The organism is Streptomyces sp. NPDC046939 (assembly GCF_040644575.1).
Taxonomy (GTDB): Bacteria; Actinomycetota; Actinomycetes; order Streptomycetales; family Streptomycetaceae; genus Streptomyces.
In genome coordinates, this window is sequence record NZ_JBEYWV010000040.1 from 1 (window position 1) to 57,175 (window position 57,175).

The following is a 57,175-nucleotide window of genomic DNA, read 5'->3' on the forward strand; positions in this document are numbered from 1 at the left end:
CAGGGGCGCGGGGAACTGCGCGACCAGCCACCACGCATCCGCACCCGAAATCGGCCCGAAGGGGGCAGACGCTCAGGGGCGCGGGGAACTGCGCGACCAGCCACCACGCATCCGCACCCGAAATCGGCCCGAAGGGGGCAGACGCTCAGGGGCGCGGGGAACTGCGCGGCCGGCCACCACACGACTCGGACCCGGAGGCGCGGTCCCGTTCCGTCGAGTACAGGTGGCTGTCCCGGAACTGCGAAGCACCCAGCGTGCGGCCCACCAGGATCACCGCCGTACGCAGAACCCCGGCCGCCTTGACCTGCTCCGCGATGTCCCCGAGCGTGCCGCGCAGCACCAGCTCGTTCTCCCGGCTGGCGTACGCCACGACCGCGGCCGGGCACTCGGCCCCGTAGTGCGGAAGCAGCTCCCCGACGATCCGGTCGACGTAACGCGCCCCGAGATGCAGCACGAGAAGGGCACCGCTCGCCCCCAGGGTCGCCAGGTCCTCGCCGGCAGGCATCGGCGTGGCCTGCTGGGCGATGCGCGTGAGGATGACGGTCTGCCCGACGGTCGGCACCGTCAGCTCCCGCTTCAGCGCGGCGGCGGCCGCGGCGAACGCGGGTACTCCGGGCACGACCTCGTACGGGACGCCGTGCGCGTCGAGCCGCCGCATCTGCTCGGCGACGGCGCTGAACACGGACGGGTCGCCGGAGTGCAGCCGCGCCACGTCGTGCCCGGCCTCGTGCGCGGCGACCAGCTCCCGTTCGATGGCGTCGAGGTCGAGGTCGGCCGTGTCGACGAGCCGCGCGCCGGGCGGGCACTCGGCGAGGAGTTCCTTGGGCACCAGGGACCCCGCGTAGAGGCAGACCTGGCACGCGGCGAGGGTGCGGGCGCCGCGCACGGTGATCAGGTCGGCGGCGCCAGGGCCCGCCCCGATGAAGTACACGGTCATGGCTGTTCCACCTGTCCCACTCGCTGTCCCACTTGTCCGATTTCCGAAGCGCCGCCGGTCTTCGTCACCGACCACTGCGTCACCGGCATCGCCTGCCGCCACCCCGTGAACCCGCCGACCGGCACGGCGTGCGCCACCGCCAGCTTGACGAGTTCACCGCCGTGGCGTCGGTACCGGTCGGCGAGGAGCGCCTCGGATTCGAGGGTCACGGTGTTGGCGACGAGCCGCCCGCCGAGCGGCAGCGCCTCCCAGCAGCGCTCCAGCAGGCCCGGGGCCGTGAGCCCGCCGCCGATGAACACGGCGTCCGGCGTGGGGAGTCCGGCGAGCGCGTCCGGGGCGGGGCCGGTGACGACGGTGAGGTGCGGTACTCCGAGCCGGGCGGCGTTGCGCCCGATCCGTTCGGCGCGCGCCGGGTCGCGTTCGACGGCGTACGCGCGGCACGAGGGGTGGGTGCGGAGCCATTCCACGCCGATCGAACCGGATCCGCCGCCCACGTCCCAGAGGAGTTCGCCGGGGGCGGGGGCGAGCGCGGCGAGGGTCGCGGCGCGGACGTGGCGCTTGGTGAGCTGCCCGTCGTTCTCGTACGCGGCGTCCGGGAGGCCGGGGACGGCGCCGAGCCGGAGGGCGTCCGGGGCGCGGCGGCACTCGACGGCGACGACGTTCAGCGGGTCGCCGGGCGCCCGGTGCCAGTCGGCGGCGACGCCCTCGTACCGCGCCTCACCGCTCCCCGCGCCCAGCTGTTCGAGCACGGTCATCCGGCTGGGACCGAAGCCGCGCTCGGTGAGCAGGTCCGCCACCTGGGCCGGGGTGTCCGCGCCCGCCGACAGGACGAGGACCCGGCGGCCGTCGTGCAGCGCGGCGGCGAGCCGGTCGGCCGGGCGGCCCACCAGGGTGACGACCTCGGTCTCCTCGACGGGCCAGCCGAGCCGCGCGCACGCGTAGGAGACGGAGGACGGGTGCGGCAGGACCCGTACGGCGGCGGGGCCCGCGATCTCGGTCAGGGTGCGCCCGATCCCGTAGAACATGGGGTCGCCGCTGGCCAGGACGGCCAGGCGGCGTCCCGCGTACCGGGCGAGGAGGGCGGGGACGGCGGGGCGCAGGGGTGTGGGCCAGGGCACGCGTTCCGCACCGCACTCCGCGTCGGGCAGCAGCGCGAGCTGGCGCGGGCCCCCGAGGACGACCTCGGCGGCGCGCAGCACCGAACGCGAACTCTCCGGCAGTCCGGGCCAGCCGTCGGCGCCGATCCCGACGACGGTCACCACGGGCGGGGCGGGCGTCCCGGAAGGCGTCGCGGAGGGCGGAGGAGTCACTAGCTGGTACCTCGTACGGGTTGCGTCGTGATCAGCGGATTTACGTGTGGTCAAGGGAGCCGCACTCTATCGGGCGACATCAGCGCCCCCTCCGACGCCCCTGAGGCACCGCGCCCGACGCGCCGCCCGGCCGTCCGGTCCCCGGAGCGGCCCCCCGCACGGTGTTACCTCGGGAACCGGACCGGTGACAGCGAGCGGGTAGCGGAGGTACGGGGCGCATGACGAAGTACGGGGCGGCGCGGGCCTGGGTCGTGTCCGCCGTGGTGCTCGGGGCGTCGGCCCTGCCGGGAACGGGGACGCAGCCGCCGGGGCCGGACGACGGCGACACGGTACGGGCGGCCACCGGGAACAGCCCCGGCCACGCGGCGACGGCCCCGACGTCCTGCACATCGGGCCCGAGCACGGTGGGCACCGCGTCGACGGAGCACGGCGCCGACACCCCATGCCCGCCGGGCGCGGACGCCCTCCGCCTTTCCCGCGCCGACATCGGGCGCGCGGCCCGGGCCCTCCCCGGCGACGGCGCCCGCACCGCCCGCACCACACCCACCGCGCCTCTCCCGCCCGCCGACGACGCCCCGACGGACACCAAGACCGTGCGGGCCGCCGTCGTCTGGCCGGTCATGACGACCCCGCACATGACGGCCGCCGCCCTCGGATCCGGGCCCGGGGCGCAAGCCGTGTTCGACGACGACGCGCTGGCCGGGTTGTTCGCGTCCGGCGGGCGGTTGCGGGAGGTCGTCGACGCGGGGAAGGGGCGCGAGGTCAGCTGGGTCCTCGACCCGGAGCTGGTGATCGCCGCCGAGGAGATGGCCAACGGGTACCGGATCGCGGACAGCGCCGACTCCAGCAATCCGCAGGACAGCACACGCGGTACGGGACAGAGCGCGGCGCGGTCCTGGCTGGCGGCGTTGCGGGACGCGGTCAAGGGGCGTGACGTGTGGCTGCTGCCGTTCGCCGACCCGGACCTGGCCTCGCTCGCCCACCACCCGGGCACGGACACCACCGATCTGACGGAGGTCGTGGCCGCTCTCGCCGACGACACGAAGGACGAGGTCGACGACATCCTCGGCGCCGGAACCCGGACGGGCCTCGGCTGGCCGGCGGACGGCGCCCTGGACACGGAGATCACCCGGCTCACCGCGGAACTGGGCCTCACCCACCTCCTCACCTCCGGCGACGGCCTGACCCCGACGGCCACACACCCGGTAACCCTGAACGTCCCAAAAACCCCGAACACGACGAACGGCACCCCAGGGGCGCGCCCCGGCCCCACCACAAAAGCCGACACCAGCCCCGACACCGGTGCTGCCACCCGAGCCGACGTCCGCGCCGGCTCCCTCGGCACCGCCGACGCCCCCGTCACTCAACTCACCGCCCTCCCCTACAACGCCACCCTCACCACCGCCCTGGCCCGCATCAAGGACCCCGAACCCACCACTTCCCCGAGCCCGAGCCCGAGTCCGAACCCGTCCGGGTCCACGTCCGGCTCCCCCAGCCCCACCGGCTCCGCGCAGCCCGGTCCGGACCCCGACCCCGCCGCGATCACTCACGTCACCGCGCTCCTCAAGAGCAACACCCGGCCCCTCCTCGTCCCGCCCCGCGATTTCTCCGGTACCGCCGCCGCCGCGTTCGGAGCGGCCCTCGATGACGGGACGGACAAGGGGTGGCTGGACCTGGAAGGCATCCGCGGCGCCGACAACGACCCCGTACGCGGTTCGGCCTCGGCCCCGACGAAGTACCCGGCCAAACTGTCCGGCACCGAGTTGACCGGCGCCCAACTCCAGGCAGTGGCGGCCGACTTGGACGGACTCGCCACCCTCGTCAACGTGCTGGCCGATCCGAAGGCCACCACCGCCTCCGTGCACGCGGCGATGGCCCGCGCCCTGTCCACGGCCTGGCGGCTGCGCGACGACGCGGCGCAGGAGGCGTTCCAGGAGCGCACGTCCGGGTTCCTGGCCGCGTCGGAGGAGTCGTTGCGGCTCGTGCCGAAGACGACGCTGACCCTGACGTCCGGTGACGCGACGGTCCCGGTGACCGTCGACAACGGGCTCCAGCAACCCGTCTCGGGGCTCGAACTACGGGTGACCTCCAGTGACCCGGAGCGGCTCCAGATCAACGATCCGAAGCTCACCGTGGAGGCGGCGGGCTCCGCGAACCACACCGCGCACATCGACGTCACCGCGAAGGCCAACGGCAAGGCGCGGGTCACCGCCCGGCTCTACACCCGTGGTGACGGCAAGCCGTGGGGCAGGCCGATGACGTTCGAGGTGGACGTCACCTCGGTGTCGACGGGGTCGATCACCGTGGTCGCGGCGGGTGTCGTCCTGATCGTGCTGGCGGCGCTGTTCCGGATGCACCGCGTCCGCAGGCGCCGGGCCGCCGCCCAGCCCCCCGTGGAGTGAGTCCGGAGTGAGTCCGCACGGAGCACCGCTCACGTCACCCGGGCCCAGCGCGGCAACCAGTGCGTGTCTCCCGACGGGGCGCGGTACCGCTCCGTCAGATGGTGTCGCAGCGCCGCGAGGCCCGGATGCGGGTTGTCGTCGCGCCAGAGCAGCGAGTGCGGGTAGAGGGGTTCGGGGTCGCGTACGGGGATGGTGCGCAGGTCCAGTCCGGCCGGGTAGGCGAGCGGGGTGCGCGGGCCCATGAACGTGGCCGTGGTCGCCGATTCGGCCACCGCCCGCAGCAGGTGGTCCGTGCCGAAGTTGGGGCCCGCCGCGTCGATCGTGAGCCCGTGCTCGGCCGCCAACTCCGCGTAGTAGGCGGCCCATTCGGTGCCGGGTGTCAGGCTCGGCATCCAGATGTGGTGGTCGGCGAGGGCGCGGAGTGTGGTGCTGTCCGCGTCCGCCAGGGGGTGGGCGGGGCCGGTGACGAGCAGGAGTGGTTCGTCCGCGACGCGCGTGCTGCGCACTCCGGGCGGCAGATGGTCCTCGGGGACGCGGCACGCCCAGAACGCGGAGTCGACGCTGCCGTCGCGGACCGCCGCGAGCACGGCCTTGCCCGCGGCGCCGAGCGCCACGACGTCGAGGGGGACGTCCGGGTGGGCGCGGTGAAAGTCCTGGATGAGGCCCGCCGTCATGGCGCGGGTGCCCATCACGTCGACGCGCAGGGGGCGCCGCCCGGGCCGGACGGAGGCGGTGGCCTTCGTCATGGCGCGGAGCACGGCCTTGGCGTGCGGCAGGAACACCTGCCCGTCCAGGGTGAGCCGGGCGCCGCGCGGCACCCGGGTGAACAGCCGCACGCCCAGTTCGGCCTCGAGCGCCGCGATCCGCTTGGACACGGCCTGCTGGCTGATCCCCAGCTCTTGCGCGGCCACCTGGAACTGGCCTTCCCCGGCGACGGTGACGAAAGTGCGCACGGCTTCCTGATCCACCTCGCCATACAACCACGGGTTGTACGGGTCGGGGCTCCTGGTTGTTTGATCGGCCTGGTCCGCGCCGCTTGGATCGCGGGTCATGAGGGAGACGACGACGCGGCTCGGCCGGGACTTCGGATGGTTGTGGGCCGCGTTCGCGGCGAGCACGGCGGGGACGTGGCTGGCGCTCGACGCGTTCTCGCTGATCGCGGTGCTCGTCCTGGACAGCGGCACGGTGCGGGTGTCGTTCCTGGCGTCGGCCGGGCTCGCCGCGGGGGCGCTGCTCGCGGTGCCGACGGGGCCGTGGGTGGAGTTCCGGCGCAAGCGGCCCACGATGATCGGGGCGGATCTCGTACGGTGCGCGGCGCTGCTCACGCTGCCGCTCGCGTACGTGCTCGGTGTGCTGGGCTACGCGCAGCTCGTGGTCGTGGCGGTGGTGGTGGCCGCCGCCGACATCGTGTTCCGGTCCGCGAGCGGGGCGCATCTGAAGGCGCTCGTCCCACCGGAGGGTCTGCTCGTCGCGAGCGCCCGGTTCGAGACGACGACGTGGACGGCGACGGCGCTCGGGCCGCCGCTCGGGGGCGCCGCGATCAGCGCGTTCGGGCCGCTGGTGACGGTCGTCGGGGACGCGGTGAGCTATCTGCTCTCGGCGGCGGGCGTCCGCGCGATCCGCGCTCCCGAGCCCGTGCCGTCCGGCGGCGGACGAAAGGGGTTCCGCTGGGCCGACGTGGGGGAGGGCTGGCGGTATCTGTGGCGGCGGCCGGACCTGCGCGGGCTCTTCCTGAACACGGCGCTCGTCAACGCGCTGATCATGGTGGGCGCCCCGCTGATGGCCGTACTGATGCTGCGCGAACTCGCCTTCCCGGTGTGGCAGTACAGCCTGGCGTTCAGCGTGCCGTGCCTGGGCGGGCTCGTCGGTTCGCGTCTCGCTCCTCGTCTCGTGCGGCGGTACGGGGCGGACCGGGTACTGCGGGTCAGCGGCACGGCGCGGGCGTGCTGGCCGGTGGGGCTCGCGTTCGTGGGGCCGGGGGCGGCCGGGTTCGCGGTGGTGACGGTCGTCGAACTGGGGCTGATCACCTGTTGCGGCGTCTTCAACCCCGTCATGGCGCGGGAGCGGCTGCGGCGGACGGCGACGGACCGGGTGGCCCGGGTGGTGTCCGCCTGGTCGATCACCGGCAGTGCGGTCACCGCGTCGCTGACCCTGCTGTGGGGCGGGCTCGCGGCCGTCGTCGGGACGCGGTGGGCGCTCGCCGCCGCCGGGGTCCTGCTGCTGGCCACGCCCCCGCTGTTGCGCGTTCGCGCGGCCCCTGTAGCGCCCGAGGGCGACCGCAGCGGCGTGTGAACCGGCCTCCGGGCCCGTCGCACTGTCACAGTGACCACGAGCATTCACCCCAAACCCACCATTCAGGGAATCCCGGGAGATTTCGTGGCACATGTGCATGTGATCCTCAATCAGAAAGGCGGGGTGGGGAAGTCCACGCTCGCCGTGAACCTCGCCGCCGTCACCGCCGACGTGCTCGGCGCGGGTGAGCCGCGCGACGGTGAGCACCCGCCGGTCGTCGCCGTCTCCATCGACCCGCAGGGCTCGGCCGTGTGGTGGTCCGAACGCGTCGGCGACGGCCTCCCGTTCGACTTCGTGCAGGCCCACAACGACCTGCCGGGGCTCGCCGCGCTGGCGCGCATCCCGTCCGCGCAGCACATCTTCGTCGACACCCCCGGCTGGCTCGACCTCGCCGAGAACGACGGCGCCGACCCCCTCGGCAAGGGCGCCGCCGCCGACGCGCTCCGGGCCGTCCTGTCCACCGCCACCGACGTCATCGTCCCCATCGAGCCCGAGCCGCTCGGGTTCCAGCCGACGCAGCGCACGGTCGAACGCGTCGTCAGACCGCGCGGACTCCCCTTCCGCGTCGTCATCAACAACTGGGACCCGCGCGACGGCAAGGCCGACCTGGAGCAGACCCGCGCCTTCGTCGAGGCGCAGGGCTGGCCGTTGGCCCGTACGGTCGTGCGCCACTACAAGCTGCACACGCGGGCCAGCGCGGACGGCCTGGTCGTCACGCAGTACGGCGCCAACCGCGTCGCTCTCCAGGCCCGCGAGGACTTCTTCCGGCTCGCCCTTGAGGTGGGCCTCGCCGCCATCCCGAAGCCCGCGCGCGGTGCGGGGAACGGCACGAGGACCCGCACCCGTACCCGTACGCGTGCGAAGAAGGAGGTGCAGCTCTGATGGGGCGCCGCACCGATCTCTCCTCGCTCCTCGGCCCGACGGCCCCCGGGGACCCCGCGCCGGAGGCGGCCGGGCCGCGCCCGCTCACCGTCCCCGTGACCGTCGCCGTCTCCGACCTCGCCGAGAACCCCGACAACCCGCGCCACGAACTGCGCGACCTCGACGGGCTCGCCGAGACGGTGCGCGAGCGCGGTGTGCTCCAGGCACTCGGCGTCGTCCCCGCCGCCGTGTTCGTCGCCGCGCACCCGCACCACGCGGAGGCGGTCGGCACGGCTCCGTACGTCGTGCTCCACGGCCACCGGCGGCTGGCCGCCGCCAAGATGGCCGGGCTGGACGAGGTGCCCGTCCTCGTCCGCGCCGACGCCAGCCGCTCCGACGAGGACGCGCTGATCGAGAACGTCCAGCGCGACGACCTCACCGAGCTGGAACAGGCCCAGGCCATCCAGGGGCTCATCAGCGCGTACGGCTACTCGCAGCGCCAGGTCGCCGCCCGCATCGGCAAGACCCAGGGCTTCGTCTCCCAGCGGCTCTCCCTGATGAAGCTGCGCGAGGATCTCCAGGAGGCGCTCGCGGACGGGCGGGTCTCCGTCGAGGACGCCCGCCGCATCGCCCGCCTCCCCCACGAGGAACAGCGGCTGCCCGGCCCGTACGGGGAGCTGCCCGCCGCCTCCGTGCCGGCGGCCCGCGCCGAGCGGCGGGGACGCGATTACGGCGTAATCACCATCGACAGCCGGGGGACGCCGCAGGACGTCGTGGACTCCCTGCGCCGCCACCTCGCCCCGGCCACGCTCGACCGGGTGGTGGAACTCCTGCGCGGCTGACCCGGCCGCCCCCGCCCCCGTTCGCTTACGGTTGCCCTCGTGCTTCCCGTGCCGTCCCCGTCCCCGCCCCCGTCGGTGCGCGGGGCGCCGCCCGAAGAGGCCGTCACCCCGCTGGTGCCCCGCACCTCGCGGCCCTGTCGGAGCGGCTCGGGGAGTCCGTCGGCCTCTCCGTGGCGGACGGGGAGGCCGTACGGTGCACGGCCCGGGGCGGAGGCGCTGCGGGCGACCGGTGCCGCCATCGCCGCCGACCTGCACGTCACCTCACGCTTCGTGACCGTACCGGCCCACTGAGGCGCCCCCGCGTTGCGGAACGCACGCGGGCGGCCGTCAATGGAGGAACGGGACAGGACAGGGGGAAGACAGGGGGGCGTCTGAAAGGAGCCCGTCATGGCTCACGCGGCACCCGCACCGGCCCGCTCCACGCACTCCGGCCGCCCCACGGCCCCGTCGGCGTCCATGACCGCGAAGACGCTGCCGCTTCTCGCCGGCGTCCTCTACGGATTCTGGGCGGCGAACATCGAGCGCTACGGCCACAAGGTGACCGGCGGCAACATCGCCCTGGGCCTGATCAGCGGCATCCTCGTCGCGGCACTCTGCTTCGGCATCCACCTGTGGAGCGCCCGCCAGGGCGTCCGCCACATCGCGCTGCGCTCCCTCGTCTGGGGCGTCTTCGCGGGCAGTGCCATCGGCTTCCTGCACAGCCTCGCCAACGGGCCGATCGTCTGGTCCGTACTGATCGGCTTGGCCGTGGGCGTCGGCACGTTCCTCGGCACCCTCTACCGGTACTACTCGTCGAGCGAGTACACCGAGGCGCACCGGGTCACCCACGCCCGGGGCCGGACCCGGGTCACCGCGTAGCCGCAGACGCGTAGGAAGGGCCCGCTGTAGGGCCCGCTGTAGCCCGTATGCGGGTCTTCCGCTCGCGGGGTGCGCGGGCGGGGCCTTGCCTTGAAGGGTGAACCGCACCGTCCGCGCCGCGCTCGCCCCCGTCCTCCTCGTCCTCGCCTGCCTCCTCCTCCCCCTGTCCACTCTGTCCACCTGGGCGAAGTACGAGATCGGCGACAGCGACCGTTACGTGGCCAGAGTGGCGCCGCTCGCCACCGACGACGCCGTGCGGAACACGGTCGGCGCCGCGGTGACCACCGGGATCATGCGGAACATCAGCGTCGGCCCGCTGCAGTCCACCGTCGAGCAGTATCTGCACGACGCCGTGATCTCGTTCACGGGCACCGACGCCTTCCGCGGCGCGTGGGACACCGCCAACCGGGCCGCCCACGACGCGGTGCAGCGCGCCCTGGACGAGGGCCGCACCGGCGCCGTCACCCTCGACCTCGCGCCCGTCACGAAGCAGGTCAAGCGGCAGCTCCAGGACGACGGCGTGCCGTTCGCCGAGCAGATCCCGGTCACGCACACCCGGATCACCGTCCTGTCCGCCGGTGAACTGGCCGAACTCCGCGAAGGGTTCCACCTGCTCCAGCTCGCGGGTCTCTGGCCGGCCCTCGCCGCCCTGGTCCTCACCGTCGCGGGCCTGCTGCTCGCACCGCGTCGCCGCCGCGCCGTCGCCGCCACGGCGCTCGGCATGGCCCTCGGCGCGGCCGCGCTGCTGCTCGCGCTGACGATCGCCCGCTCCCTCACCCTCGGCGACCTCGACAGCGACGCGGACAAGGCGACGGCGGGCGCGGTGTACGACGCGCTGACGTCGTCGATGCGGACCGTGTCGTGGGTGATCGTCGGGGTGGGGGCGGCGGTCGCGGTGACGGCGTGGCTGACGGGGTTCCTCAGGGCCGGGCGGTCCAGAAGGGCGCTCGCGCACCACACCACACGGAGCCGCCGCCCGCGGGGAGGCGGGCGGCGGCTGGATGGTGGATCAGGTCCTTACTTGAGCTTCGCCTCGGCCTTCTGCAGGGCCTTGGCGAAGCCGTTGGCCCACAGGCTGTTGACGCGGGAGCGCTCGGTGGCGTTCGGGTAGGCGTTGGTGCAGGACGGGCCGGGGCCGCCACCCGACATCAGCTCGCTGCACGGACCCGAGTAGTGGTCCGGCAGGCCGAGCACGTGCCCGGTCTCGTGGGCGGTGACGCGGGTGGAGTTGTACTGCTGGTTCTGCGCGTAGTCGAGGAAGACGTAGCCCCGGCCGTGCCCGTCCGTGGACGCGTACGAACCGCGCGAGTCGTTGCCCTCGTAGTACGCGAAGTTGCCGGTGCCGGTCGTCGCCGCGAGCTTGACGTTCGAGACCGACGAGTTCCAGATGGACGTGCTGTTCGCTATCTGCTGGCGGAAGGACGGGGCGCGCGACGCGTTGTACGTGACGGTCACCGCCGCGGCGCCCGGGTGCGCGGCGCGCTGCTCGGCGACGGACTTCACGACCGCCTCGAAGAACGCCTGGTTCGCGGCGGCGTCCTCGGCGGAGCCGGTGTAGCCCGCTCTGACGGTCTCGGTCCGGTCCAGGGGGGCCGGTTGCGCGGTGGCGGGGCCGGCCGCGAGCGCCGTGACGGTGAGGCCCGCGCCGAAGGCGCATGCGAGGAGACGGATGACGGTGGGGGGTGCTGTCATGGTCATGCAAGTGAGTGTGAGGGTGGGAGGGGCGGCTGGGGATGATGGCACTTGGAGATAGCACGGTGTTATCGGTGGGGCAGGGGTGGTGAACGTGATCGGCGTGAAAAATGGCCGTTACGGTGCCATGTAGTACGTGACGGAGTACTGGTGCGGCCCCCGCGCTCGCCTTACGCTCTGCGCCCATGGAGCTGGACATACGGCACCTGCGCGCCGTGTGCGCGATCGAGGACGCCGGCAGCCTGCACAAGGCCGCACGTCAACTGGGTCTGACACAACCCGCGTTGAGCACCCAGTTGCGCCGTATCGAGGTGTTCCTCGGCGGCCCGCTGTTCACCCGGGAACGCACCGGGTGCCGGGCGACCCCGCTCGGCCGCGTCCTGCTGACCCGGGCCCGCCCCCTGGTCGACGGCCTGATCACGCTGGTCGATGAGGCCCGCGCGGTCGCCGCCGCGACGGCCGAGGGGCCCGGACGGCTCCGCATCGGCTCCACGGCGAGCCGCGCGCTGCCGGGCTGGCTGCGGCGGCTTCGGGACAACCCCGAGTTCCAGGGCACGGAACCGACCCTGCGGGTGGACGTCTCCGCGCACGCCCTGCTGCGGCGCGTCGCGGAGGGCGGGCTCGACGTGGCGTTCGTGCACGAGGTGGAGGGCAGCCCCCTGCGGATGCCGCCCGGGCTCGTGTGGCGGGTGCTCGTGGAACGGGAGCCGCAGTTCGTGTCCCTGGCGACGGACCACCCGGCGGCCAGCCGCAGCGTGGTGCGTCTGTCCGATCTCGCCGGTGACAGGTGGATGGTCGACCCCACGGTCGACGGCGAATGGGACGGCCTGCTGCGGGCGTTGCGCTCCGCCGGTCTCAAGCCGCGCGTCCTGCACGGCGATTACCTCACGGCGGCGTCCCTCGTCGCGACCGGCGAGGTCGTGGCCCTGTGCCAGCCCACGTCCCGGGCCCGCGCCGACATGGCCATCCGGCCGCTGCACGGGGACCCCGTCGGCGTACGGCTGTTGCTGGCGGCGCGGAGCGAGGCCCTGCTCGACGCGGTGCTGCCCGATCTGCGGGCCGCGTACGGGGAGGCGGCGCGGCAGGCACCGGCGTACCACTTCCAGGAGGACTTTCAGGAGGACTTCCAGGAGGACGCGGTCTGAGACCGGCCCCGCGGGTCCTCCGGGCGGGGTGAAACGGGCGGCCCGTCCAGGGGATCGTCGGCGGACCCTTCCCAAGATCGCCCCGTGCGGCGGCTAACCTTACGTGTCCGCCCTGGCCAGGGGTTCCAGGGACGTTCGGGGACCAACTCATGCGGAAGGTTGCGCACATGGGCATTCTGGATCTGCTGCGGAACGCGTTCGGGCGGTCCCGGAAGAGGGACGCGGAGCCGGCTCCCGCGGACTCACCGGAACCGACGCGCTCCGCGCCCATCGAGCCCCCCGCCGAACGGCCGACGGTCCCCGCCCCGTCCCGCGGCGAGGCCGACGACCTGGTGGCCGCGGCCTTCGACAACGTCACGGTCCCCAAACCGTCCCGCCCGGTGGACCCCACACCCCCGGACACGTCCGAGGCGACGGTACCCACGCAGAAGCCGTCCCCGGACGGCACGGCCCCACCGGAGGCGAACGCGGACGAACGCCCGGCGACACGGGACAACTCGGCGGAGCACAACGCACCGCCTACGGCCGAGCGTCCGGCGACGAAGGACAGCCCCGCGGAAGCGACGGCCCCGGACGAGGAAAGCGTCCCCGCTGCGACCGAGACCCCGGACGATGTGGTGAAGGCGGGGGGCGCGGCGAAGGGTGCCGCCCCGGACGAGGAAGACCGCCCGGCGACGGCTGAGGCCCCGGACGAGGCAGTCAAGGCGGACGACGCGGAGAGCACGGCTACCGAGAGCACCCCGGCGAAGAGTGCCGCGGACAAGGGCGACAGCCCGGCGACGACCCAGACCCCGGACAAGGCAGTGAAGGCGGGCGACGCGGAAAGCGCGGCTGCCGAGAGCACCGCCCCGGACGAGGAAGACCGCGCGGCGACGACCGAGGCCCCGGCCGAGGTGGTGAAGGCGGGGAGCGCGGCCGCTGAGAGCGCCCCGGCGAAGAGTGCCGCCCCGGACAAGGGCGACAGCCCGGCGACGACCCAGACCCCGGACGAGACTGTGAAGGCGGGCGACGCGGAAAGCGCGGTTGCCGAGGACACCCCGGCGAAGACGGACAAGGCGGCCCAGGGCGACAGCCCGGCTGCAGCCCAGGGCGACAGCCCGGCTGCATCCGAGAACCCGGCGAAGGCCGCGCGGCCCGCGTCCGCGGATGACTCCGCGCAGGCCACCGACCCGGCTGACGAGAGCACCCCGGCGCGGAGCACGTCCCAGGACGACCCCGCAAAGTCGGCGGAGACCAAGGACTCGGCGACACCCGAAGCCCCCGCGAAGCCGGACGCCCAGGCCAAGGCAGACGAACCGGCCACGACCAAGTCCGCGAGCGCGGCCAAGACGAAGAGCGCGGCGAAGAACGAGACCACCCCCGCACCCGAGACCCCGGCGAGTACCGAGCCGGCCCCCACCAAAACAAAGACCACCGCTCGCGCCGCCAAGAAGACGAGCCCGGCCAAGACCACCGGTGCCGCCGCCAAGGCATCCGCCAAGTCCGACACCCCGGCGAAGAAGACCTCCGCCGCCAAGAAGACCAGCCCCACCAAAGCTAAAGCCACCGCCACTGCCACCGGCACCGGCAGCCCCAAGACCCCCGCCGCGTCGGAGACCCCCGGCGCCACACCGAACACCCCGGCCCAAACCAACCCCGCCAAGTCGAAGACCCCGCCCAAGAAGAAGCCCGCCGCAAAGGGACTCGTCACCGCTCACGAAGCCGCCGGTGCCGCCCTGGAGGCCCGCGGTCTCGTCGGGACCCGTGCCCGCGTGTACCTCGTGCTGGACCGTTCCGGGTCGATGCGCCCGTACTACAAGGACGGTTCCGCGAGCGCCCTGGCCGAGCAGACGCTCGCCCTGGCCGCGCATCTGGACGACCGCGAGCCCCCGACCGTCCACACCGTGTTCTTCTCGACGGACATCGACGCCACCGGCGACCTGGTCCTCGACGAGGACGGCACGTACGAGGGCAAGATCGACGAGTGGCACGCGGCGGCGGGCCGTATGGGCCGCACGAGCTACCACCGCGCGATCGAGGAGGTCGTGGCGCACCACGCGAAGAGCGACGACCCGACGGTCCCCGCCCTGGTCGTCTTCCAGACGGACGGCCCCCCGGACACCCAGCGCCCGGCGAACGAGGCGCTGGCGAAGGCGGCGAGCCACCCGCTCTTCTTCCAGTTCGTCGCGTTCGGCGAGCACGACGCGAAGGGCTTCGACTACCTCCGCAGGCTGAAGGCCGACAACGCCGCGTTCTTCCACGCGGGCCCGGCCCCGCGCGAGCTGACGGACGCCGAGCTGTACGAGGGCGTCCTGGCGGCCTGGCGCCCGTAGATCCGGCCCGTCCGGAACCCCCGGCCGTCCGCGCGGTAAAACACCGCGCGGGCGGCCGCCCCATGTCGGCTACGATTTCTGGATTCAGACCCCGCAGCCGAAACCCCCGGGTCTCACTGCGCGCAACGCATCGTCACGACATGGGAGCAGCCCCCGATGGCTCGACACCTCATCACCAGCGCCCTTCCCTACATCAACGGGATCAAGCACCTGGGCAACATGGTGGGGTCCATGCTCCCGGCCGATGTGTACGCCCGCTACCTGCGCCGCCGGGGCCACGACGTGCTGTACATCTGCGCGACGGACGAGCACGGCACCCCGGCCGAGCTGGCCGCGAAGGAGCGGGGCCTGCCGGTGGCGGAGTTCTGCGCGCAGGCGCACGACGCGCAGAAGGCGATCTACGACGGTTTCGCGCTGGCCTTCGACCACTTCGGCCGCAGCTCGTCGCCGCAGAACGCGGAGCTGACCCAGCACTTCGCCCGCCGTCTGAACGAGAACGGGTTCATCGAGGAGCGGGCGATCCGCCAGGTGTACTCGCCCGCGGACGGCCGTTTCCTCCCGGACCGCTACGTCGAGGGCACGTGTCCGCACTGCGGCTACGACAAGGCCCGCGGCGACCAGTGCGAGAACTGCACCCGCGTCCTGGACCCGACCGATCTGATCAACCCGCGCAGCGCGATCTCCGGCTCGACGGACCTGGAGGTCCGCGAGACGAAGCACCTCTTCCTCCTCCAGTCGAAGCTCCAGGGCGAGGTCGAGGCGTGGATCGACGAGGTCGCCGACGAGTGGCCGCAGCTGTCGTCCTCCATCGCCCGCAAGTGGCTGACGGAGGGCCTGAACGACCGGGCGATCACCCGTGACCTGGAGTGGGGCGTCCCGGTCCCGGCCGACACGTGGCCTGAGCTGGCGGCCGAGGGCAAGGTCTTCTACGTATGGTTCGACGCGCCGATCGAGTACATCGGTGCGACGAAGGAGTGGGCGGACCAGGCCCCCGACGGCGAGACCCGGGACTGGAAGTCCTGGTGGTTCGAGCCGGACGGTGCCTCGGACGTCCGGTACACGGAGTTCATGGCGAAGGACAACGTGCCGTTCCACAGCGTCATGTTCCCGGCGACGGAGATGGGCATCCGGGAGCCGTGGAAGAAGGTCGACTATCTGAAGGCCTTCAACTGGCTGACGTACTACGGCGGCAAGTTCTCCACGTCGCAGAAGCGCGGTGTCTTCACCGACCAGGCCCTGGAGATCCTACCGGCGGACTACTGGCGCTACTTCCTGATCGCCAACGCGCCCGAGTCGGACGACTCGTCCTTCACCTGGGAGCACTTCACGGCGACGGTCAACAAGGACCTGGCCGACACCCTCGGCAACTTCGTCAACCGTGTCCTGTCCTTCTCCCGCAAGCGCTTCGGCGACGACGTCCCGGCGGGCGGCGAGCCCGGCGAGGCGGAGTCGAAGCTGGGCGAGCAGATCGCCGAGCTCCTCGCCGAGTACGAGACCCAGATGGAGGCCCTCCAGTTCCGCAAGGCCGCGGCGGCGCTGCGCGCCCTGTGGTCGGCGGGCAACTCCTACCTGGAGGAGAAGGCCCCCTGGCTGGAGATCAAGACCAACCCGGAGGGCGCCGCCCTCACCCTGCGTACGGCGATGAATCTGATCCACCTCTACTCGGTGGTCTCGGAGCCGTTCATCCCGGCGTCGGCGGCGGCGATGCGCGCGGCGTTCGCCCTCTCCGACACCGTGTCCGGTGAGGCCGGCCGCACCTGGGTGACCGCGGACGAGGCGAAGTCCCTGACCATGGTCCCCGCGGGCACTGCCTTCACCGTCCCGCCGGTCCTCTTCGCCAAGATCACGGACGAGGACCTGGAGTCGTACAAGGAGCGCTTCGGCGGCGCCCCCGAGTAAGAGCCTGTCTTTGAACCCCCGCCTGCGCCCCGACGCCCGGCACGCACGCTCGCCGCACGGAGGCGCAGGACAGGTGGCTCCGCCACATGACCTGCGCCTCCGCACTCCCCCAGCCTCCGGCCGGGGGGACCCCCAATCGCACGCACCGACCGCCGCTGCGCCCGCGCTTCGCGCGGACGACGGGGGTTCAAAGACAGGCTCTAAGTGATTGCGTGCTCGGCACCGTCCGAGCACGGCGAAGGGCCCGGAACCGGTGAGCGGTTCCGGGCCCTTCGCATCGGGCGATCGGTGGAGCGCTACTTCTTCTCCACCGGCTTGCGGAGCTGGATGTGCAGCTCGCGCAGGCGCGCCTCGTCCAGCTCGGTGGGGGCGCCCATCATCAGGTCCTGCGCGTTGCCGTTCAGCGGGAAGGCGATGGTCTCGCGGATGTTCGGCTCGTCGGCGAGGAGCATGACGATGCGGTCGACGCCGGGGGCGATCCCGCCGTGCGGCGGGGCGCCGAAGCGGAGGGCGCGGAGCATGCCCGCGAACTCGGCCTCGACGGTGTCGCGGTCGTAGCCGGCGATCTCGAACGCCTTGATCATGATCTCGGGCTCGTGGTTCCGGATCGCGCCGGAGGACAGCTCCGTGCCGTTGCAGACGATGTCGTACTGCCAGGCCAGAATGTCCAGCGGGTCCTTCTCCTCCAGGTCCTTCATGCCGCCCTGGGGCATCGAGAAGGGGTTGTGGGAGAAGTCGATCTTGCCGGTCTCCTCGTCCTTCTCGTACATCGGGAAGTCGACGATCCAGCAGAAACGGAAGACGCCCTCCTCGAAGTGGCCGGCGCGCTTGGCGGCCTCGACGCGGACCGCGCCCATGATCTTGGAGACCTCGTCGAACTCGCCCGCGCCGAAGAACACGGCGTGACCGGCTTCGAGGCCGAGGCGCTTGGTCAGCTCCGCCACGTTCTCCTCGGTGAGGAACTTGGCGATGGGGCCGCTCAGCGAGCCGTCCTCGCCGACCCGCACCCAGGCGAGACCCTTCGCGCCCTGCTCGACCGCGTAGTCACCGAGGCCGTCGAAGAACTTGCGGGACTGCGCGGCGGTGTCCGGCACCGGCAGCGCGCGCACGTGCTTGCCCGCGAACGCCTTGAACTCGGAAGCCTCGAAGATGTCGGTGATGTCGACGAGTTCGAGCTTGGCGCGCAGGTCCGGCTTGTCGCTGCCGTACTTCAGCATCGACTCGCGGAAGGGGATGCGCGGGAACGGGGAGGTGACCTCGCGGCCGCCGCCGAACTCCGTGAACAGCTCGGTCATGAGCTTCTCGATGGGCTGGAAGACGTCTTCCTGCTCCACGAAGCTCATCTCGACGTCGAGCTGGTAGAACTCGCCCGGCGAACGGTCCGCGCGCGCGTCCTCGTCGCGGAAGCAGGGCGCGATCTGGAAGTACCGGTCGAAGCCGGAGATCATCAGCAGCTGCTTGAACTGCTGCGGGGCCTGCGGCAGCGCGTAGAACTTGCCGGGGTTCAGACGGGAGGGGACGACGAAGTCACGGGCGCCCTCGGGGGAGGTCGCGGTGAGGATCGGCGTCGCCATCTCGTTGAAGCCGAGGGCGACCATCTTGGAGCGGATGGACGCGATCACGGCGGAGCGCAGCATGATGTTGCGGTGCATGCGCTCGCGGCGCAGGTCCAGGAAGCGGTACTCCAGTCGGCGCTCCTCGCCGACCCCGTCGTCCTGGTTGATCTGGAACGGGAGCTGCTGGGCGGCGCCCAGGATCTCGACCTCGGCGGCCTCGATCTCGATCTCGCCGGTGGGCAGCTCGGGGTTGACGTTCTCCGCGCCGCGCGAGACGACCTTGCCGTCGACGCGGACGACCGTCTCCTTGGTCAGCTTGTCGAGGACCTCGGCGGCCTTGGTGCCGGGCCGGGCGACGAGCTGCGTGATGCCGTAGTGGTCGCGGAGATCGATGAAGAGGATGCCGCCCAGGTCTCGGCGATTGTGCAGCCAGCCGCTCAGCCGGACGTCGGCACCGACGTCAGTGGCGCGGAGCTCGCCGCAGGTGTGGGACCTGTACCGATGCATCGTCGTTCATCCAGCCTTCGCGTTTCGGGGTTCCGGGGTGACAGCCCGGTTCCCCCAAGGGTACCGGCCGCCTCAGGATCGGCCGCCAAATATCCTCGGTGGCCGTTTGCGATCAGCTCTTCTTAGAGTGGGGCCATGCGCACTGGTGAGCCCCTCCCTCCGGTGGAGGACGTCCTCGCCGCTCTCGCTACCGGCCTGTGGCGGTGGGACAACCGGGCGGGCCTGGTCACGTTCGACGTGGAGGCCGCCCGGCTGATCGGGATGCCGTCGCCGGACGGGCGTCCGGTCAGCCTGACGGAGGCGGGCGCCAGGGCCCGCTTCCACCCGGTCGACTGGAACGAGATCGACGGCATCGTCCAGCTCGCCGTCGCCGAGGGCACCCTCGCCGAGGCCCGGCTGCGCGTCATGGACGAGCACGGGCACGTCATCCGTACGGTGCGCAGCCGCTCCAAGCCCGTGATGACCGGTGAGAGTCCGGACTCCTACGAGCTGATCGGCACGCTCCAGGAGGTCTCCGAGCCACCGCCGGGCGCCGCCGCCCGCGCCCCCGTCACCGGCGACTGGCGCCGCTCCCGCGAGGCGTTCCTGCTCGACGCAGGCCGCGCGCTCGCCGAGGCGGGCTCGACGGAGGAGGTGCTGCGGGTCGCCGCGGGTCTGTCGATGCCCGGCTTCTCCCCGGAGGGCCTCGCGGTGTTCGGCGTGACCGGCGACCGCCTCACCGTCATCGGGCACTACGGGCAGCAGGCGGGCTCCGAGGAGCCCTTCACCGACATGGAGCTGTCGACGGACTATCCGGCGGCCGAGGTCTGCCGGACCGGGCGCGCCGTCTATCTGTCGTCGCCTGACGAGTACCAGAAGCGCTATCCGGCGGCCTGGCCGCTGGCCGCCCGGTTCCGCCGGAAGTCGTGGGCGTTCCTGCCGCTCATCGTCGCGGGCCGGACGATCGGCGCGTGGATGGCGGGCTTCGCCTACCCGGTGTCGTTCACGCCCGACGAGCGTTCGGTCCTGACGACGGTCGCGCGGATGCTGGCGCAGGCCCTGTCGCGGGCCGGGGTCGCCGAGTCGGAGCGGGAGCTGACGGACGGCCTGCAGAAGTCGATGCTGCCGAACCTGGGCCCCGCGATCCCCGGCATCGGCATCGCGGCCCGCTATGTGCCGACCGGCGGCGGCCTCCAGGTCGGCGGCGACTGGTACGACATCATCCCGCTGCCCGGCGGGAACCGGGTCGCCCTGGTCATCGGCGACGTGCAGGGCCACGACGTGCGGGCGGCCGGTCTCATGGGCCAGCTCCGCATCGCCCTGCGCGCCTACGCCTCCGAGGGGCACCGCCCCGACGCGGTCCTCTCCCGCGCCTCCCGCTTCCTGAACGGCATCGGCGACACCGTGGGCGGCGGCGACCCGGACGACCTGCGCTTCGCGACCTGCCTCTACGTCGAGGCCGATCCGGCGACCGGCGTCCTGGAGATCGCCCGCGCCGGCCACCCGGACCCGGCGATACGGATGGCCGACGGCACGGTCATGATGCGGCCCACCGACGGCGGGCTCCCGCTCGGCATCGACCCGGACGCCGACTACCCCACCACCCGGATGGTCCTGGAGCCCGGCGAGACCCTGCTTCTGTGCACCGACGGCCTGCTGGAGACCGGTGGGCACGATCTCGACACGGGCTGGATCCGGGTGCGCAAGACGCTGGAGACGGGCCCCGCCGATTCCCTGGAGGAGCTGGCGGACGCCCTCGTCCAGGCCGTGCACGGGCCGTCCTCGCACCACACGACCGGCCCGCTCGTCGATCGCCGCGAGGACGACATAGCGCTGCTGCTCCTGCGGCGTACGGCCCGGGCGGGCAAGCCCTCGACCGGCCGTCGCACGGCGATGACGATCGCGCAGGCCGAGCCGGAGCGGATCGCCGCCGCCCGCCGGCAACTGCGCGAGCTGCTGCACGACTGGGCCGACGACGACCAGGTCGACTCGGCGGAGCTGCTCGTCTCCGAGATGGTCACCAATGTCCTGGTGCACACCGACGGCGACGCCCTGCTCGTCGCCGAGGTCGCCAAGGAGGGAGACGGCCCGCGGCGGCTGCGGGTGGAGGTCGCGGACGCCTCGGACAACCTGCCGCACAAGCGCAGGCCGGGGGAGCTGGCCTCGTCGGGCCGCGGCCTGGTCCTGATGGAGCTGCTCGCCGAGCGCTGGGGCGTCGATCCGCAGGGCGAGGGCAAGTGCATCTGGTTCGAGCTCTACGAGCCGTCGGGCGCCACGGACGAGCCGCCGGAGGGTGCGGCCGGGGAGGCGGCTGTTTCACGTGAAACGCCGCCGCCACCGTTCCCGTAACGCCCCCGCAGCTCGTTGACGATGCCGAACGCGGCCGCCGTCAGCGGCACCGCGAGCAGCATCCCGAGGATTCCGGCGACGGAGGCGCCGCCGGTGATCGCGAGCAGCACCACTGCCGGGTGCATCTGCACGGTGCGCGACTGGATCATGGGCTGGAGGACGTGCCCTTCGAGCACCTGCACCGCGAGCACCACGCCGAGCGCCCAGAGCGCGATGACGAATCCCCGGTCCGCGAGGGCGACGAGCACGGAGACGGCGCCGGAGATGAAGGCGCCGAGGTAGGGGATGTAGGCGCCGACGAAGACGAGCGCGGCGAGGCCGACCGCGCCGGGGACGCGCAGGATGAGCAGGCCGACGCCGATGCAGGTGGCGTCGATGAGGGCGATGAGCGTGGTGCCGCGCATGAAGCCTGCGATGGAGTCGAAGGAGCGGCGGGCGATGGCCTCCAGGGTCTCGCCGCTGGCGGGCGCGGCCTGGCGCAGGGCCTGGCGGAAGCGGCCCGCGTCGCGCAGGAAGAAGAAGCAGAGCAGCAGGGCCAGGACCGCCATGGCGACGACCTCGCCGACGACGCTGAGCCCGCTGATGACGCCGGACGCGGCGCTGCCCCCGTACTTCTTGAGCAGGTCCTGGGCGCTGTCGGCGAGGTGGTCGAAGTCGACGGCGCCGGTGCCGAACCGGTCGGAGAGGTCGTTGGCGGCCGTCTTCACCGAGGCCACGATCTGGTCGCCGGTGTCGATGAGCGCGGCGACCACGATGTATCCGGCGCCGCCGACGACGATCAGGATGAGCGCGCAGGTCAGCCCGGAGGCGAGGGACTGCTGCACCTTGGCGCGGCGCAGGGCGAGGTAGACGGGGCGCAGCAGGGCGGTGCCGAGCAGCGCGAGCAGGACCGGCACGACGGCTGTCTTGAGTTCGACGCAGAGCCGGATCCCGACCCAGGCGACCCCGGCGACGAGCAGGGCCACCGTGCACCAGGCGGCGACGCGGCGGGCGGGTTCGGGGAGGAGATGCTGACGGGTCGGCACCCGGACAGACGATCATGACCGGGCGCCGCCCACCTCCCGGGCGGACCCGGGCGGGTGAGCAAGGGGACACATATGGGTGACGGCCCGCCGGGTGCAGAGTCGGCGGGCCGTCGATGCGAGGGCACACGGGCTGGTCACGGGTGCGGCAAGGCAGCGTCGGCTGCCCCGCGTGTTTTACCGGTGACGCTCACTCAGTTCGAAGTCGGCCCAGAGGACTTCGCCGTCCTGCACTTCGTCGGTCGGTCTCATGCCGACGGCCGCTGCGATGCCTGCCGACGCGAGGTGATCGGGGTGCACGTGCGCCACACACCCGGAGACTCCCTGCGCGCGCACCCAGTGCGCCATGGCCAGGGCACTCTCCTTGGCGTAGCCGACGCCCTGGAAGTCGTGGCCGACGGTCCAGGCGAGTTCGGCTTCGACGCGGTCCGGTCCGGCCGGGTAGAGCGTTGCCTGCACGGTGCCGATCAACTGTCCGGTGGCCCGTTCTCGCAACATCCAATTCAGCCAACCATGCCGTCCGTCGGGCGAGTGGCCGACGACCTGCCGACGGTAGCGCTGCTCAAGTTCCTCCTCCGTGGGTGGCATGCCACCGATCCATTTATGCAAACGGACATCGTTGAGGACAGGCGCAGCTTCTGCGGCATGCTCGATCCTCAACGGTTCCAGTTGCACACGCTCAGACTCCAACGGAGCGGCAGCCGGCCAGCGATTTTTCTCAGGCATGCGACGATCCTAACCATCGGTGACAAGAGCGCCCCATCGGCCATTCTCACTGCCCGCCTCCACAAGGCCCTCTTTGGTGAAAGATTCAGCGCTGTTACCTTTTTGACTTGTTCAACCGAGCAAGGTTCGAGCAAGAAAAACGGGCACTTAAGCCCACTTGGGAGGCACAAGGATGGCGAACGAAACGGAAGTAACCACCCAGAATCCCGATATTCTGCTTGACGCCGAACTGGACGCGGCCGCACTTGAGGCGGCCCTGCCCTCGCTGGCGGAAAAGCTGGGCGTTCTGGCCGGCGAACTCACCGTGGACGAGCGTGCCGTGCTCAGTTCCATCGTGACCTCGGCGAGCGAGCACCTTCAGGAGCTGCAGAAGGGCAACGAGGAGGCGCTGTTCGTCTTCGCGAAGCCGATCTCGGCGGCCGCCACCCCAGAGATCCGGAATCGCCTCATCGGCCTTCCCGGGGAACTGGGCTTCGGCGAGAAGTAAGCGCGCGTCGACGGACTTTCTCCGTCGGCCCGGCAGTAGGTAGTCAAGGGGAAGGTCAGGGGATCTGAAGATGGCGTATGCGGAGGAAACTTCGGCATTGGTACAGCGGTTGTCGGAGCTGTCGACGGATTTGACCGCCGCAGAGCGAGAGAACCTGAAATTCCTCCTGAGCATGGCCGCTGGTGGTGTACTCAGCGGCCATGCCCAGAAAATTCCGGAACCTCTCCGTAGGAGCGCTCTGGGGACCACCCAGCGCACGTTGCCAAAACTACTCGCCGGGGCTCGGGAAAAATTCCCCACCGGCATCGTGTACTACGGGCTGGCGCCTTTTCTGTCCGATGCGGACCTGAGCGCACTCGATGAGGAATCCCGTGCTTTCCGCCCGGCGGCCGAGCGGTTCATGGACCACTACGTGGCCTCCGGTGCCCCCACGGCCAGGGACATCTCGCTCTCTCCGATGGTGCTGAGTTTCCTCACGGAGAACGTCGGTGAGATCGCTCCGACCCGGCGGGCGAACTACCTCTACTACGACGAGCCCGGACTCGGCATCGATCCGCATGTCGACAAGGACGAGTTCTCACTGAACATCCTCACCATGCTCGAACACCGAGCGGGCAGCGGGCAACGCTCCGAACTCATTCTTCATCCGCCGGGGCAAGACGCGATCCACCTCCACCTGAAGGCGGGGGAATCTCTCATCTTCTTCGCGGACAGTGTCACGCATCAGCGCACCAGGACCACCGCCGACGAGGCGATCCGCCTGGTGTCCTTCGGCTACCGCACCCTTGGGGGAACGCATGAGTAACACGTCGACCATGGGTCGCCGCCTCGCCGGACTGCACGAGCACCTTTCGCCGGCGGAGCAGGCGAATCTCAAACTGATCCTGGGGCTTTCGGCCGGGCGTCTGGTAGCCGCTCAGGAGCCCGCCGCGGCCCCGGGCCGCAAGGCGGTGACCGACGCGCTGGAGATGCTCTGCCCGTACGACGTGGCGGACCCGCGCGGGGTGCAGTACCGGGGGCGCCCCTCCTTTCTCACCGACGCGTTGCTGACCACGCTGATCGAGGAATCGGCACACGTCGGCGAGACCGCGGTGCCCTACGACGAGCACTACCTCGGCCACGGAGGCCCTGTCGCCAACCGGCTCGCCAAGAGCCAGGAGTTGGCTGATCTGGTGGCCACGGTGGTGCCGAAGGCGGAAGCCACCGGTGTGGCGAGCTACCTGTACTACCGCGATGCCGGGCAGGGCATCATCCCGCACATCGACACGGACATCTTCTCCTTGAACGTGCTGATGATGCTCGCCCACGACATCCCCGCCGGGACGGCGGAGCCGTCTGCGCTGCACATGCACTACGCGGACGGCAGCAAGGAGAGGTTCCAGCTGGAGCCCGGTGAGGTCGTCATCTTCCTGGCCGGCACGCAGGCACACAGCCGCACGCCGATCAGCCACGGTGAGAAGGTCTCCATCCTCACGTTCGGTTTCATGCCCGAAGGCGCTCCCCTGGAGAACTACAAGCGATGACCGTCGCCCTGGGCATTCACTGCGGCCACGAGTCCTCCTGCGCCGTCGTTCGTGACGGGGTCCTGCTGGCGGCGATCCAGCAGGAACGCGTCACCCGTCGCAAGTACGACGGCCAGGAGGCGCTGACCAACCGGCTCCCCGTCCGAGAGGTCCTGGCGACCGCCGGCCTGACCCTCGACGACGTCGATGTCATCGTCAGCTCCTTCCAAGCAGCAGGCCCGTCCGGTGTGGGACTGCAGCGCCCCTTGGTGTCCGCCTCCTTTGACCTCTTCGACCCGTACGACGAGCGCCACCATGTGGTCTCACACCATCTGGCGCACGCCGCGTCGGCGCTGTACGCGTCCGGGTTCCCGGAGGCAACGGTGCTCGTCTCGGACAGCGCGGGCACCTCCTCCTGGGACGGTGCGGACTTCTGTCTCCCGTTCGGCGAGTTCTTCCGGGCGTACTACCGCGACATGAGCCGCGCCGACCTGGAGTCCTCGCGGGTACACACCGAGATGCGCTCGATGTACGCGTTCCGTCACGGCCGGTTCCAGCTGCTCGAGCGGGCGTTCAGCCGGCCGCACAACCAGCCGGATGTGTTCGTGCAGAGCGAGGCGAGCCTCTACGACAACGTCGCCCGGTTCCTGTTCCGGAAGGAACACGCGCACGGTCAGCTCATGGCACTCGCCGCGCTCCCCCACGAGCAGCCGGCACGACTGACCGCCGACGACATCATCGCCCCCGGGGACGTCCCACGGCTGCGCAACGGATGGCAGCTGCTCGACGCGGCCACGGAGATCACGCAGAACGCCGACATCGCCCAAGCGGTCCAGGAGGCGTTCAACCGGCTCATCGTCGCGCAAGCCGCCCGTGCCGTCGAACTCAGCGGGATACCGGACCTGTGCTGCGCGGGCGGTGTCTTCCTGAACCTCTCAGGCAACAGCGCCATCGCCGCACTGCCCCAGGTGCGCAACCTCTACGTTCCCTCGTGCCCCCACGACGCGGGCATCTCGGTCGGAGCCGCCTACCTCGGCTGGGCACGAACCTCCGCGGACCTCCCCGCGGGCTCGGTGAAAGTGACCTCCGACTTCCTGGGGCGCGCGGCCGAACCGATTGCGCCCGAGCTGGCGGAGAGTCACGGCTACTCCGTACCCGCCGCTCACGGCGGAGCGGACCTCAGCCGTCGTGCCGCCGATGTACTGCTGGACGGGGAGATCCTGGTTCGGTACGCGGGACGGGCGGAGTTCGGCCCACGGGCGCTCGGGAACAGGTCGATCCTGTGCCACCCGGTGGCCTGTCACGATGCCAAGTCGAAGCTGAACGGGATCAAGAGGAGGCAGCCGTGGCGCCCGGTCGCCCCCATGGTCCGGGCAGAAGACCTGCGGACGTACTTCGTCGGCCCCGACGACGCACCGTTCATGAACTACGACTTCATGGTGCGCGAGGAGTACCGAGGGGTCCTGAAGGAGATCGTGCACGACGACGGATCGGCACGCGTGCAGACGGTGACAGAGGTCGACAACCCCGCACTGCACAAGATCCTCACGTGCATCGCGGAGGCGGGTCGGATCCCGGTCCTGGTCAACACCTCCTTCAACGGCCCGGCCCAGCCGATCATCGAGTCGGCGAAGGAGGCGCTGGACTTCGCCCGGCACCCGGACATCGGCTTCCTGCTCACCGATGACCGGCTGTTCGCTTCCCCGCCGCCCAGGAAAACCATGGTCCGGCGTGCGGAGGGGACCGTGATGGCGGTGTTCGGGTCCGGTGAGAGCGCCCGGTACCTGCTCAGCAACCCGGACGCCCAGGTCCCCGTCACCCGCGATCTGTTCGTCGCCCTGCTGGAGCAGGAGAACGCGGTCACCGACGGGACGGCCACCGATGTGATCGAGTGCCTGCGCGCGGGTGTGCTGGAAGAGGCGTGAGCATGGCCGACTTCGGTGGGCCGCCGCACGGCCCACGACGCAGAACGGATACCTGAGGACGGATGACGAGCACCACTGATCCGCTGAAGACGAGTGACTCACTGGCGACGTCACTGCCGGTGGCCAACTTCCTCTCGTTCTTCGCCATCGCCGCTGTCGAGTTCTCGGTGCCGTTCGTCGCGGTGGACGCCCTCGGCGCCAACGCGACGATCGTCGCCCTGCTCGGCATCTGCCGCTTCGCTCCTCAGGTACTCCTGGCCGGCCCGGCGGCCCGGGTCGTCGAACGCTTCGACCAGCGCATCGTCATGATCGGATCTGAGCTGCTCCGGGTCGCGGCCTTCGCGTTGGCGGCCCTTGGCCTCGCCTTCGCCTCCGGCGTGGCCATCGGCATCTTCTGCCTGGCCAACATCGCCCTGGCCTGCGGTTCTGTTCTGACCGCCGTCTCGACACAGGTGCTCGTCCCGCAGACGTTCGCCGACGAGGCGCTACCGAGGATCTACGCGCGCCTCGGCATGGCCGAGTCCTCCGCCGACGCGGCAGCGCCCTTCGTCACCGGACTGGGCCTCGCCGCCCTCGGCCTTGCTCCCACGTTCGGTGCGGCCGCGGCCCTGGCACTGGCAGCTTGTGGGCTGCTGGCACGTATCCCGCGCGTACGCGTACCGAAGGGAGCCACAACAGGCGCGGACGCTCGCGAACCGGATCCTTCCGGGAAGGACCCGGCGAACGGGGCTCGGCCCAGGAAGAGCACGCTCCGCGCGGGACTGGCCGTGAACTTCCGGACTCCGGCCATACGCACCATCTCGTTCTGGTCGCTGTCGTACAACTTCGGGCAGAGCGTCATCGAAGCCGTCCTGCTGATCGCACTGCTCGACACGACGCCTCTGTCCGCGGCGACCTACGGCGTCATCCGCAGTTGCTCCGTGCTGTTCGCCGTTCTGGGTTCGTACGTCGCCGAGCGGCTCCCGCCGACGCTTCGCAGCGGCTGGGGCACTTCCCTGTTCGGATGCGGTGCGGTCGGCGCCTATACGGTGATCGGCCTGGGTGCGTACGTGGGGGGCGGCGGCGGGCTGCTGCTCGTGCTCGCCGGATTCGTCCTGGACGAGTTCTGCTCGGGTGTCGTCCTGGTCCGTGTCCAGACCTTCAGGGCCCGGGCCATCACGGACGTCGAGCGGCCCATGGCCACAGCGTCCTACCGTGCCGCCAACCTGACGGCCGTACCGGCGGGGCTCGCGATCGGCGGCGTGGCGGGGATCCTGCTGAGCTCGGCCACGCTCCTGCTGGGCATCGGACTGCTCATGGTGGTCCCGGCCGTGTTGATCTGGTCCAGGGCCGTACGGGAGTCCGAACCCGTCACCGCCTGACATCCGAGGTTTCGCCGGGCGGTGAGCAGGGGGCACACAGGGATGACGGCCCGCCGGGTGCAGAGTCGGCGGGCCGTCGGTCCAAGGGGCGCACATGCTTGTTCACATGTGCGGCACACGGGTGGGTTACGTGTGCGGCAGGCGCTCCTTCGACGGGATGACGCCCAGGCGGCCCGCCTGGAAGTCGTCGAAGGCCTGCTGGAGCTCGGCCTTGGTGTTCATCACGAACGGGCCGTAGTGGGCCATGGGCTCACGGATCGGCTGACCGCCGAGGATGACGACCTCCAGGTCCGGGGTGTTGCCGTCCTGGGACTCGTCGGCCCGTACGGTCAGCGACGAGCCCGCGCCGAAGACGGCGGTCTGGCCCATGCGGATCGGACGGCGCTCGGCGCCGACGGTGCCGCGCCCGGCGAGCACGTACACGAGCCCGTTGTAGTCCTCGCGCCAGGGCAGGGCGGCCTCGGCGCCGGGGCGGACGGTGGCGTGCACCATCGTGATCGGCGTGTGCGTGATGCCGGGGCCCTCGTGGCCGTCGAACTCACCGGCGATGACGCGGAGCAGCGCGCCGCCGTCGGCGGTGGTGAGCAGCTTGACCTGGCCACCGCGGATGTCCTGGTAGCGCGGGTTCTGCATCTTGTCCTTGGCGGGCAGGTTCACCCACAGCTGGAGACCGTGGAAGAGGCCGCCGGACATGACGAGGGACTCCGGCGGCGCCTCGATGTGGAGCAGGCCCGAGCCCGCCGTCATCCACTGCGTGTCGCCGTTGGTGATGGTGCCGCCACCGCCGTGCGAGTCCTGGTGGATGAAGGTGCCGTCGATGATGTAGGTCACGGTCTCGAAGCCGCGGTGCGGGTGCCAGGGCGTGCCCTTGGGCTCGCCCGGCGCGTACTCCACCTCACCCATCTGGTCCATCATGATGAACGGGTCGAGGTGGCGGTAGTTGATCCCGGCGAACGCGCGGCGCACCGGGAATCCCTCGCCCTCGAAGCCGGTCGGGGCGGTCGTCACGGTGAGCACGGGGCGCGCCACGGCGTCCGCCGGCGCGGCCACACGGGGCAGGGTCAGCGGGTTCTCGACGGTCACAGCGGGCATGGTGGGGCCTCCTTGGCGTCCTCGTGCCTCGACTTTAGTTGAACGTAGAACTTTCTGCCACCCAGAACGCGGAACGCCCGGAGGGAATTCCCTCCGGGCGTCCGGTGCGGCCGACTATGGCCGGGATCAGCCGTACATACGGCGCATGGCGAAGTCGACCATCTGCTCGACGGCCTTCGCGTCGAAGACCATCCGGTGCTCGCCCTCCATGTCGAGGACGAAGCCGTACCCGGTGGGCAGCAGGTCGATCACCTCGGCGCCGGTGATCACGAAGTACTTCGACTCCTTGCCCGCGTACCGGCGCAGCTCCTTGAGCGTCGAGAACATCGGGATCACCGGCTGCTGCGTGTTGTGCAGGGCGAGGAAGCCCGGATTGTCGCCGCGCGGGCAGTAGACCTTCGACGTGGCGAAGATCTGCTGGAAGTCCTCGGCGGACATCGAGCCGGTGGTGAACGCGCGGATCGCGTCGGCGAGCGAGGGCGGCGACGGCTCCGGGTACAGCGGCGGCGCCTGCTGCCCGTACCCGCCCTGCTGCGGCGGCGCGTAGCTCTGGCCGGCAGCTCCTGCGTGCTGCTCGTATCCGTACATGGGGCAAAGCCTACCGAGGGGCGGGGCACCGGCGGGACGGGCAGCGGAACCAGCCACTTACGGCTCGTTCGTCACAGTTCACGCGTCAGGGGTTGCGTCTTATTACCGGCGGGTAGCATCCTGTTGATTACTAGTTGGTACGCGTACGAGGACGATCCCGGAGCCCGAGCACCGAGCGGGCCCCACGCCGCGGGTCTACCTCCCTGATCCTTTACGGAGCCGTCGCCATGGGGCACTACAAGTCGAATCTCCGCGACATCGAGTTCAACCTCTTCGAGGTGCTCGGCCGCGACAAGCTGTACGGCACCGGCCCGTTCGGGGACATGGACGTCGACACGGCCAAGAGCATCCTCGAAGAGGTCGCCCGGCTGTCCGAGAACGACCTGGCCGAGTCCTTCGCGGACGCCGACCGCAACCCGCCGGTCTTCGACCCGGAGACCAACACCGCGCCGATCCCGGCCAGCTTCAAGAAGTCCTACAAGGCGTTCATGGACGCCGAGTACTGGCGCCTCGGCCTGCCCGAGGAGATCGGCGGCACCACCGCGCCGCGCTCCCTCATCTGGGCCCACGCCGAGCTGATCCTCGGCGCCAACCCGGCGATCTGGATGTACTCCTCCGGCCCGGCGTTCGCCGGCATCCTCTTCGAGGAGGGCAACGAGGCGCAGAAGAAGGTCGCCGAGATCGCCGTCGAGAAGCAGTGGGGCTCGACGATGGTCCTCACCGAGCCGGACGCCGGTTCCGACGTCGGCGCCGGCCGCACCAAGGCCGTCCAGCAGGACGACGGCTCCTGGCACATCGAGGGCGTGAAGCGGTTCATCACCTCCGGTGAGCACGACATGTCGGAGAACATCCTCCACTACGTCCTCGCCCGCCCCGAGGGCCACGGCCCCGGCACGAAGGGCCTCTCCCTCTTCCTCGTACCGAAGTTCGAGTTCGACTGGGAGACCGGCGAGCTGGGCGCGCGCAACGGCGTCTACGCGACCAACGTCGAGCACAAGATGGGCCTCAAGGCGTCCAACACGTGCGAGATGACCTTCGGCGACAAGCACCCCGCCAAGGGCTGGCTGATCGGCGACAAGCACGACGGCATCCGCCAGATGTTCCGCATCATCGAGTTCGCCCGCATGATGGTCGGCACGAAGGCGATCTCGACGCTGTCGACCGGCTACCTCAACGCCCTTGAGTACGCCAAGGAGCGCGTCCAGGGCCCCGACCTCGCCAAGTTCATGGACAAGACGGCGCCCAAGGTCACCATCACGCACCACCCCGACGTCCGCCGCTCCCTGCTCACGCAGAAGGCGTACGCCGAGGGCATGCGCTCCCTCGTGCTCTACACGGCCTCCGTCCAGGACGCGATCCAGGTCAAGGAGGCGGCCGGCGAGGACGCTTCCGCCGAGCACGCGCTCAACGACCTGCTCCTGCCCATCGTCAAGGGCTACGGCTCCGAGAAGGGCTACGAGCAGCTCGCGCAGTCCCTCCAGACGTTCGGCGGCTCCGGGTTCCTCCAGGAGTACCCGATCGAGCAGTACATCCGTGACTCGAAGATCGACACGCTGTACGAGGGCACGACGGCCATCCAGGGCCAGGACTTCTTCTTCCGCAAGATCGTCCGCAATCAGGGTGCCGCGCTGAACGGGCTCGCCGAGGAGATCAAGAAGTTCCTCGCGGTCGAGACGGGCGGGGAGGAGCTGGCCGGGGCGCGCGAGTCCCTGGCCAAGGCGGCCGTCGAGCTGGAGGCCATCGTGGGCGTCATGCTCACGGACCTGGCCGCCACGGAGCAGGACGTCAAGTCGATCTACAAGGTGGGTCTGAACACGACGCGGCTCCTTATGGCGTCCGGTGACGTCGTCGTCGGCTACCTGTTGCTGAAGGGCGCGGCGGTGGCGGCCGAGGCGCTCGCGGCCGGGGCTTCCGGCAAGGACGTGCCCTTCTACCAGGGCAAGATCGCGGCGGCCAAGTTCTTCGCGGCGAACGTCCTGCCGGGGGTCATCGGGGCGCGGAAACTGGCGCAGGCGACGAGTGAGTCGGGGCTGGACGTTATGGACCTGGACGAAGCGGCGTTCTAGGCTCCGCCGACCCGGATCACGCCTCGGGCCCGTCGTCCCCCTCGGGAACGACGGGCCTTCGCGCGCGTCCCTAGTCCGCAACTCTCGTCGTGGCTGGTCGCGCAGTTCCCCGCGCCCCTGAGATGCGCACTGCGTGCGCCATCTCAGGGGCCAATGGGGCTGCGGCGAAGCCGCATGCCCCACAGGGGCGCGGGGAACTGCGCGAGCAACCACGACGCGCCCGCACCCGACATCGGCGCGATGGGGGCAGACGCTCAGGGGCGCGGGGAACTGCGCGACCAGCCACGACGAAACCCGCACCCGCCCGGGGCCGCAAAAGGGGCACATCAATAGGCGGTGGGCCGCCGCAGGCAGGGCCCATGCAACCCGCACTACCCTGACCGCATGGCAAACCCCCAGGCCCCCTTCGATCGCGGGCACACCGACGACCTGTTGACCTTCCTCGCCGCGAGCCCGACCCCGTACCACGCCGTGGCAACGGTGGCGGCCCGCCTGGAGAAGGCCGGTTTCAAGCAGCTCGCGGAGGTCGACGCCTGGGACGGCACGAGCGGCGGCAAGTTCGTGACGCGCGGCGGCGCGATCGTCGCCTGGTTCGTGCCGAGCGGAGCGCACCCGCACACCCCGTTCCGTATCGTCGGCGCGCACACGGACTCCCCGAACCTGCGGGTGAAGCCGCAACCGGACATGGGGAGCAACGGCTGGCGCCAGGTCGCCGTGGAGGTCTACGGCGGCCCGCTGCTCAACAGCTGGCTCGACCGGGACCTGGGCCTCGCCGGACGGATCACGCTCCGCGACGGCTCCGAGCGGCTCATCGACATCGACCGCCCGCTGCTGCGCGTCCCGCAGCTCGCGATCCACCTGGACCGTTCGGTCACGGCCGACGGCCTGAAGCTGGACAAGCAGCGCCACATGCAGCCGATCTGGGGCCTGGGCGGCGATGTGCACGAGGGCGACCTGCTTGGCTTCGTCGAGGACGAGTACGGCCTGGAGCGCCGTTCGGTCACCGGCTGGGACCTGATGACGTACTCGGTCGAGCCCCCGGCCTACCTGGGCCGCGACAAGGAGCTGGTGGCGGGCCCTCGTATGGACAATCTGCTGTCCGTGCACGCCTGCACCGCCGCGCTCGTCGAGGCGAGCAAGCGTGACGCGGCGGGCGCCCTCCCGTACGTGCCGGTGCTCGCCGCCTTCGACCACGAGGAGAACGGCTCGCAGTCGGACACCGGCGCGGACGGCCCGCTGCTCGGCACCGTGCTGGAGCGTTCCGTCTTCGCGCGCGGCGGCTCCTTCGAGGACCGTGCGCGGGCCTTCGCGGGGACGATCTGCCTGTCGTCGGACACGGGGCACGCCGTGCACCCGAACTACGGCGAGCGTCACGACCCGACGCACCACCCGCGCGCCAACGGCGGCCCGATCCTGAAGGTCAACGTCAACAACCGGTACGCGACGGACGGCGGCGGCCGTGCCGTGTTCGCGGCGGCGTGCGAGAAGGCGGGCGTGCCGTTCCAGTCGTTCGTCTCCAACAACGCGATGCCGTGCGGCACCACGATCGGCCCGATCACCGCGGCCCGGCACGGCATCAAGACCGTCGACATCGGCGCGGCGATCCTGTCGATGCACAGCGCCCGTGAGCTGTGCGGCGCGGACGATCCGTACCTGCTGGCGAACGCGCTGACCGCCTTCCTGGAGGGCTGACCGCGCGCCGCCTCCCCGAACAGCCGTGTGACGCGGGGCGCTCCGGGTACCCGGAGCCCTCAAGTACCCACGTGACAGACAACTTTGGGGAGGCGGACCTCATGAGCATGGGAGGTTGCATCATCCTGATCGCCGTCGGGGCGATCCTCAGTTTCGCGACCGACTGGCACATGAAGGGGGTCAACCTCACGCTGGTCGGCTGGATCTTCATGATCGTCGGCCTGATCGGGCTCTTCGTGTTCCGCAGCGTCGGCCGCCGCCGGGGCGTGGTCATGCCGCCCGCGCAGACGACCGTGATCGAGGACGAGCGGAACCGCCGCATTTGAGCCTGTTCCGCTCGCGCCCGGCGGGTACCGGCCATGTGCCCGGTGCCACGTACTCCTCGGTAGCCCCTCCACGTACCCTGATCACCTGATCACCTGGCTTTTCAGGGCATATGGAGGGGGAACACCGCCGTGGAGTTCCGGCTGCTCGGCGCGGTCGCCGTGGCCACCGGGAGCGGGGAGCTGCCGCTCGGCCCGGCCAAGCGGCGCAGCCTGCTCGCGGCGCTGCTCCTCCGCCCCAACAGGGCGGTCCCCCTTGAGCAGCTGATCGACGCGCTGTGGCCCGAGGGGCCGCCCGCGCGGGCCAGGACCGTCGCGCAGGGCCATGTGTCGCGGCTGCGGGCGCTGCTGGCGCAGGGCGGCGCCGACGAATGGGGCGTGCGCCTCGTCACGCACGGCGACGCCTATGTCCTGGAGATGCCCGAGTCGCTGCTCGACGCCCACCGCTTCGAGGAACTGGTCCGGCTCGCCCACGACCAGCGCTCCCCCGACGACGCGGCGGCCCTGCTGCGTGAGGCGCTGGCGCTGTGGCACGGGCCGGCGCTCGTCGGCGTCGCCACCGCGGGCCCGTTGCGGGTCGCGGCGGACGGGCTGGAGGAGGCGCGGCTGTCGGCGGTCGAGCATCTGGCGCGTACGTACGGCGAGTTCGGCGACCACGCGCGCGCCGCCTCCCTGTTGCACGCCGAGGCCGTCGCCCACCCGATGCGCGAGTCGCTCGCCGCCGCGCTGATGCGGGCGCTCTACCGTTCGGGCCGCCAGTCCGACGCCATCGACCAGTACCACCGCACCCGCACCCTGCTCGCCGACGAGTTGGGCGTCGACCCCGGCGCGGCGCTCCGCGAGGCGTACGCGGAGATCCTCGCGGGCTGCCAGGAAACCAAGGCCGAACCGGCGCCCGTACCGGCCCTCTCATCCGACCCGGCGCCCCGTACGGACGGCCCCGACCTGCTGCCGCGCCCGCCGCGCGGATTCGTCGGCCGCGACCGGGAGCTCGCCGCGATCACCGCCGCCGCCGAGCGCGACCACGCGGTCGTCGTCGTCACCGGACCCGCCGGGGTCGGCAAGTCGGCGGCCACTCTGCACTGGGCGCACACCGCACGCGCGCGCTACGACGGCGTCCTCTTCGCCGACCTGCACGGCTTCGACGACGAGGCCGGCGGCGACCCGGGCGCCCCCGACACCGCCGACGTCCTCCGCGAGTTCCTGATCGCCCTCGGCGTCGCACCCCGCGAACTCCCGGACACGCCGGGCGCGCTTGCCGCCGCCTACCGGTCCCGTACCGAGGACCGGCGCCTCCTCGTCGTCCTCGACAACGCCCGCACCGCCGCCCAGGTCCGCCCGCTCCTCCCGGCGGGGCAGGGCAGCGCCGCCCTCGTCACGTCCCGGCTGCGGCTCGACGGGCTCGCGGTCAGCGAACTCGCCCGCACCGTCGACATGGGCGTCCTCGACGGCCCCGCCTCCGCCGCGCTGCTCGCCGCCGCCACCGGCGCCGAGGAGCGGCTCGCCGCCGAACCGGCCGCCGCCGCCCGGCTCGCCGCCCTCTGCGCGGGCCTGCCGCTCGCCCTGCGCGTCGTCGCGGCCCGCATCAACGCCCGGCCGCAGTGGCCCCTCGCCCCGCTCGCCGACGAACTCGCCGACGAACAGCGCCGCCTCGCCTTCCTCGACGTCGACGACACGGGCGTCGCCGCCGCGCTCCGCCTCACCCTGCTCGCCCTGCCCGCCGACGCCCAGACCCTCTTCGGCCGCCTCGGCGACCTCCCGGGCCCCGACCTCGACCGGTACGCCGCCGCGGCCCTCACCGGGACATCCCCCGCCGACGCCGCCACCGCCCTCGACCGGCTCGCCGCCGCCCACCTCGTCACCGAACGGGCCCCGGGCCGGTACGGGATGCACGATCTCGTACGGCTCTACGCGCGCGGCCCCGCCCGCGACGACACCCCGGCCGCCCCTGACACCGACCCGGGCGAACCCCTCGTCCGCCTCCTCGACCACTACGTCCGCACCGCCCTGCGCGCCACCGCCACCGCCGAACCCGACGACCGGCCCTGCTGCGTCCTGCCCGCCGACGTCCGCCCCGACCTCGGCGGACCACCGCTGCCCGACCGTACGGCCGCGCTCACCTGGTTCACCGCCCAGCGGGAGAACCTGGCAGCCGCCGCCGGTGCCGCCCACGCCGCCGGACACGACGACCGGGCCTGGCGCCTCGTCGTACTCCAGTGGCCGTCCGTCGTCAGCTACGTACGCGACGACTGGATGCCGCTGCTCGAACAGGGCCTCGCCGCCGCCGTACGGCTCGGCGACCCGGACGCCGAGGCCCGGATCCGCGCGCTGTGCGGCTGGGTCCTCACCGAGGAGGGCAAGCTCGCCCAGGCCCTCGACCACCTGGAGCGCGCCCCGGCGCTCGCCGCGCGCGCGGGCGACCCGTCCAGCGAGGCCACCGCCCTGATCAACCTCGCCGTCGCCCTGGACCGCACCGGGGCGACGGGCCCCGAACCCCTCGCCCACCTGGCGCGCGCCGCCGACCTGGCCCACTCCGTCGGCGACGTGCTCACCGAACTGCTCGCCCTGGAGCACCGCGCCCGCAGCCTCCTCGCCCTCGGCGACCACGACGCCGTGCTCGCCTGCGCGGACCGCGGCCTCGCCCTGCCCGGCGCCGCAGCCGAAGGACTGGCGCCCCTGCGGCAGACCCTGCTCCGCGTCTCGCGCGGCGCCGCGCTCCTCGCACTGGGCCGCGAGGAGGAGGCCCGTACGTGTCTGGTCAGGGCGTACGAGGACGCGGTCCGCCAGGGCTTCGAGGACGGCATCCAGCGGGCGAAAGCCCAGCTCACACGGGCCGACAGTCAGACGGCGACGAGGCGATAGCGCGTCGGCGACCGGACGGCGACAGCGGTGGGCAAGGTGGGACACACAGCAGCCCGCCGGACCAGGCGGGCCCATCGGAACCGCTTGAAACCGGGGGAGTCTCCACCATGGCCCGCATCACCGCCCGCACGACCGTTCTCGCCGCCGCCGCTGTCGTCGCGGGGCTCACCATGACCGCCTGCTCCGGCGGCAACGGCGGCACCAAGGACGAGGGCGCCGCCCCGAAGGCGACCGTCGCCGGGACCACCGTCACCGGCACCGCGACCGACGCCGCCGACGCCCGGCAGTCGGGCGGGGCCGCCCAGGCCGAGGCCGCCGGCAGCGGCACGACGAAGGCCGGCACCACGGCGAACGCGAAGACCGCGAAGAACACCACCACCGTGAAGACCGCCGCGCCCGAGTGCAAGGTGACGTCCCTCTCCTACACCCTCCAGCGCAAGAACCCGGAGCAGCAGGGCGACCACCTGCTGATCACCGCCGTCAACAAGACCGCCACCGCCTGCACCGTCCAGAAGTTCCCGGTCGTCACGCCGGGCGACGCCAACGGCGATGGGCCGCTCGCCAAGGACGACCAGCAGCCCGCGCAGCCGATCCTCGTGAAGCCGGGCGCCACCGTCTACTCGGCGCTCCCCGTCTACCAGGACATCAAGGCCGAGGACAGCTACTTCACGTCGATCAAGCTGTCCCTGATCATGAACAACGCCGACGCGTCCGGCGCCTTCGTCACGCTGAGGACGCCGGGCGAGGTCGAGTACGCGGGCAAGCAGGCGGACGGCATCGAGGTGCTGTCCTGGAACACCAAGAAGCCCTACGACTTCTGAGCCGCCGCCAGGTGATCAGGGCTGGTGCTCGTCCATTCCGGCGAGCACCAGCGGCAGCCGGTCCGCGCCGCCCTCCGCGATACGGACCGGGACACCCCAGTCCTGCTGGTGGACATGGCAGGCCGGGTACTCGTTGGCGGGGTCGTCGTCGCAGGACGCGGCCATCGCCGAGACGTGCAGGACACCCTCGGTGATCTCCGGGTTCAGGGTCAGCTCGCGCGCCAGGTCGGTGCCCGCGCCGTCGCCGGAGACGAGCAGCTCGGGCGGGGTCGCCGAGACGAGGAGCCGGGTCGAGGGCCCGTACCGGGTGTCGAGCTTCTGCCCGGCCGGCGCCTGGAAGATGACGTCGAGGGCGAGCTTCCCGCCCGCCACCTCGGTCGCGGCGCGCTGCGTGCGGTGGGCGACGGACTCGACCCGTACGGCCTCCTCGGGCAGCCGGAGCCGGGTCAGCCGGTGCCGGGCCGACTCCACGACGACGATGTCGTCCCCGACGAGCACGGCGTCGCTCGGCTCGCGCAGATCGGTGGCGAGCGTCGTCACCTGCCCGGTCGCCGGGTCGTAGCGGCGCAGGGCGTGGTTGTACGTGTCCGAGACCGCGACCGAGCCGTCCGGCAGGGCGGTGACGCCGAGCGGGTGCTGGAGGAGGGCCTGCGCGGCGTCCCCGTCCCGGTGCCCGAAGTCGAAGAGGCCGGTGCCGACGGCCGTGTGGACGTGCCCGTCCAGGTCGACCCAGCGCAGGGCACTGGTCTCCGAGTCGGCGACCCACAGCCGCTCCCCGGTGGCGGCGAGCCCGGAGGGCTGCGCGAACCAGGCCTCGGCGCCGGGCCCGTCGACCAGCCCCTCGTTGGTGGTCCCGGCGGCGACCTCGACGGTCCCGTTCTCCGGGTCGTACGTCCACAACTGGTGCACACCGGCCATGGCGATCCACACCTTGCCGCCGAAGACGGCCACGTCCCACGGCGACGACAGGTCGACCTCCAGGGCCGGACCGCTGGTCGGCGACCCCTGCCACCACTGCTTCCCGGTACCGGCGAGGGTGGTCACGGCCCCGCTCGCCAAATCGACGGCACGCAACGCGTGATTGACGGTGTCCGCGACGACGACGGTGTTCTCGTCGAGCAGCGCGAGCCCCTGCGGCTCGTTGAACGCGTCGTCCCCGAAGCCGCGCTCACCGCTGCCGATCCGGCGCACGACGCTCTCCCCGTCGGCCGCCAGCTCCACGAGCTGATGCCGGGTGGTGTCGCTGACCAGGAAGTTCCCGGACGGCAGCAGCAACGCCTTGCCGGGGAAGCGCAGGTCGGTCGCGACCGGCTCGGGCGCGACGTACGGCCCCTCGCCGCGGTGCAGCGTCCCCTTCGCCTCGTGCTCGGCCTCCAGCTCCTCGACCAGCTTGGCGATGGCGTGCGCGTGCCCCTCACCGGCGTGCTGCGCGACGACATACCCCTCGGGGTCGATCACGACCAGCGTCGGCCAGGCCCGCACCGCGTACTGCTTCCACGTCGCCAGCTCGGGGTCGTCGAGCACGGGGTGCTCCACGCCGTACCGCTCGACGGCGTCGACGACCGCCGCGTGCTCGGCCTCGTGCACGAACTTCGGCGAGTGCACACCGATGATCACCAGCGTGTCCCGGTGCTGCTCCTCCAGCTCCCGCAGCTCGTCGAGGACGTGCAGGCAGTTGATGCAGCAGAAGGTCCAGAAGTCCAGTACGACGATGCGCCCGCGCAGGTCGGCGAGGGTGTATTCCTTGCCGCCGGTGTTCAGCCAGCCGCCTTTCCCGACCAGTTCGGGGGCGCGGACACGGGCACGGCGGACTGCTGCGGGCGCGGAGTCGTTCATATGTCAAGGGTGCCACGCGCGGGGGGTGGCCGGGCTCGCGGCCCGGGCCCGCTGTCATTCGTCTGCCGGGGGTCCGAATCGTGCGTTCCGGGCAAGCATCGACGTATGCGCTATGAAGTTCGGGAACGGCTCTTCGCCATCGGCGAGGACTACTGGATCGAGGACGAGAACGGCCACAAGGCGTTCCTCGTCGACGGCAAGGCGATGCATCTGCGGGACACCTTCGAGCTGAAGGGGCCCGACGGGCGGGTGCTCATCGACATCCACGAGAAGATGTTCGCCCTGCGCGACACGATGGTCATCGAGCGCGGCGACGAGCAGCTCGCCAAGATCAAGCGGAAGCGCCTGTCGCTGCTGCGCAACCACTACCGGGTCGAGCTGGTCGACGGCACCGAGCTGGACGTCAGCGGCAAGATCCTGGACCGCGAGTTCGCCATCGAGTACGACGGCGAACTCCTCGCCGAGGTCTCCCGGCGCTGGCTGCGCCTGCGCGACACCTACGGCGTCAACGTGGTCCGCGAGGACGCCGACCCGGCCCTGATCATCGCCGTCGCGGTCTGCGTCATCCACCTCGCGGAGAAGGAACGGGGGGACGCCGACTGACCCTGCGTACAGGCCGTCAACGGCGGGGCGGCGTCTCCATGCCAAGCAGGCGGTCCTTCAGCGCCGGGAACTGGTCCCGGGTGGCCGCGACCCGCGCCGGGTCGAACTCCACCCGCAGCACCTCTTCCCCGGCGCCCGCCTCCGCGAGGACCTCGCCCCACGGGTCGACCACGATGCTGTGCCCCGCCTGCGGGACACCCGCGTGCGTCCCGGCGCTTCCGCAGGCCAGGACGTACGCCTGGTTCTCCACGGCCCGCGCCTGCGCCAGCAGCGTCCAGTGCGCGCGGCGCCGCTCGGGCCAGCCCGCCGAGATCAGCAGGGTCTCCGCGCCCCGGTCCACGAGACCCCGGTACAGCTCGGGGAAGCGCAGGTCGTAGCAGGTGCTGACGCCGAGGACCGTCTCCGGCAGGCGTACGCTGACCAGCTCCTCGCCCGCGCTCATCAGCACGGCCTCGCCCTTGTCGAAGCCGAACCGGTGGATCTTGCGGTAGGCGGCGACGAGTTCGCCGTCGGGGGAGAAGGTGAGCGCCGTGTTGTACAGCGGGCCCTCGGGGTCCCGCTCCGGGATCGACCCGGCGTGCAGCCACACGCCCGCCTCGCTCGCCGCCTTGGCCATCGCCTCGAAGGTCGGCCCCTCCAGCGGCTCGGCCTCCTCCGCGAACAGGTCGTAGGCGAAGGCGCCGGTCGTCCACAGCTCGGGCAGGACGACGAGGTCCGCGGCGCCCGCCTCCGCGCCGACCAGCGAACTCACGCGGGCCCTGCGGTCGTTGACCGATTCGTCCTCGTTTACCGCGATCTGGATGAGGGAGGCGCGCACACTACCACCGTCCTGGCATTCGAGTCTTCGACACGGGCCTACGATCGTCACACGAAAGCACTGCAGGGGTGCCTACGGGCAGCGTACTGTGCCAATCCGGGGGAGCCCCCGGACCCCCACAGACGCGCCACGATCCACCCCGCAGCCCGTGCCCGCCGACCGCACCGCCGCCGCCCGTATCCGCCGTCTCCGCCCGCCTCCTCCCGTCTCTACTTCACCGACCGCGCACCACACCGCTCGAGGGGTCCCCTTCCGTGAGTCTCCACCCCAGCCTTCAGACCTACGCCGACGCCTGGTCCCACGCCGTGGAAGCGATATCCGAGCTGGTCACACCGCTCGGCGAGGGTGAGTGGAACCGGGCGACCCCGTGCCCGGGCTGGTCCGTGCGTGACATCGTGTCCCACGTCATCGGCCTCGACTGCGAGATGCTCGGCGACCCCCGGCCGATCCACACGCTGCCGCGCGACCTGTACCACGTGAAGACGGAGGCGCAGCGCTACCAGGAGGTCCAGGTCGACGTCCGCCGCCACCACACGGCGCCGGAGATGGTCGCGGAGCTGGAGTACACGATCATCCGCCGCTCGCGTCAGCTGCGGAACGAGAGCCGTGCCCCGGAGACGATCGTGCGGGGCCCCCGCGGCGCCGAGGAGACCCTCGAGTTCGCCATGCGCCGCCGGGCCTTCGACATCTGGGTCCACGAACAGGACCTCCGCTGGGCCCTCAACCGCCCCGGCAACCTCGACTCCCCCGGCGCGTACGTCACCCGCGACCTGCTCCTCGCGGCCCTGCCGAAGATCGTCGCGAAGGACGCCGGCGCCCCCGCCAACTCGGCCATCGTCATCGACGTCCACGGCCCCGTCGAGTTCCTCCGCACGGTCCGCGTCGACGCGGACGGCCGCGGCACGATCGACGGAGCACCCTCTCTCGGCCCGGCGGTGACACTGGCCCTGGACTGGGAGACGTACGTCCGCCTCTCCTGCGGCCGGGTGACGCCGGAGGCGGCCGGAGACCTGATCAAGGCAGACGGCGACCTGCCCCTGGCCAACGCAATCCTGACATCCCTCCCGGTAACCCCGTAGCGCCGTCCGCCCCCGCCTTGGGCAGTCTGCCGCCAGGGGCGGCACGGGTGGGCAAGGCGGCCCCCAAGCGCCGGGCAGGCGCCAGCGGAGGGGCCGCCACAAGAACCCGGAAAAGCTACGCAGGCACGTGCACGGACGCAACCCGGGAAGCAACCAGCCGCTCCCGCTCGGCCCGAGCCGCCCGCTTCCGCAACCGCAACATCTGGCTCACCCCAAGCGCCTGCAAGAAGAACACCGCCGAGAACGCCACCCGGTAATTGTCGCCGGAGGCATCAAGCAACACCCCGACCAGCAACAACGTCGTCATGGACGCGATGAACCCGCCCATGTTCACGATCCCGGACCCCGTGCCCTGCCGCTCGGGCGGATTCGCGGGCCGGGCGAAGTCGAACCCGATCATCGACGCGGGCCCGCACGCCCCGAGCACCACGCACATCACGACGAGCAGCCACATGGGCGCCCGCCCGGGCCACGCGATGGGCGCGGCCCAGAGCAGCGCGGTGGTCCCCACCGTGCCGAGCGCCAGCGGCAGCCGCGCCGCGTGATGCCGGGCGACGATCTGCCCGTACACGAGCCCGATGACCATGTTGGCGAGGACGACCAGCGTCAGCAGCTCCCCGGCGACCCCGCGCGAAAGCCCCTGTGCCTCGACGAGGAACGGCAGCCCCCACAGGAGCAGGAACACCATCGCCGGGAACTGGGTCGTGAAGTGCACCCACAGCCCGAGCCGTGTCCCGGGCTCGCGCCAGGCCGCCGCGATCTGCGCCCGCACGAACGCCGCTCCCTTGTGCGCGGCGGGCACGGGCGCGGGTTCGAACCCCTCGGGGTGGTCCTTGAGGAAGAGCAGCATCAGGACCAGGACGACGACGCCCGCGAGCGCGCTCCCGGCGAACGCGGCCTCCCAGCCGATCCCGTGCAGCAGCCGCGCGATGACCAGCGTGGAGACGAGGTTGCCGGCCATGCCGACGAGCCCGGCGAGCTGCGCGACCAGCGGCCCGCGCCGCGCCGGGAACCAGCGGGTGCCGAGCCGCAGCACGCTGATGAACGTCATGGCGTCGCCGCACCCGAGCATCGCGCGGGAGGCGAGCGCCATCCCGTACGACGACGAGAACGCGAAGCCGAGCTGTCCGACGGTGAACAGGACCACGCCGAAGGTGAGCACCTTCTTCGTGCCGAGCCGGTCGACCATGAGGCCGACGGGTATCTGCATGCCCGCGTAGACGAGCAGTTGGAGGATGGAGAAGGTGGAGAGGGCGGAGGCGTTGATGTGGAACCGCTCGACGGCGTCGAGCCCGGCCACGCCCAGGGACGTACGGAAGATGACGGCGACGAAGTAGACGGCGACGCCGATGGACCAGACGGCTATCGCCCTGCGGCCGCCGGGCGGATCGCCGGGCAGGGAGGCCGAGCCGGGAGAGCCGGAGGAGGCGGAGCTCATCGCACGTCACCCCGCGCCAGGTTCTGGAACCAGCCCACGTGCCGCCGCACCACGGCGACCGCCGCCTCGGCGTCCCCGGAGCGCAGCGCGTCGAGGAGTTCACCGTGCTCGGCGAGGGTCTTGGCGATGCGGTCGGGGTGGGAGTGCATGACGGCGACGCCCATCCGCAGTTGCCGGTCGCGGAGTTGGTCGTAGAGGCGGGAGAGGATCTCGTTGCCGCCGCTGCGCACGATCTCGGCGTGGAAACACCGGTCGGTGGCGGCGGCGTCCGCGAACTGTCCTGCGGCGGCCTGGAGCCGCTGGGTGTCGAGCAACTCCGCCAGGCGCTCGATGAGCCGCGGCTGCGCGGGGACGGCCTTGCGCACCGCGTGCTCCTCGACGAGCAGCCGGGTCTCGACGACGTCCGCGATCTCCTGCGCCGAGACGGGCAGCACGAGGGCGCCCTTCTTCGGGTAGAGCCGCAGCAACCCCTCGACCTCCAGCTTGAGCAGCGCCTCGCGCACGGGGGTACGGGAGACCCCGACGGCGTCGGCGAGTTCGCCCTCGGTGAGCAAGGTGCCGCCCTCGTAGCGGCGTTCGAGCACACCGCGCTTCACATGGGCGTAGACGCGGTCGGCAGCGGGGGCGCGTTTTTCGGTGACGGTCGAGGGCATGCGCACATCATAGATACAACACGTACGCAAGCCGGACCGCGTCCGCCATGTGGGATGCCGACCGAATGGTGACACCAGGCGGCTTTACGAGATTTTGTGCTCCGTCCGTGCAACCCCCCACCCGCCCCACGTGTCTCATCATTGCGCGTCCCGCCCAAAGGGCGGCGCATTAAGGGCACTTGGAGCGTCCATCTTGAAGACTCGCATAACGGGCATCGCGGTTCTGGTCGCCGGAACCGTGCTCACCAGCGGAGCGCTGACCACCTCCGCACAGGCCGCCTCCGCACCGGCCGTACCGAAGATCGCCGCCGCCGGCGGGTTCGTGATGAACAACGGGACGGGCAAGTCCCTGTTCACCAAGGCCGCGGACACCCGCCGGTCGACCGGGTCCACGACGAAGATCATGACCGCGAAGGTGGTGCTGGCCCAGCGCGGCCTGAACCTCGACTCCAAGGTCACGATCCAGAAGGCCTACAGCGACTACATAGTGAAGAACAACGCCTCGTCGGCCCGGCTCATCGTCGGCGACAAGGTCACCGTTCGCCAACTCCTCTACGGGCTGATGCTGCCGTCCGGCTGCGACGCCGCGTACGCGCTCGCGGACAAGTTCGGCTCGGGCTCCACGCGCGCCGCGCGTGTGAAGAGCTTCATCGCCAAGATGAACAAGAGCGCCACGGACCTGGGCCTGAAGAACACCCACTTCGACTCGTTCGACGGCATCGGCAACGGCAAGAACTACTCGACGCCGCGCGACCTGACGAAGATCGCCTCGTCGGCGATGAAGAACTCCACGTTCCGCTCGATCGTGAAGACGAAGTCGACGAAGCAGAAGGTCACGACGAAGTCCAACGGCTACCGCTACATGTCGTGGTCCAACACCAACACGCTGCTCGGCACGTACTCCGGCGCCATCGGCGTGAAGACGGGCTCGGGCCCGGAGGCGGGCTACTGCCTCGTCTTCGCCGCCACGCGCAGCGGCAAGACCGTCATCGGTACGGTCCTGAAGTCGACGTCGGTCAACGCGCGCACGTCCGACGCGAAGAAGCTCATGGACTACGGCTTCAAGAGGTAGTCCCGCACGGAGGCGCCCCGGAGATGCGGGGCGCCCCGTCAGGGGCGCGGGGAACTGCGCGCCCTGCCACGACGGCGCCGCACCGGAGAACCGGGCGGCGCCGTAACGGTGCTAGGCCCAAGTGATCAGACGCCGGGGACGCTCGAGAACGGCCGCCACATCCGCGAGCACCTTCGACCCCAACTCCCCGTCCACAAGCCGGTGATCGAAGGACAGGGCCAGGGTGGTTACCTGACGCGGCTTGACCTTCCCCTTGTGCACCCAGGGCTGGAGCTTGATCGCCCCGACGGCGAGGATCGCCGACTCCCCCGGGTTGAGCAGCGGCGTACCGGTGTCGACGCCGAAGACGCCGACGTTGGTGATGGTGACCGTGCCGCCCTGCATCGCCGCCGGGGACGTCCTGCCCTCACGCGCCGTGGCCACCAGGTCACCCAATGCGGATGCCAGTTCGGGCAGGGTCTTGGCGTGGGCGTCCTTGATGTTCGGGACGATGAGCCCGCGCGGGGTCGCCGCGGCGATGCCCAGGTTCACGTAGTGCTTCTGGACGATCTCCTGGTTGGCCTCGTCCCACGCCGCGTTGATGTCCGGGTTGCGCTTGATGGCGACGAGCAGGGCCTTGGCGATGAGCAGCAGCGGGTTGACCCGCAGCCCCTGCATGTCCTTGTCGGCCTTCAGCTCCTCGACGAGCTTCATCGTGCGCGTCACGTCGACCGTCACGAACTCGGTGACGTGCGGCGCGGTGAACGCCGAGCCGACCATCGCCTGCGCCGTCGCCTTGCGCACGCCCTTCACGGGGATGCGCGTCTCGCGGACGCTGTCGTACGAGGCCGCGGGCGCCGCCACCGACGCGGGAGCCGGAGCCGGTGCCTGCGCCGGGGCCTCGGGGGCCGTCGGCGCGGGCGCCACCGCCGCGTGCACGTCCTCGCGCGTGATGATGCCGTCGGGGCTCGACGGGATCACCGCGGCGAGGTCCACGCCGAGATCCTTGGCGAGCTTGCGCACGGGCGGCTTGGCCAGCGGCCGCTGAGCGGCGACCGCCGCGGCCGTCCCGTTGGGGGCCGTGCCGGTGGGGGCCGTCCCATTGGCCCCCGGGCCGGTGGCCGCCGCGCCGGTGGCGGCCGTCCCGTTGGCGGCCGTCCCGGCGGCCGCCGTGCCGTTCGCCGCCGCCCCGCCGACCGGTGCCTCGGCACCCTTGCGGGCCCGCCGCTTGGTGGATGTCTCGGCGACGCCGTAGCCGACGAGCACGGGCTGCCGGCCCTGCGGCTCGGCGCTCTCGGCCTCGGCCTCCGCCGCGGTGTCGACAGGGGCCTGCACGACGGGCTCGGGCTCGGGCGCGTCCCCCGCCACGTCCACGGAGATGATCACCTGGCCGACGTCGACCGTCGTGCCCTCGGGGAACAGCAGCTCCTTGACCACCCCGTTGAACGGGATCGGCAGCTCGACGGCCGCCTTCGCCGTCTCCACCTCGCAGACGACCTGTCCGTCCTCGACGGTGTCACCGGGTTGTACGTACCACTTGAGGATTTCGGCCTCGGTCAGACCTTCGCCCACGTCGGGCATCTTGAATTCGCGCGCCATGACGGTCAGCCCCTCTCAGTACGCAAGCGAGCGGTCGACGGCGTCGAGCACCCGGTCCAGGCCCGGCAGGTACTCGTCCTCCAGGCGCGCCGGAGGGTACGGGGCGTGGTAGCCGCCGACCCGCAGCACGGGCGCCTCCAGGTGGTAGAAGGACCGCTCGGTGATCCGCGCGGCCAGCTCGGCACCGGAGCCGAAGAAGACCGGCGCCTCATGGGCGACGACCAGGTGGCGGGTCTTCTCCACCGACTTCTGCACGGTGTCGAAGTCCATCGGCGAGATCGAGCGCAGGTCGAGGACCTCCAGGGACTTGCCCTCCTCCTGGGCCGCCGCCGCGGCCTCCAGGCAGACCTTCACCATCGGCCCGTACGCGGCGAGGGTCAGGTCCGTGCCCTCGCGCACCACGCGCGCCTTGTGCAGGTCGCCGGGGACGGCCTCGGTGTCGACCTCGCCCTTGTCCCAGTAGCGCCGCTTCGGCTCGAAGAAGATCACCGGGTCGTCGCTCTGGATCGCCTGCTGGAGCATCCAGTACGCGTCCGAGGCGTTGGAGGGGGAGACCACCTTCAACCCCGCCACGTGCGCGAACAGCGCCTCGGGGGACTCGCTGTGGTGCTCGACCGCGCCGATGCCGCCGCCGTACGGGATACGGACGACGACCGGTGTCTTCACCTTGCCGAGCGCACGCGCGTGCATCTTCGCGAGCTGGGTGACGATCTGGTCGTAGGCCGGGAAGACGAATCCGTCGAACTGGATCTCGACCACCGGCCGGTAGCCGCGCAGGGCCAGGCCGATGGCGGTGCCGACGATGCCGGACTCGGCGAGCGGGGTGTCGATGACCCGCTCCTCGCCGAAGTCCTTCTGCAGGCCGTCGGTGACGCGGAAGACGCCGCCGAGCTTGCCGACGTCCTCGCCCATGACGAGGACCTTCGGGTCGTTCTCCAGCGCCGTGCGCAGCGATTCGTTGATCGCCTTGGCGATCGGAAGCTTCTGTACCGCCATGTCCTCAGGCCTCCCCGGCCGCTTCGTCGGCGAACGACGCCTGGTAGGCGACGAACTGCGCGCGCTCCTCGTCGACGAGCGCGTGCCCGTCCGCGTACACGTTCTCGAAGATCGCGAGGTGGCCCGGGTCCGGCATGGCCCGTACGACGTCACGCACCCGCTTGCCCAACGCCTCGCTCTCGGCGTCGAGTTCCGCGAAGAACGCCTCGTCCGTGTCGGTCACGGCCTCGAGGTAGGTGCGCAGGCGCAGGATCGGGTCCTTCGCCTCCCAGGCGACGCGCTCCTCGTCCGCCCGGTACTTCGTCGGGTCGTCGGAGGTGGTGTGCGCGCCCATGCGGTACGTGAACGCCTCGACCAGGGTCGGGCCCTCGCCGCCGCGCGCCCGCTCCAGGGCCCAGCGGGTCACGGCGAGGCAGGCGAGGACGTCGTTGCCGTCGACGCGGACGCCGGGGAAGCCGAAGCCCTGCGCGCGCTGGTACAGCGGCACGCGCATCTGGCGCTCGGTGGGCTCGGAGATCGCCCACTGGTTGTTCTGGCAGAAGAAGACCACCGGCGCGTTGTAGACGGCGCCGAAGTTGAAGGACTCCAGGACGTCGCCCTGGCTGGAGGCGCCGTCGCCGAAGTAGGCGATGACGGCGGAGTCCGCGCCGTCCTTGGCCACGCCCATCGCGTAGCCCGTGGCGTGCAGCGCCTGCGAGCCGATGACGATCGTGTACAGGTGGAAGTTGTTGCTGTTCGGGTCCCAGCCGCCGTTGTTCACGCCGCGGAACATGCCGAGCAGGTTGGTCGGGTCGACCCCGCGGCACCAGGCGACGCCGTGCTCGCGGTAGGTCGGGAAGACGTAGTCGTCCTCGCGGGTGGCCCGCCCGGAGCCGATCTGGGCGGCCTCCTGGCCGAGCAGCGACGCCCACAGGCCCAGCTCGCCCTGGCGCTGCAGGGCGGTGGCCTCGGCGTCGAAGCGGCGGGTGAGGACCATGTCGCGGTACAGGCCGCGCAACTCGTCGTCGGTGATCGCGTCGACGTACGCGTCGTACACCGCGGTCTGCGCCGTCCTGACCCGCTTCCCCTCGGGGGTCAGGAGCTGCACCAGCTCGGGTCCCTGGGCCGCGGCGGCCTTGGCCGCGGTCTTCCTCGGGGACTTCTTCGCGGCGGCCCGCTTGCGCGGCGGCTGCGCCTTCTGCGCGGCGGCAGTGCTGTCAGCACTGTCTACGGTCACGTGTGCTCCTCCGTCGGTCCGGCCCCCGGGATTGCCGGATGGCCAGTCGGCTCGGCTCGCCTGATCCGTCCACGCACGGGGTGGGTGCGGTGGAGCCGGGTTCAGGCGTGACTAGGAAAAACGAAAAGAACCTGTGCTCCGGCAAGCACCCTTCACCCAGCACGTTACCCAGTGCGCCACACATCTGCGAAACCCCATCTGACCTGCGATTTTGCTTGGATTTCCAAGTAATTCGATGCTTGGATCTCCTACTATTCGCGCGGCCGGTGGAGCGTCGCAGGTCACAGCGTGTGGACTGTGCCCTGGTCTCAGCCTGGCAGCGGGCCGGAACACCGGCACGTTATCCCGGTCACCCAGCGCGCGGGAAGAGCCGGTGTGTGAGACTGCCATCGTGCGCGAAGACGGAAAAATCACCGTATTTCTGCTCGACGACCATGAAGTGGTGCGCCGCGGCGTCCACGAGCTGCTCGCCGTGGAGGAGGACATCGAGGTCGTCGGCGAGGCCGGCACCGCCGCCGACGCCCTGGTGCGCATCCCCGCGACGAGGCCCGACGTCGCCGTGCTCGACGTACGCCTCCCGGACGGCAGCGGCGTCGAGGTCTGCCGCGAGATCCGCTCCCAGGACGAGTCGATCCGGTGCCTGATGCTGACCTCGTACGCGGACGACGAGGCCCTGTTCGACGCCATCATGGCGGGAGCCTCCGGCTACGTCCTCAAGGCGATCCGGGGCGACGAGCTGCTCACGGCCGTCCGCGACGTGGCGGCGGGCCGCTCGCTGCTCGACCCCGTGGCCACCGCCCGCGTCCTGGAGCGGCTGCGCGACGGGGGCCGCTCCAAGGACGACGACCGGCTCGCGAACCTCACCGAACAGGAGCGCAAAATTCTCGACCTGATCGGCGAGGGCCTGACCAACCGCGCGATCGGCGAGCGCCTCCACCTCGCCGAGAAGACGATCAAGAACTACGTCTCCAGCCTCCTGTCCAAGCTCGGCATGGAGCGCCGCTCGCAGGCGGCGGCCTACGTGGCACGCATGCAGGCCCAGAAGCAGCACTGACCGCACGCGGTCCGGGACCTAGGTCCCGCCCGTTCGGGGGCGGGCGCCCCTTCTGCCGCGCGGGCCCGGCGGCGCACAGTGGTGGCATGCCTCCCGAGACGACGTGGCCGCACGACCCGGAGCGCGGCTTCGAGCTGCTCGCGCGGGTACGTCACGGGCGCGTGGCCACCAGCATGCGCGCCCTGCCCTTCCTGGCCGCCGCCCGCCACATCGTGGCGGGCGGACGGCTGCTGCTCCGCCTGCACCGCGGCTACGGCTACCACCTGGCCTGCGCCGGCAGCGTGGTCGCGTACGGCGCGGACAATCTGGGCCCCGGCGCCCGCGGCACCCACTGGTCCGTGCAGTGCGTCGGCACGTGCGCGCAGGTCGAGCCCACCGCCGCCGAGCTGGAGCTGTTCGGGCCCGCCCCGCACTTCGCGGACGGCGAGCGGTTCGAACCGGTGTATCTGCGCGTGGACCCGCAGCTCGTGACCGTGCACGAGCTGCGGGACGCGTAGCCGCGCGGCTCCTGGCCGCGCGGCTCCTGGCTCAGCCGCCGGTGAGGCCGCCCGTGTCGGTGCCCGCCGCGGCCCCGGCGTTGCCGCCGCCGGTCTCGCCGCCCGTGTCGGTGCCACCGTCGCCGGTGCCGCCCGCGTCGTTGCCACCGCCGCCGCCGTTGCCACCGCCGCCGGTCGTCACGGAGGACGGCGGCGGGGACTCCGGCTCCGTCTCCGTGGGGGTCTCCGGCGCCGAGGGCTGCCCGCTCTGCTGCGGCGGCTGGTTCGACGCCGACTTCGTCGGCGTCCAGTTCCCGTTCCCGCCCGTGCCCGGCTGGGCGGGCGGCGTGTAGTCGCTCTGGCCGCCGGTGTCCTCGTTCGGGTCCTGCGTCTCGCCCTTGGTCGCGTCGTCGCTGGCCGACTTGCTCGGCTCCTTCGACTTCTTGGACTCGGTCGCCGACGGGGACTGCTTGGTGCCGCCGCCGTCGCCCTTGTCGTTGCCCGCGCTGAGCGCCAGGGCGACGCCCACCGCGATCGCGATGACCGCGAGCGCGGCGACGATCCACAGCTTGCCGCGGCCGCTGCCGCCCCGGTTGCCCTGGCCGTCGAAGCCGCCGTCGTCGCCCGGCGGGCGCAGCATCGGCTGCGCGGCCGTGGAGCCGTGGTCGCCGGGGTGCGGGAGCGCGGTGGTGCCGGCCAGGCCCATCGCCGCGGTGGTGCCGCCCTCGTGCGCGGCGGCGTCGACCGGGCCGGTGTTCCAGGTGCCGGTGTGGCCGCCCTGCTCGTACAGCATCGACAGGCCGTACTGGACGAGCCCGCGCATCTCCTCGGCCGTCTGGAACCGGTCGTCCGGGTCCTTGGCGAGCGAGCGCATGACGAGGCCGTCCAGCTCCGGCGGCACCCCGTCCGTGACCTGGGACGGCGGGACGGGGATGTCCTGGACGTGCTGGTAGACGACGGAGAGCGGCGTCTCGCCGGTGAACGGGGGCCGCAGCGCGAGCAGCTCATAGAGCAGGCAGCCGGTCGCGTAGAGGTCCGAGCGGTGGTCGACGGCCTTGCCGAGCGCCTGCTCGGGCGAGAGGTACTGCGGGGTGCCCATGACCATGCCGGTCTGCGTCATCGTGGACTGCGCGCCGTGCAGGGCGCGGGCGATGCCGAAGTCCATCACCTTCACCGCGCCGGTGTTGGTGATGATCACGTTGGCGGGCTTGATGTCGCGGTGCACGATGCCGTGCTGGTGCGAGTAGGCGAGCGCCTCAAGGACCCCGGAGACGATGATGAGGGCCTGCTCGGGGCCGGGCGCCTCCGCGTTGAGCAGCAGGTCACGGATGGTGCGGCCCTCGACCAGCTCCATGACGATGTACGGAACGGTCGAGCCGTTCACGTGGTCCTCGCCGGAGTCGTAGACCGCGACGACGGCGTGGTGGTTGAGGCCGGCGACCGACTGGGCCTCGCGCGTGAAGCGGGCCTTGGAGACCGGGTCCTCGGCGAGGTCGGAGCGGAGCAGTTTCACGGCGACGGTGCGCCCGAGGCGTACGTCCTCGGCCGCGAACACCTCGGCCATGCCGCCCCGGCCGAGTCTGTGCGTCAGCCGGTACCGGCCGTCCCCGACGAGCCCGCCGTTACCCCACATCTCCGGCGCATCTGACATACCGCCGCCAGTCGCCTCGGGGTCGGACGGGCCCTGAGCGCGCTGCTGCTGTGCCATCAGTCCTCGCCGTCGTTTCTGTCCGTGCTGCCGTTGCCGCCGGATCACTCGTCGGAGTACGCGCGGTTGTGAAATACGGTCTCCGTCGGGCCACGCTACAGGCTTCGGACGCGGCTCCGTTCCGAGATGGACCGGACATCAAACCCGTTGCCGTGCACGCCTTGCAAATCGTGCGCGCAATTTTCGCGCCCGTTCGACGAGCGTTCCATGACCGTCCCGCGCCGGGACCGGTGGTCATGGACCTGTAACGCTTGCGCGACGCTTCCCGCCCGTACGGTCACGGATCGGGCATCGAGCTTGACGTGCCCGTGGCCTCGGGCAGACTTGGCCGGGAATAGCTGAATTCGATCACCGGCCGCGCCGACGCGGGGCGCGATGGGGGACGTAAGACATGAGCCAAGACGGTGGCGCCGGTGGCCGCTACGCGGGTCGGTCCGTTGCGGGCGGCCGCTATCAGCTGCGTGACCTGCTCGGCCAGGGCGGCATGGCGTCCGTGCACCTCGCGCACGACACCCGGCTCGACCGGGCCGTCGCCATCAAGACTTTGCACACGGAACTCGGCCGCGAGGACTCCTTCCGCCAGCGCTTCCAGCGCGAGGCCATGTCCGTGGCCAAGCTCACGCACACGAACATCGTCTCGGTCTACGACTCGGGCGAGGACGACCTCGACGGAACGATCACGCCGTACATCGTCATGGAGTACGTCGAGGGGCTTCCGCTCGGCTCCGTGCTCGACCAGGACGTGCGCCAGTACGGCGCCATGCCCTCCGACAAGGCGCTGAAGATCACCGCCGACGTCCTCGCCGCGCTGGAGATCAGCCACGAGATGGGCCTGGTACACCGCGACATCAAGCCGGGCAACGTGATGATGACGAAGCGCGGCGTCGTCAAGGTCATGGACTTCGGCATCGCCCGCGCCATGCAGTCCGGCGTCACCTCCATGACGCAGACCGGCATGGTCGTAGGCACCCCGCAGTACCTCTCGCCCGAGCAGGCGCTCGGCCGCGGCGTGGACGCCCGCTCCGACCTCTACTCGGTCGGCATCATGCTCTTCCAACTGGTCACGGGGCGGCTGCCGTTCGAGGCGGACTCGCCGCTCGCCATCGCCTACGCGCACGTCCAGGAGGAGCCGGTCGCGCCCTCCTCGATCAACCGCTCGCTGCCGCCCGCCGTCGACGCGCTCGTGGCCCGCGCCCTGAAGAAGAACCCGAACGAGCGCTTCCCCAGCGCGGAGGCGATGCGGGACGAGTGCCTGCGCGTCGCCCAGTCGCTCGCCGGCGCACCGTCCGTCGCGCCGAGCATCGTGCCGGGCGCCCCGACGGCGAGCGGCGCGGGCGTCGGCTCGGCCGTCTTCCCGCCGGTCGACCAGAGCGGGGTGCCCGCCCCTGGCCCCGTGCAGCAGCCGTACCAGGTGGGCCACTACGGCGCGCCGACGCCGCAGCCGCAGGCCGGGTACGGCTACCCGCAGCAGAACATGCAGGGCGGCTACCAGACGCCGCCGCCCGCGTCCCCGTACGCGCCGCAGGGCCAGCAGCACACGCCGCCGCCGTACACGGTCGGCCACCAGCCCGCCACGACCGGCACGCAGGGTGCGGGCGGCGGGGGCCGCAACAAGGCGGTGATCATCGCCTCGATCGTCGTCGCGCTCGTCGCCATCGGCGGTCTGATCACGGCTCTGTCGCTGAACAAGGGCGACGACACCGGGGGCGGCGGTGGCACCGACAAGCCGTCCCAGTCGGCGGTCGCCGGGCACAAGGGCCCCGATCTCACCAAGACCATCGCGACGGACCAGTGCACCGAGCCGACCATCGGCAGCAACGACGAGAACAAGATCAAGGTCCCGGACTTCTACCTCAAGAACATCGACTCGGTGAAGGCCTGCCTGCGGGCCGCGGGGTGGAGCAAGACCATCAAGCCCTACGACGAGAACACGTACGGCGAGGGGTCGGTCATGGACCAGTTCCCGGCGGCGGGCACCGAGGTCGACCCGGACAACGTCAAGATCGACCTGAGCGTCTCGACGGGCAACCCGCCGTCCTGACGCCCGACGGCACTGGAAAGGGCCCGGTCCGCACGGACCGGGCCCTTCGCCGTCGTCAGAGGTCAGGATCTACAAGAAGGTTCTACAGGTACGGGCCGCCCGAGCGGCCCATCGTCCGCGGGTCCTCGCCCTCGCCGTCGCCCCCGCCGACACCCGGCGGCAGCGCGCGGCGCATCTGCTCCAGTTGCGCGCGGGCCGCCATCTGCTGGGCGAACAGCGTCGTCTGGATCCCGTGGAACAGCCCTTCGAGCCAGCCCACCAACTGGGCCTGCGCGATCCGCAGTTCCGCGTCGCTCGGCGTCGCGTCCTCGGTGAAGGGCAGCGAGATCCGCTCCAGCTCCTCCACCAGTTCGGGCGCGAGCCCGTCCTCGAGCTCCTTGACCGAGCTGGCGTGGATCTCCCGCAGCCGCTGCCGGCTCGCCTCGTCCAGAGGAGCCGCGCGCACTTCCTCCAGCAGTTGCTTGATCATGCTGCCGATGCGCATCACCTTGGCGGGCTGTTCCACCATCTCCGTCACCGGAACCTCGCGGGATTCGTCGTCTCCGCCGCCGCCCAGAGCCATTCCGTCCTGGCCCACGACCAGGATCTGCGGGTTCTCCGGCGACCGTTCGTTCCTCGGCATCTCCATGCAGCCATTCTCTCGCACCCAGCGGTCACTCCTCGGTGGTGCCCCCATTGCGGGGTGATCCACCACCTTCGTACGGGCTCCGGGTCCGGGGTGCCCGTTTACGTAGGGTATGTGACGCTTGTCGGAGGCGCCGGACGGACGCGAGGGCGAGGGGACGGTCATGCGGGGCATGGACACAGCGCGCGTCCGGTGGACCTCTCGCACGGCGAGCGGACGGGCGCGGGGCGCGGTCGTCGCGGGTGGACGCGAGCAGGGCGGCGCCGTCGCACGGGCGGTGATCGTCGCCGTCGTGTGCGGCGCGCTGGGCTTCCTCGCCTGTGTCCTCGGTCTTGCGGGCGTGGCCGGTGCGTCCGTCCCGGTCGGCCCGGCGCACGCCGCCGAGCCCTCCCCGGGCGGCTCGCTCGCCGGCAGCCGGGCCGGTGTGGGACGCACCCCGCCGGGGCGAGCGCTGCCCGACCCGGACCACGACGCCGCCGCCCTGCCGCCGCCCGAGGCCCAGCCGTCCGCCTCCACACCGCCGAGCGCGCGCCCGCAGCGCCCGGGGACCGAGCAGCCGGCCACCAGCGCGCGCGGCCAGGGGGCCGAGGCTCCGCTGGGCAACGTGGTGCCGCTGGGGGCGGGGCTGCTCCTCACCGGGCTCGGCCTCGGCTTCCTGGCGCTGCGGCTGCGCCGCTAGGGCGTGTCCGGTCTCACGGGCGCGTGAGCAGGACCTTGCCGATGTGGCCGCTCTCCTCCAGGATCCGGTGCGCCCGCGCGGCCTCGTTCATCGGCAGCTCCTGGTCCACGATCGGCCGTACGTGACCGTCCTCGATCAGCGGCCAGACGTGCTCGCGCACCGCCGCGACGACCGCCGCCTTCTCCGCGAGCGGCCGCGCCCGCAGCGTGGTCGCGGTGATGGCGCCGCGCTTGCCCAGCAACGTACCGATGTTCAGCTCGCCCTTGACGCCGCCCTGCATGCCGATGATGGCGAGACGGCCGTTGACGGCGAGCGCGTCCACATTGCGGTTCAGGTACTTGGCGCCCATGTTGTCGAGGATGACGTCGGCGCCCGCGCCGCCCGTGGCCGCCTTGATCTCCTCGACGAAGTCCTGCTCGCGGTAGTTGATGAGGATGTCCGCGCCGAGACCCGCACAGAAGTCGAGCTTCTCCTTGCTGCCCGCCGTGACGGCGACCTTGGCGCCGGCCGACTTGGCGAGCTGGATCGCCATGGTCCCGATGCCGCTGGAGCCGCCGTGCACGAGGAACGTCTCGTCCGGCCGCAGGTGGGCGATCATGAAGACGTTGGACCAGACCGTGCAGGTCACCTCGGGCAGCGCGGCGGCCTTCACCAGGTCGAGCCCCTTCGGGACCGGCAGCAACTGCCCCGCCGGGACGGCCACCTTCTCGGCGTAGCCGCCGCCCACGAGCAGCGCGCACACCTCGTCGCCCACGGACCAGCCCGAGACGCCGGGGCCGATCTCGGCGATCCGGCCCGCGCACTCCAGGCCGGGGTAGGGGGAGCTGCCGGGCGGCGGGCTGTAGAAGCCCTGCCGCTGGAGCAGATCGGCGCGGTTGACGGCGCTGGAGACCACCTCGACCAGGACTTCGCCCTCGCCGGGTACGGGGTCGGGGACCTCCGCCCAGACGAGCGCCTCGGGTCCGCCGGGTTCCGGGATCGTGATCGCATACATGGCGGCGAGGCTACTCCGCCACCGGCGTCGGACCTGGTGCGACGCCGGTGTCCGCCGCCAGGCTCAGTCCTGCGGCAGGGGTTTCGTGTCGGGGGCGACCTGGGTCGTCGGCGTCACCCGCACGATCGTGATGAGCCGGTCGGTCAGCTGGAGCGCCCCGATCGCCTTGTCGTCGTAGCCGAGCACGCGATGTCCTCGTACGACGCTGACGACCAGGTCGTCCACCTCCTTGGGCTTCAGACCGACCTCGGACTTTATGACCGGGCGCTCGATCAGGTCGAGGCCGCTGCCCTTCTGGATGAGGTCCTCCATGACCATGCCCGCGTGCGGGCTGAGCACCGACATGCCGAGCAGCCGCCCCGCCGCGCTGGCACTGGTGATCACGGCGTCGGCGCCGGACTGGCGGAGCAACTGCGCGTTCTCCTCCTCGCGCACGGCGGCGACGATCTTCGCGCTGCGGTTCAACTGCCGTGCCGTGAGCGTCACGAGGACCGCCGTGTCGTCCCGCTGGGTGGCGATGATGATCTTCCGGGCGCGCTGCACCTCGGCGCGCAGCAGCACATCACTGCGGGTCGCGTCCCCGACGACACCGGCGTACCCCAGGCTGTTCGCCGCCTCGACGACCTTGCCGCTCGGGTCGACCACGACGACCTGCTCGGGCTTCAGACCGGTCGCACAGACGGTCTCCACCGCGCTCCGGCCCTTGGTGCCGAAGCCGATGACGACAGTGTGGTCACGCAAGTTGGACCTCCAGCGGTTCAGGCGCCATTCCTCCCGGGTCCGTTCGGTGAGGACTTCGAGCGTGGTGCCGACCAGGATGATCAGGAACAGCACACGCAGCGGCGTGATGAGGAAGATGTTGGTGAGCCGCGCCCCGTCGCTGACCGGCGTGATGTCGCCGT

47 protein-coding genes (1 of these 47 cut by a window edge) are annotated in these 57,175 nt (G+C 71.5%); 27 read left to right on the forward strand and 20 right to left on the reverse strand.

What is annotated here, in order from left to right; genetic code table 11:
• Positions 1 to 145 precede the first annotated feature (145 nt).
• Entirely contained in the window at positions 146 to 937 is a 792-nt protein-coding gene (cobM, locus tag ABZ877_RS33435) for a precorrin-4 C(11)-methyltransferase (protein ID WP_361079156.1), read from the reverse strand.
• Positions 934 to 2,247 (reverse strand): precorrin-6y C5,15-methyltransferase (decarboxylating) subunit CbiE, encoded by a 1,314-nt coding sequence (gene cbiE / locus ABZ877_RS33440; protein ID WP_361079159.1) that lies wholly within the window; start codon positions 2,245 to 2,247, stop codon positions 934 to 936. Before cbiE ends, cobM begins: the two co-directional genes overlap by 4 nt.
• Before the next feature lie 218 nt (positions 2,248 to 2,465).
• On the opposite strand from cbiE, the gene ABZ877_RS33445 reads away from it, so the two are divergent.
• The gene (locus ABZ877_RS33445; protein ID WP_361079162.1) at positions 2,466 to 4,649 is read left to right on the forward strand and encodes a DUF6049 family protein; all 2,184 of its coding nucleotides are present in this window, start codon (positions 2,466 to 2,468) and stop codon (positions 4,647 to 4,649) included.
• Positions 4,650 to 4,678: 29 nt separating this feature from the next.
• On the opposite strand, the gene ABZ877_RS33450 is transcribed toward ABZ877_RS33445, so the two are convergent.
• Positions 4,679 to 5,617, reverse strand: coding sequence for a LysR family transcriptional regulator (locus tag ABZ877_RS33450; protein ID WP_361079165.1), 939 nt, complete (start codon positions 5,615 to 5,617; stop codon positions 4,679 to 4,681).
• A gap of 82 nt (positions 5,618 to 5,699) precedes the next feature.
• Between ABZ877_RS33450 and ABZ877_RS33455 the strand changes: the two genes are divergently transcribed.
• From ABZ877_RS33455 to ABZ877_RS33475, 5 genes are all read left to right on the forward strand, one after another.
• On the forward strand, positions 5,700 to 6,941 hold the full coding sequence (locus ABZ877_RS33455; protein ID WP_361079168.1) for an MFS transporter: 1,242 nt from the start codon (positions 5,700 to 5,702) through the stop codon (positions 6,939 to 6,941).
• An 84-nt stretch (positions 6,942 to 7,025) separates the two neighbouring features.
• Complete coding sequence (locus ABZ877_RS33460) at positions 7,026 to 7,823, forward strand: ParA family protein (RefSeq protein ID WP_361079171.1); 798 nt, start codon at positions 7,026 to 7,028, stop codon at positions 7,821 to 7,823.
• Positions 7,823 to 8,644 carry a ParB/RepB/Spo0J family partition protein gene (locus tag ABZ877_RS33465; RefSeq protein WP_361079174.1) on the forward strand — a complete coding sequence of 274 codons (822 nt, stop codon included), beginning with the start codon at positions 7,823 to 7,825 and terminating at the stop codon, positions 8,642 to 8,644. The genes ABZ877_RS33460 and ABZ877_RS33465 overlap by 1 nt, the downstream gene beginning before the upstream one ends.
• 387 nt (positions 8,645 to 9,031) lie before the next feature.
• Entirely contained in the window at positions 9,032 to 9,502 is a 471-nt protein-coding gene (locus ABZ877_RS33470) for a hypothetical protein (protein ID WP_361079177.1), read from the forward strand.
• A gap of 97 nt (positions 9,503 to 9,599) precedes the next feature.
• Entirely contained in the window at positions 9,600 to 10,613 is a 1,014-nt protein-coding gene (locus ABZ877_RS33475; RefSeq protein ID WP_361079180.1) for a hypothetical protein, read from the forward strand.
• On the opposite strand, the gene snpA is transcribed toward ABZ877_RS33475, so the two are convergent.
• A complete protein-coding gene (gene snpA / locus ABZ877_RS33480) occupies positions 10,520 to 11,194 on the reverse strand; it encodes a snapalysin (protein ID WP_361079360.1) in 675 nt (224 codons plus the stop codon). The two genes, ABZ877_RS33475 and snpA, sit on opposite strands and share 94 nt — an antisense overlap.
• Positions 11,195 to 11,379: 185 nt before the next feature.
• Between snpA and ABZ877_RS33485 the strand changes: the two genes are divergently transcribed.
• From ABZ877_RS33485 to metG, 3 genes are all read left to right on the forward strand, one after another.
• Entirely contained in the window at positions 11,380 to 12,339 is a 960-nt protein-coding gene (locus ABZ877_RS33485) for a LysR family transcriptional regulator (protein ID WP_361079183.1), read from the forward strand.
• A gap of 167 nt (positions 12,340 to 12,506) precedes the next feature.
• Positions 12,507 to 14,651: a VWA domain-containing protein gene (locus ABZ877_RS33490; protein ID WP_361079185.1), complete on the forward strand. Its 2,145-nt coding sequence runs from the start codon at positions 12,507 to 12,509 to the stop codon at positions 14,649 to 14,651.
• 156 nt (positions 14,652 to 14,807) lie between these two features.
• Positions 14,808 to 16,550 carry a methionine--tRNA ligase gene (gene metG, locus ABZ877_RS33495; protein ID WP_361079187.1) on the forward strand — a complete coding sequence of 581 codons (1,743 nt, stop codon included), beginning with the start codon at positions 14,808 to 14,810 and terminating at the stop codon, positions 16,548 to 16,550.
• 296 nt (positions 16,551 to 16,846) lie between these two features.
• Here metG and aspS read toward each other — a convergent pair whose 3' ends face one another.
• A complete protein-coding gene (gene aspS / locus ABZ877_RS33500; RefSeq protein WP_361079189.1) occupies positions 16,847 to 18,613 on the reverse strand; it encodes an aspartate--tRNA ligase in 1,767 nt (588 codons plus the stop codon).
• A 135-nt stretch (positions 18,614 to 18,748) separates the two neighbouring features.
• Here aspS and ABZ877_RS33505 point away from each other — a divergent pair, with 135 nt between their 5' ends.
• On the forward strand, positions 18,749 to 20,941 hold the full coding sequence (locus ABZ877_RS33505) for a SpoIIE family protein phosphatase (protein WP_361079192.1): 2,193 nt from the start codon (positions 18,749 to 18,751) through the stop codon (positions 20,939 to 20,941).
• Here ABZ877_RS33505 and ABZ877_RS33510 read toward each other — a convergent pair.
• Together ABZ877_RS33510 and ABZ877_RS33515 are read right to left on the reverse strand one after the other, a co-directional pair.
• Positions 20,848 to 21,966: an AI-2E family transporter gene (locus tag ABZ877_RS33510; RefSeq protein WP_361079195.1), complete on the reverse strand. Its 1,119-nt coding sequence runs from the start codon at positions 21,964 to 21,966 to the stop codon at positions 20,848 to 20,850. The genes ABZ877_RS33505 and ABZ877_RS33510 overlap by 94 nt on opposite strands.
• A gap of 174 nt (positions 21,967 to 22,140) precedes the next feature.
• Positions 22,141 to 22,689 carry a GNAT family N-acetyltransferase gene (locus tag ABZ877_RS33515; RefSeq protein ID WP_361079198.1) on the reverse strand — a complete coding sequence of 183 codons (549 nt, stop codon included), beginning with the start codon at positions 22,687 to 22,689 and terminating at the stop codon, positions 22,141 to 22,143.
• A gap of 172 nt (positions 22,690 to 22,861) precedes the next feature.
• On the opposite strand from ABZ877_RS33515, the gene ABZ877_RS33520 reads away from it, so the two are divergent.
• From ABZ877_RS33520 to ABZ877_RS33540, 5 genes are all read left to right on the forward strand, one after another.
• Complete coding sequence (locus ABZ877_RS33520) at positions 22,862 to 23,176, forward strand: hypothetical protein (RefSeq protein WP_361079201.1); 315 nt, start codon at positions 22,862 to 22,864, stop codon at positions 23,174 to 23,176.
• A 70-nt stretch (positions 23,177 to 23,246) separates the two neighbouring features.
• Positions 23,247 to 23,981: a hypothetical protein gene (locus ABZ877_RS33525; protein WP_361079204.1), complete on the forward strand. Its 735-nt coding sequence runs from the start codon at positions 23,247 to 23,249 to the stop codon at positions 23,979 to 23,981.
• Positions 23,974 to 24,699: a hypothetical protein gene (locus ABZ877_RS33530; RefSeq protein ID WP_361079207.1), complete on the forward strand. Its 726-nt coding sequence runs from the start codon at positions 23,974 to 23,976 to the stop codon at positions 24,697 to 24,699. The genes ABZ877_RS33525 and ABZ877_RS33530 overlap by 8 nt, the downstream gene beginning before the upstream one ends.
• Positions 24,696 to 26,603 (forward strand): carbamoyltransferase C-terminal domain-containing protein, encoded by a 1,908-nt coding sequence (locus ABZ877_RS33535; protein ID WP_361079209.1) that lies wholly within the window; start codon positions 24,696 to 24,698, stop codon positions 26,601 to 26,603. Before ABZ877_RS33530 ends, ABZ877_RS33535 begins: the two co-directional genes overlap by 4 nt.
• Positions 26,604 to 26,665: 62 nt before the next feature.
• Positions 26,666 to 27,964, forward strand: coding sequence for an MFS transporter (locus ABZ877_RS33540; protein WP_361079212.1), 1,299 nt, complete (start codon positions 26,666 to 26,668; stop codon positions 27,962 to 27,964).
• Between the two features lie 126 nt (positions 27,965 to 28,090).
• On the opposite strand, the gene ABZ877_RS33545 is transcribed toward ABZ877_RS33540, so the two are convergent.
• Positions 28,091 to 29,056, reverse strand: a complete 966-nt coding sequence (locus tag ABZ877_RS33545; RefSeq protein ID WP_361079215.1) for a pirin family protein — start codon at positions 29,054 to 29,056, stop codon at positions 28,091 to 28,093.
• 126 nt (positions 29,057 to 29,182) lie between these two features.
• Positions 29,183 to 29,644, reverse strand: coding sequence for an SseB family protein (locus ABZ877_RS33550; RefSeq protein WP_361079218.1), 462 nt, complete (start codon positions 29,642 to 29,644; stop codon positions 29,183 to 29,185).
• Positions 29,645 to 29,871: 227 nt separating this feature from the next.
• Between ABZ877_RS33550 and ABZ877_RS33555 the strand changes: the two genes are divergently transcribed.
• From ABZ877_RS33555 to ABZ877_RS33575, 5 genes are all read left to right on the forward strand, one after another.
• A complete protein-coding gene (locus ABZ877_RS33555) occupies positions 29,872 to 31,710 on the forward strand; it encodes an acyl-CoA dehydrogenase (RefSeq protein WP_361079220.1) in 1,839 nt (612 codons plus the stop codon).
• A 384-nt stretch (positions 31,711 to 32,094) separates the two neighbouring features.
• Positions 32,095 to 33,402 carry a M18 family aminopeptidase gene (locus ABZ877_RS33560; protein ID WP_361079223.1) on the forward strand — a complete coding sequence of 436 codons (1,308 nt, stop codon included), beginning with the start codon at positions 32,095 to 32,097 and terminating at the stop codon, positions 33,400 to 33,402.
• Between the two features lie 101 nt (positions 33,403 to 33,503).
• A complete protein-coding gene (locus tag ABZ877_RS33565; protein WP_361079225.1) occupies positions 33,504 to 33,728 on the forward strand; it encodes a DUF6458 family protein in 225 nt (74 codons plus the stop codon).
• Between the two features lie 129 nt (positions 33,729 to 33,857).
• A complete protein-coding gene (locus ABZ877_RS33570; protein WP_361079228.1) occupies positions 33,858 to 36,587 on the forward strand; it encodes a BTAD domain-containing putative transcriptional regulator in 2,730 nt (909 codons plus the stop codon).
• A gap of 107 nt (positions 36,588 to 36,694) precedes the next feature.
• A complete protein-coding gene (locus ABZ877_RS33575) occupies positions 36,695 to 37,408 on the forward strand; it encodes a DUF4232 domain-containing protein (protein ID WP_361079231.1) in 714 nt (237 codons plus the stop codon).
• A gap of 15 nt (positions 37,409 to 37,423) precedes the next feature.
• Here ABZ877_RS33575 and ABZ877_RS33580 read toward each other — a convergent pair whose 3' ends face one another.
• Entirely contained in the window at positions 37,424 to 39,244 is a 1,821-nt protein-coding gene (locus ABZ877_RS33580) for an NHL domain-containing thioredoxin family protein (RefSeq protein ID WP_361079234.1), read from the reverse strand.
• 105 nt (positions 39,245 to 39,349) lie between these two features.
• Here ABZ877_RS33580 and ABZ877_RS33585 point away from each other — a divergent pair, with 105 nt between their 5' ends.
• Complete coding sequence (locus tag ABZ877_RS33585; protein ID WP_361079237.1) at positions 39,350 to 39,847, forward strand: LURP-one-related family protein; 498 nt, start codon at positions 39,350 to 39,352, stop codon at positions 39,845 to 39,847.
• Positions 39,848 to 39,863: 16 nt separating this feature from the next.
• Here ABZ877_RS33585 and ABZ877_RS33590 read toward each other — a convergent pair whose 3' ends face one another.
• Positions 39,864 to 40,664: a carbon-nitrogen family hydrolase gene (locus ABZ877_RS33590; RefSeq protein WP_361079240.1), complete on the reverse strand. Its 801-nt coding sequence runs from the start codon at positions 40,662 to 40,664 to the stop codon at positions 39,864 to 39,866.
• A 254-nt stretch (positions 40,665 to 40,918) separates the two neighbouring features.
• On the opposite strand from ABZ877_RS33590, the gene ABZ877_RS33595 reads away from it, so the two are divergent.
• Complete coding sequence (locus tag ABZ877_RS33595) at positions 40,919 to 41,743, forward strand: maleylpyruvate isomerase family mycothiol-dependent enzyme (RefSeq protein ID WP_361079243.1); 825 nt, start codon at positions 40,919 to 40,921, stop codon at positions 41,741 to 41,743.
• Between the two features lie 115 nt (positions 41,744 to 41,858).
• On the opposite strand, the gene ABZ877_RS33600 is transcribed toward ABZ877_RS33595, so the two are convergent.
• Both ABZ877_RS33600 and ABZ877_RS33605 read right to left on the reverse strand, forming a co-directional pair.
• Positions 41,859 to 43,181, reverse strand: a complete 1,323-nt coding sequence (locus tag ABZ877_RS33600) for an MFS transporter (RefSeq protein WP_361079246.1) — start codon at positions 43,179 to 43,181, stop codon at positions 41,859 to 41,861.
• Positions 43,178 to 43,834, reverse strand: coding sequence for a GntR family transcriptional regulator (locus tag ABZ877_RS33605; protein ID WP_361079248.1), 657 nt, complete (start codon positions 43,832 to 43,834; stop codon positions 43,178 to 43,180). Before ABZ877_RS33605 ends, ABZ877_RS33600 begins: the two co-directional genes overlap by 4 nt.
• A 214-nt stretch (positions 43,835 to 44,048) precedes the next feature.
• Between ABZ877_RS33605 and ABZ877_RS33610 the strand changes: the two genes are divergently transcribed.
• Positions 44,049 to 44,906, forward strand: a complete 858-nt coding sequence (locus ABZ877_RS33610; protein WP_361079362.1) for a D-alanyl-D-alanine carboxypeptidase — start codon at positions 44,049 to 44,051, stop codon at positions 44,904 to 44,906.
• Between the two features lie 111 nt (positions 44,907 to 45,017).
• Here the strand turns inward: ABZ877_RS33610 and ABZ877_RS33615 are convergent, their stop codons facing one another.
• From ABZ877_RS33615 to pdhA, 3 genes are read right to left on the reverse strand one after another with little or no spacing between them, the layout of a single operon-like run.
• Entirely contained in the window at positions 45,018 to 46,484 is a 1,467-nt protein-coding gene (locus ABZ877_RS33615; RefSeq protein ID WP_361079251.1) for a dihydrolipoamide acetyltransferase family protein, read from the reverse strand.
• Between the two features lie 15 nt (positions 46,485 to 46,499).
• On the reverse strand, positions 46,500 to 47,480 hold the full coding sequence (locus tag ABZ877_RS33620) for an alpha-ketoacid dehydrogenase subunit beta (RefSeq protein WP_361079253.1): 981 nt from the start codon (positions 47,478 to 47,480) through the stop codon (positions 46,500 to 46,502).
• Between the two features lie 4 nt (positions 47,481 to 47,484).
• On the reverse strand, positions 47,485 to 48,696 hold the full coding sequence (gene pdhA / locus ABZ877_RS33625) for a pyruvate dehydrogenase (acetyl-transferring) E1 component subunit alpha (protein WP_361079255.1): 1,212 nt from the start codon (positions 48,694 to 48,696) through the stop codon (positions 47,485 to 47,487).
• 391 nt (positions 48,697 to 49,087) lie between these two features.
• On the opposite strand from pdhA, the gene ABZ877_RS33630 reads away from it, so the two are divergent.
• Together ABZ877_RS33630 and ABZ877_RS33635 are read left to right on the forward strand one after the other, a co-directional pair.
• A complete protein-coding gene (locus ABZ877_RS33630) occupies positions 49,088 to 49,750 on the forward strand; it encodes a response regulator transcription factor (protein WP_361079258.1) in 663 nt (220 codons plus the stop codon).
• Between the two features lie 86 nt (positions 49,751 to 49,836).
• Complete coding sequence (locus tag ABZ877_RS33635; protein WP_361079261.1) at positions 49,837 to 50,247, forward strand: pyridoxamine 5'-phosphate oxidase family protein; 411 nt, start codon at positions 49,837 to 49,839, stop codon at positions 50,245 to 50,247.
• Between the two features lie 31 nt (positions 50,248 to 50,278).
• Here the strand turns inward: ABZ877_RS33635 and ABZ877_RS33640 are convergent, their stop codons facing one another.
• Positions 50,279 to 51,934 (reverse strand): protein kinase, encoded by a 1,656-nt coding sequence (locus ABZ877_RS33640; RefSeq protein WP_361079263.1) that lies wholly within the window; start codon positions 51,932 to 51,934, stop codon positions 50,279 to 50,281.
• A 391-nt stretch (positions 51,935 to 52,325) separates the two neighbouring features.
• Here ABZ877_RS33640 and ABZ877_RS33645 point away from each other — a divergent pair, with 391 nt between their 5' ends.
• Positions 52,326 to 53,975, forward strand: coding sequence for a protein kinase (locus tag ABZ877_RS33645; protein WP_361079265.1), 1,650 nt, complete (start codon positions 52,326 to 52,328; stop codon positions 53,973 to 53,975).
• A gap of 82 nt (positions 53,976 to 54,057) precedes the next feature.
• Here ABZ877_RS33645 and ABZ877_RS33650 read toward each other — a convergent pair whose 3' ends face one another.
• Positions 54,058 to 54,603, reverse strand: coding sequence for a bacterial proteasome activator family protein (locus tag ABZ877_RS33650; protein ID WP_361079268.1), 546 nt, complete (start codon positions 54,601 to 54,603; stop codon positions 54,058 to 54,060).
• 169 nt (positions 54,604 to 54,772) lie between these two features.
• On the opposite strand from ABZ877_RS33650, the gene ABZ877_RS33655 reads away from it, so the two are divergent.
• Positions 54,773 to 55,279, forward strand: coding sequence for a hypothetical protein (locus ABZ877_RS33655; RefSeq protein ID WP_361079271.1), 507 nt, complete (start codon positions 54,773 to 54,775; stop codon positions 55,277 to 55,279).
• 13 nt (positions 55,280 to 55,292) lie between these two features.
• Here ABZ877_RS33655 and ABZ877_RS33660 read toward each other — a convergent pair whose 3' ends face one another.
• Positions 55,293 to 56,273 (reverse strand): NAD(P)H-quinone oxidoreductase, encoded by a 981-nt coding sequence (locus ABZ877_RS33660; RefSeq protein ID WP_361079274.1) that lies wholly within the window; start codon positions 56,271 to 56,273, stop codon positions 55,293 to 55,295.
• A 63-nt stretch (positions 56,274 to 56,336) separates the two neighbouring features.
• Positions 56,337 to 57,175 carry the 3' portion of a potassium channel family protein gene (locus tag ABZ877_RS33665; RefSeq protein ID WP_361079277.1) on the reverse strand. It continues 259 nt past the right edge of the window, so only the last 839 of its 1,098 coding nucleotides appear in the window; its start codon lies beyond the right edge, outside the window — the gene reads right to left on this strand; the stop codon is at positions 56,337 to 56,339.

What these genes read in the sequence shown, in the direction of transcription:
- cobM (WP_361079156.1), bottom strand. Translation starts at nt 937, where the DNA reads ATGACCGTGTACTTCATCGGGGCGGGCCCTGGCGCCGCCGACCTGATC.
- ABZ877_RS33445 (WP_361079162.1), top strand. Translation starts at nt 2,466, where the DNA reads ATGACGAAGTACGGGGCGGCGCGGGCCTGGGTCGTGTCCGCCGTGGTG.
- ABZ877_RS33455 (WP_361079168.1), top strand. Translation starts at nt 5,700, where the DNA reads ATGAGGGAGACGACGACGCGGCTCGGCCGGGACTTCGGATGGTTGTGG.
- ABZ877_RS33465 (WP_361079174.1), top strand. Translation starts at nt 7,823, where the DNA reads ATGGGGCGCCGCACCGATCTCTCCTCGCTCCTCGGCCCGACGGCCCCC.
- ABZ877_RS33470 (WP_361079177.1), top strand. Translation starts at nt 9,032, where the DNA reads ATGGCTCACGCGGCACCCGCACCGGCCCGCTCCACGCACTCCGGCCGC.
- snpA (WP_361079360.1), bottom strand. Translation starts at nt 11,194, where the DNA reads ATGACAGCACCCCCCACCGTCATCCGTCTCCTCGCATGCGCCTTCGGC.
- ABZ877_RS33485 (WP_361079183.1), top strand. Translation starts at nt 11,380, where the DNA reads ATGGAGCTGGACATACGGCACCTGCGCGCCGTGTGCGCGATCGAGGAC.
- ABZ877_RS33490 (WP_361079185.1), top strand. Translation starts at nt 12,507, where the DNA reads ATGGGCATTCTGGATCTGCTGCGGAACGCGTTCGGGCGGTCCCGGAAG.
- metG (WP_361079187.1), top strand. Translation starts at nt 14,808, where the DNA reads ATGGCTCGACACCTCATCACCAGCGCCCTTCCCTACATCAACGGGATC.
- aspS (WP_361079189.1), bottom strand. Translation starts at nt 18,613, where the DNA reads ATGCATCGGTACAGGTCCCACACCTGCGGCGAGCTCCGCGCCACTGAC.
- ABZ877_RS33505 (WP_361079192.1), top strand. Translation starts at nt 18,749, where the DNA reads ATGCGCACTGGTGAGCCCCTCCCTCCGGTGGAGGACGTCCTCGCCGCT.
- ABZ877_RS33515 (WP_361079198.1), bottom strand. Translation starts at nt 22,689, where the DNA reads ATGCCTGAGAAAAATCGCTGGCCGGCTGCCGCTCCGTTGGAGTCTGAG.
- ABZ877_RS33520 (WP_361079201.1), top strand. Translation starts at nt 22,862, where the DNA reads ATGGCGAACGAAACGGAAGTAACCACCCAGAATCCCGATATTCTGCTT.
- ABZ877_RS33525 (WP_361079204.1), top strand. Translation starts at nt 23,247, where the DNA reads ATGGCGTATGCGGAGGAAACTTCGGCATTGGTACAGCGGTTGTCGGAG.
- ABZ877_RS33530 (WP_361079207.1), top strand. Translation starts at nt 23,974, where the DNA reads ATGAGTAACACGTCGACCATGGGTCGCCGCCTCGCCGGACTGCACGAG.
- ABZ877_RS33535 (WP_361079209.1), top strand. Translation starts at nt 24,696, where the DNA reads ATGACCGTCGCCCTGGGCATTCACTGCGGCCACGAGTCCTCCTGCGCC.
- ABZ877_RS33540 (WP_361079212.1), top strand. Translation starts at nt 26,666, where the DNA reads ATGACGAGCACCACTGATCCGCTGAAGACGAGTGACTCACTGGCGACG.
- ABZ877_RS33545 (WP_361079215.1), bottom strand. Translation starts at nt 29,056, where the DNA reads ATGCCCGCTGTGACCGTCGAGAACCCGCTGACCCTGCCCCGTGTGGCC.
- ABZ877_RS33550 (WP_361079218.1), bottom strand. Translation starts at nt 29,644, where the DNA reads ATGTACGGATACGAGCAGCACGCAGGAGCTGCCGGCCAGAGCTACGCG.
- ABZ877_RS33555 (WP_361079220.1), top strand. Translation starts at nt 29,872, where the DNA reads ATGGGGCACTACAAGTCGAATCTCCGCGACATCGAGTTCAACCTCTTC.
- ABZ877_RS33560 (WP_361079223.1), top strand. Translation starts at nt 32,095, where the DNA reads ATGGCAAACCCCCAGGCCCCCTTCGATCGCGGGCACACCGACGACCTG.
- ABZ877_RS33565 (WP_361079225.1), top strand. Translation starts at nt 33,504, where the DNA reads ATGAGCATGGGAGGTTGCATCATCCTGATCGCCGTCGGGGCGATCCTC.
- ABZ877_RS33575 (WP_361079231.1), top strand. Translation starts at nt 36,695, where the DNA reads ATGGCCCGCATCACCGCCCGCACGACCGTTCTCGCCGCCGCCGCTGTC.
- ABZ877_RS33580 (WP_361079234.1), bottom strand. Translation starts at nt 39,244, where the DNA reads ATGAACGACTCCGCGCCCGCAGCAGTCCGCCGTGCCCGTGTCCGCGCC.
- ABZ877_RS33585 (WP_361079237.1), top strand. Translation starts at nt 39,350, where the DNA reads ATGCGCTATGAAGTTCGGGAACGGCTCTTCGCCATCGGCGAGGACTAC.
- ABZ877_RS33600 (WP_361079246.1), bottom strand. Translation starts at nt 43,181, where the DNA reads ATGAGCTCCGCCTCCTCCGGCTCTCCCGGCTCGGCCTCCCTGCCCGGC.
- ABZ877_RS33605 (WP_361079248.1), bottom strand. Translation starts at nt 43,834, where the DNA reads ATGCCCTCGACCGTCACCGAAAAACGCGCCCCCGCTGCCGACCGCGTC.
- ABZ877_RS33615 (WP_361079251.1), bottom strand. Translation starts at nt 46,484, where the DNA reads ATGGCGCGCGAATTCAAGATGCCCGACGTGGGCGAAGGTCTGACCGAG.
- ABZ877_RS33620 (WP_361079253.1), bottom strand. Translation starts at nt 47,480, where the DNA reads ATGGCGGTACAGAAGCTTCCGATCGCCAAGGCGATCAACGAATCGCTG.
- ABZ877_RS33635 (WP_361079261.1), top strand. Translation starts at nt 49,837, where the DNA reads ATGCCTCCCGAGACGACGTGGCCGCACGACCCGGAGCGCGGCTTCGAG.
- ABZ877_RS33640 (WP_361079263.1), bottom strand. Translation starts at nt 51,934, where the DNA reads ATGGCACAGCAGCAGCGCGCTCAGGGCCCGTCCGACCCCGAGGCGACT.
- ABZ877_RS33645 (WP_361079265.1), top strand. Translation starts at nt 52,326, where the DNA reads ATGAGCCAAGACGGTGGCGCCGGTGGCCGCTACGCGGGTCGGTCCGTT.
- ABZ877_RS33650 (WP_361079268.1), bottom strand. Translation starts at nt 54,603, where the DNA reads ATGGAGATGCCGAGGAACGAACGGTCGCCGGAGAACCCGCAGATCCTG.
- ABZ877_RS33655 (WP_361079271.1), top strand. Translation starts at nt 54,773, where the DNA reads ATGGACACAGCGCGCGTCCGGTGGACCTCTCGCACGGCGAGCGGACGG.
- ABZ877_RS33660 (WP_361079274.1), bottom strand. Translation starts at nt 56,273, where the DNA reads ATGTATGCGATCACGATCCCGGAACCCGGCGGACCCGAGGCGCTCGTC.